Origin of the sequence: Microcoleus sp. K5-D4 (assembly GCF_036704575.1) — a bacterium.
In the GTDB taxonomy this organism is placed as follows: Bacteria; Cyanobacteriota; Cyanobacteriia; order Cyanobacteriales; family Microcoleaceae; genus Microcoleus.
On sequence record NZ_JAUBSD010000047.1, the window covers coordinates 1 to 50432 of the forward strand.

Genomic DNA, 50432 nt, shown 5'->3' on the forward strand with positions numbered 1-50432 from the left:
CCTATCTTTTTTTAGCACACATTGGCTCAATCCTTACAAAGGTATGGGTTTCAGGCTGGTTGTTACCCCCCCAGCAAGATTACTTAAAGTTGGTATTTTTAAGGAAGTAAAATTTAGGGGGATCTGAATTCGAGGTGAAATGTTTAATATTTAATTAGTTAATTCCTACCGCCATCCCAACCACCTGAGCACGGGCACAACTAAATAATGACTTACTCCCAAACAAAGCCCGATCGCACTTCCCAACAAACCAAAGAACACAATTGAACCCCAAACTTGCAGCCAGCCGAAGGTAACGTTAGATAGTGACAAAATTCCAAAGAAACTCCCCGGAAAAATGTTCCAAGCATTCAGCAACAGAAACATTCCCGTAGAGAAAACAGCCACTACCAAAGCGTGAACTAATTGATGGCTCCGCAAACCCATTCCCACAGTCAAAGAGGCGATCGCAAAAGCTCCCAAAATAACCCCCTGCACACCGCTAGAAGCTGTTGCTTCCATCCAGCACAAACCAGCCAACAAATAACCCTGAGCTCCCATCAATCCCGACAGCCAATACTGTTTTTGCTGGCGAAAACTCCCCGCATCAGTCAAACCGATCGCAGTTCCGAACCCCGCAAACCCAAACAGCAGCACTTCCGGCCCGACAGCGAAAGTCATGTTAGGCATTAATTGCTGCAAACCTTCATTGAGAAAACTGGCAATTTCCGGGCCTAGAGGCGAAGCATAACCCAAAACCAAACCGCCGATCGCCCCGGCAGTTCCACCAACGCCACCGAGCACCATTTCCCAGCCGGTATCCAGAGAAGCTACCACGATTTGGGCGATCGCGCCGAACACAACACCAGTCAGGCTGACAGTTTTTTGCGCCCCCGCCACCACTACTTGCCGGCAGAATTCTACAATAGCTTGACCCATTGGGGCGATCGCGATTTTGCCCTTACTCCTAGCATAAATCTCCTGCAAACGCGCCCGAACATCAAGGGCCGTCGCCGGACGCTGCTGCACGTTCGATCGCACCATATCGTCCAACAAATTCGCCAAAGGCGGACTCACAGATACAATGTGGCGCCACCGCAACTCACCCGTCATCGGATCTTCAATTTCCGCCGGATACTTCCCCGTCAGCAAGTGAATGCAAGTCCGCCCCAGGGCATAAAAATCCGTCGCCGGCACCACACCGCCGCCCACAATTTGTTCCGGCGGACTGTACCCGGGCGAAATCAACCGCGTCGAACTCCGAGAATCTTTCCCCACGGATTCGACACCGCCCATCTGGCCCATCTGTTTAACTCCCCCAAAGTCGATCGTCACCAATTGCAGTCCGCCCAAACCCTTGCTTAGCAAAACTTGGGGCGATTCCGGGTCTCGCAGCATCAAATTTGAGGGTTTAATGTCGCGGTGAATAATCTGACACCTGTGCAACTCCTCTAAAATTTCCACAGCTTGACTCAGCCAACTAAACACCCATTCCTGCGGACATCCTTGGGGGTGCTCGTCGAGAACCTCTTCTAAAGTTTTGCCGTGAATCTTTTCCATTACCAAACAAGGCAGCCGCCTGGCCGCAGCATTTCCCTCGCCGCCTGCAAAATTTTGCGTTTGGACGTGAAAATAACCGTCAGGATCGACTCTAGGGACGCCCGGGTGCTGCAAACGTGCCAAAACTTCAGCTTCTTGCTCGAACAGTTTCAGCGCTTTCGGGGCCGTTTCGAGCAACACTTTCAGGACGCGCTCGGTTTGAGTTTCTGTGTCCCAGACTGTGAAAATTGCTGCAAAGCCCCCGGAACCGAGGCTTTCTAGAGGCAGGTAGCGGTTTTTTAGCCGCAGGGGAGCCCCGCAACTATGACAAAAATTGTTGCCCCAAGTCTGAGGGTAGGGCCTTGGGCAATCTGGATTGATGCAGTGAACGGCTTTTGAAGGGGGGTGAGGCACAACCAGAGTAAAAATGGGGCTAAATATCCATAGTAGACTTACGCGCAGCTAACGCAGAAACCCGGTTTTCAGCGAGGTTAAATGGCTGTAACGGCGGATTTGGTTTGAGAGCACAAGTCCTGTCCATATTATGTGCTATGCTGTCGATTTTTGAGTTAGCGGTCTGGAAGTCACGGGATTTTAGATTTTAGATTTGGGATTTGGGATTTTAGATTGCATACTGGATCGCAGTTGAGATCGATCTCAACTACTAACCACAACTTTAGGTATTTCTAACTACTTCCCCCGGACTCATTACCCATTACCAATTCTGATTTTTAAGTATTAAATTCTTTACATAAACCGTATTAATCCGCTGTTCCGCTTGCTGCACCATATCTTTCCGTCGCTCAAAATTCCTCCCCACTCTGCGATCCCCAGCCTTTCCTCCTGCATCCTTCGCCGCTGGCATTTCATAAGATATGTTACAAATATTTGCCTAATGTAAAGCAAAATAAATAATACTTATGATGATTAAAAGAATATTAAAATTTGAGAGTGACACTTTGTTGATATATTTTTAACAGCCTGCGATCGGGCAAAAAAATTAAGCGAATACTAGGAAGCGAGATATGGCTTACGCGCAAACCCAAACTCAATCAAAGGCTGGGTATAAAGCCGGAGTTCAAGACTATAAACTAACGTATTACACGCCGGACTACACCCCAAAGGATACAGATGTTTTGGCGGCTTTCCGGGTAACACCGCAGCCGGGAGTACCCCCTGAAGAAGCCGGCGCTGCTGTAGCTGCTGAATCTTCCACAGGTACATGGACAACTGTGTGGACTGACCTCCTGACCGACCTCGACCGCTACAAAGGTCGCTGCTACGACATCGAGCCAGTTCCCGGTGAAGACAACCAGTACATCTGCTTCATTGCTTATCCTTTGGATTTGTTTGAAGAAGGTTCCGTCACCAACTTGCTGACCTCTTTGGTCGGTAACGTGTTCGGTTTCAAAGCTCTGCGCGCTCTGCGGTTGGAAGACTTGCGGATTCCCATTGCTTACCTGAAAACCTTCCAAGGCCCTCCTCACGGTATTACCGTTGAGCGGGACAAATTGAACAAGTACGGCCGTCCTTTGCTGGGTTGTACAATTAAGCCCAAATTGGGTCTGTCTGCTAAGAACTACGGCCGTGCCGTTTACGAAGTTCTGCGCGGCGGTTTGGACTTCACCAAAGACGACGAAAACATCAACTCGCAACCGTTCATGCGCTGGCGCGATCGCTTCCTGTTCGTTCAAGAAGCTATTGAAAAAGCTCAAGCAGAAACCGGCGAAGTCAAGGGTCACTACCTCAACGTAACTGCCCCCACCTGCGAAGAAATGATGGAGCGGGCTGAGTTCGCTAAGGAAATCAAAACCCCCATCATCATGCACGACTACCTGACCGGTGGTTTCACTGCTAACACAACCTTGGCTAAATGGTGCCGCCGCAACGGTATTTTGCTGCACATTCACCGCGCCATGCACGCAGTTATCGACCGTCAGAAAAACCACGGTATCCACTTCCGCGTGCTTGCCAAGTGCTTGCGGATGTCCGGTGGCGACCACCTGCACTCCGGTACAGTTGTGGGTAAACTCGAAGGCGAAAAAGGCATCACGATGGGCTTCGTAGACTTGATGCGCGAAGACCACATCGAAGAAGACCGCAGCCGCGGTATTTACTTCACCCAAGATTGGGCCTCCATGCCCGGTGTCATGCCGGTTGCTTCTGGTGGTATCCACATCTGGCACATGCCGGCTTTGGTGGAAATCTTCGGCGACGACTCCTGCTTGCAGTTCGGCGGCGGCACCTTGGGCCACCCTTGGGGTAACGCACCTGGTGCAACTGCTAACCGCGTTGCTTTGGAAGCTTGCGTCCAAGCTCGTAACGAAGGCCGCAACTTGATGCGCGAAGGCGGCGACGTGATCCGCGAAGCTTGCAAATGGTCTCCTGAACTGGCTGTTGCTTGCGAACTCTGGAAAGAAATCAAGTTTGAGTTCGAGGCAATGGATACCCTTTAAGGATTTTTGGTTGGAGATTTTAGGTTTTTGGTCGCAAACTTGCTAGGAAGTCTTTATCTTTGAAGAAGATTTACAAGTAAGTTTGCATCCAAAATCTAAAATCCAAAATCTAAAATTTGAGGGGGCTGGGGTCAAAATGGATCTCAAACAAGTTGCGAAAGACACCGCTAAGGTGCTGGCAAGTTACCTAACCTATCAATCCGTGCGGATGGTGGTCGCTCAGTTGAGCGAAACCAATCCTCCTCTGGCAATCTGGTTGAATGATTTTTCTACTAAGGGCAAAATCCAAGATGGAGAAGCTTACATTCAAGAGTTGCTTTTGGAAAATCAAGATTTAGGATTTCGGATCATGACTGTGCGAGAGTATCTGGCTCACGATGTGACAGAATATTTGCCAGAAATGGTTTGTACTGGCATTCAACAGGCGAATATGGAACACAGACGCCAGCATTTAGAGCGAACTACGCAACTTAATTGGTCTGTTCCTAGCAGTAATCCTGAAACATCAATAGATTCTGAACCGAATCTGGATAATTTGTCGAGTTAATCGATCGACAAGTGCGATCGAACACACACCTTAGAGATACAAAAAATGAAGACTTTACCTAAAGAGCGTCGTTACGAAACTCTGTCCTATTTGCCCCCGCTGACAGACGCGCAAATTGCCAAGCAACTCCAGTACATCCTGGATCAAGGCTACATTCCCGGCGTAGAATTCAACGAAACCTCTGCCGCTGAAATGCGCTATTGGACTCTGTGGAAGTTGCCTTTGTTTGGTGCTCGCAGCGTCCAAGAAATCATGACAGAAGTTCAAGCTTGCCGTCAAGATAATCCTGGTTGCTACATCCGCGTCATGGGTTTTGACAACGTGAAGCAGTGCCAAGTGCTGAGCTTCATCGTCCACAAGCCTAACACCAGAGGCTACTAAAAAGTATTGGCTGGCTAATCTAACTTTTAGGTTAACAGTCATTGCAGATTGGAGGCGGGGAATTTTCTCTGCCTCTTTTTTTATGTTTGTACTAAGGACTTTAGTCCTTCTTCTTCCTTCTGCTATAGCTTACAAATAGCTTTTAAAACTTGCAGCAACAAAACTGAAGGTTCGGGTTCCATCAAAGTCAAAAATGGCATTAGCTGATAGGTTGGGGGATTTCCTCTGCGGATATTGACGAACTGATAAAACTCTCCGCTAGTCGCCAGCCCCCAAACAGACTCTTGATATTCTAAACTTTTAGAGGCGTAAGTTAGAAGTTGGGGCAAACCAGCGCGGGGAGCAATTAGAATATTTTTAGATTCTATTACTAAAATCCAAAATGGTATATCAGCGGCAATTTGTTTCTCTTTATTAATTGCTAAAATGTCAAATCTGCCTGTAATCGTTGTGTCTTCATCTTCTATAGTTATGTTAGCAATGTCTTGTTCTAGACTCATCTTTATTGGGCGGCGGTAGAAGCCAGCCAATCGCACTAAGGGAAACGTAGTTAAGGCCTGTACCAGTCCTTCAGAGACTCTTTCCACTGAGAGGTATTCGCGAAAATCGTTGCGGATTTGGGCGAGTTCTAACTGTTCTATCTCTGTTAAGGATTCTAAGGAGAAAAAATTTGTGTAGGTGTCATTATTAAGCTGCTCTTGGAATTTCAAAAATTGACTGACTTCACCGAGCGTTATATTTTTGGCGTTAATAGTTGTTGTCATGTTTGATAGTTATTTAAGTTTTAATTAGAATTATAACATAACCCTAATTCACATATAGGTTTGTAGTAAGGACTTTACTTATTTCACTCTTGGAATTAAGGACTAAAGTCCTTACTACGAACCTAATCTATCCTTTCCATCACAATCCTATCAACTATTTCATAACCCCAATTAAAATGTCTATTTGCCAACTGCTCGGCCATGTCATATTCGCCCAAATTGCAGAGTTCAACTAACATTTGATATGCTTCATCTCTTTCTCGCTGCCACCTTTCCTCCCGCAGGTTTTCTCTCTCTTCGTCAGACGGATTGGGTCGCTCTTCCCCCAGCGGATTGATATCGCTAATTCGTTTCATCTCAGGCTCATTAAAAAGGGATAGATTCTACGATTTCACCGTCAACTATTTCGTAGCCCCAGTCGGGGTTTGCAGCGATTTGTTTTTCAACTATACTTCGGCCCAGAGGAGTTTGGTAAGCTTTTTGCAAAGAGGAAATACTGGGAATTTCGGCGGGACTTGGCGATGTTGTTTCAGCAAGTTTCGGCAGTGCTGGAATCTGGTCAGATGTGGATTGATTGAGGGCTAATTGCGGGGCGATCGCCCCTAACTTCCGCATAACGCTATCCTTGGTGATTTGCGGTTTTTCGTTGAAGGAAGAGGGCAGGTATGGTGTGTCAACTCCCTGCAGTTTTGCTTTGAGTGCATCATCGGCAAGGCGATCGCACTTTCGCAGAAATCCCTCCCACAAATCTTTGCCCAAAACCGGGTTTCTCAAATCAGCACGGGCTTTAGAGACTGCTGCTTCTAGCGGTTCGCCTTTGTGCACGTAATACTGAATTCGCTCCTCTTCAAAAGCAGGATAAGGCACTTCCGGCTCGATTTCCCAATCCCGCTGGACTTTCTGACTTTCTCCTAACGGAATTCCGGCGATAAATTCCTCCCAAAAAGCCGAGGTTAAGCCTTTTGTCATCCTGTCAATAATGTTAAATGCCCATCCCGAAGGATTGCCAAATCCTAAATTACGTTCTTTGGCATATTCTTCTAAGGCTCGCTGAAAGTTCTGCAGTTCTTCTTCGGAATTCCAAGGGCCACTAAATCGGTAATGAGGCGTGACAGCAACGGCTATTTGTTGGCGGGGTTGCCCGAAATATTTGTCAGTTTTAACTGCATGATTTGGGGGTGATGTTTCGCGGAAGATTTCTACAGGGTGATTGTGACTTTCGCGGCTGATCTCTGTTATAATATCTGGCGGATTCGGTGTCCAAAAGTTATTGAGTTTTTCCTCGAAAGCGTCAATGTCCGCCCAGAGTTCTAGGGTATCCGTGTTGGGATTTGTTAATTTTTCTTTCAGGAGCGATCGCACTTTTAGCAGGCGTCTCGCGAGTTCTTGTTCTTCGTGATTCAAACCAGTGGCTTTTTCTATTTCGCTGCTGTTAGTTTTCACCCATTCGCCGGAGTTGGACTTTTGTGATTGCCATTGCAATAATTGGCAAAGAAAAATACTCGCCGCGACTCCGCCGGTAATTGTGGCAAGTTTGGGATAGTAGATGGCGGGGTTTCCTAGATTTCCTAAAAATATTCCTATTTTCATTTTGTATATTCTTAATTCCCTGGAATCTTAGGGTTATTATTGGCGCAGGTTAGCTGGAATTTTAGGGGGCGCATTGGGGCAGCTTACCTCGACTAAACTAGCATGGAGAAACTTAAGATTTTCTTTAAGCTTCTGTCTATTCCTGACTGAATGGAGTTTCTAGAGTAAAAACGGGGATCGCTTATTCGATCGCCTGATTGACAGGGCTGAGTTAAACGTAATAATAAATTATTTACTGTACAGCTTCTGCCAAAATGAATCCAGAACGCCAAGAGGCTTATTTGAACTTAATCGAGCGAGTGCTTACTTGTCCCAACGGCCAAGAACCAGAGGTTTTGAGTTCCTGTTCCGATTTAATTGATGCGGGATTTGTGCAAATGCTAATCCAGATATCGGCTTCAATGGCGCGCGAAGGTGACGAAGATACTGCTAATTTTTTAGTGCAACTTGCTCGTTTGCTGGGGAAATCTTTGGGTTTGTCCCCGGATTTAAGGCCGGCTGGGTACAGTAGTGCAAAGGGGTAGAAAAGAGTTGCGATCGCCTCGTTGTATCATGTTTTGAGAAATGAGGGCGATTCCCTACCCTTCGGGATAGCTTCGCCTCACCTACTTTTTAAATGTCTGGATTGCCTTATAGTTTATATTCGAGAGGTTCACAAAACTCATCCACCCCAGTTTTAAATACATAAATAATCACCGAAGTCACCAAAATATTAGGGCAAATTTTTGCGGCTACTAAATCTCTAAATGCTGCATTCAATTGTCCGTTTGTCAACTCTTCTTTAACCTCTGATTGGCAGATAGCAACGCGGCATCTTTTGGCCAATCCGTCTAACCAATTTTCCGAGATATTCGGTTCTTGACCGGCTTGAATTGCTAGAGATATCGCTGCATCTTCGATGTTACCTTCGCAATCTTCGATGGCGTCTAGGGCTTTTAGGGCTTCGGGATATTCGGCTAATTGTGAGCGAAATTGGGCAATTTGTTGTGAGGTAATAATCACCATATTATTTTCCTGTGTTCTCTGCTGGCGGGATAAGTTTAGCAATTAAAGTTGATATTATAGCATTTTTTGATTGAGGTGGGAATTAGGCGATGGAACTTAATTATATTTTTAACTAATATTTTGCACCTCGCAATAGTCGGGATGGGGCTTAAGCCCTGGTATTAAAGCTTAAGTCCGGGCTATGGAGAGTGATGTTAAAATTGACAAAATGCGACGCTCAAATAAGTTTGCAGGACTCATATTTTTAGGGAGTTAGGAAAAATGACGACCGTTACTTTAAACTTAGATACTGTCGAACTAACAGACGAACAGTTTTACCGTTTATGCCAGATGAATCAAGATTGGCAATTTGAACGGACTGCTAAAGGAGAAATTATCATTATGTCACCAGTAGGCGGAGTCAGCGGCAATCGAGAAGCCGATTTAATTACTGATTTGGGCTTGTGGAACCGTCAAACTCAGCTAGGGAGAGTGTTTAGTTCTTCAACAATTTTTCGGTTGCCTAATAAAGGCGATCGATCGCCTGATGCGGCTTGGGTTAGCTTGGAAAGATGGTCTGCTTTAACGGATGAACAACAAGAGAAATTTCCGCCGATTTGTCCTGATTTTGTCATAGAATTGCGTGAAGCGAAGCTATCCCGTAGGGAATCGCGCACAGACCCGCTGCGGCAGCTTCAGGAGAAAATGCAGGAATATCTAAACAGCGGCTTGCGCTTGGGTTGGCTGATTAATCCTCAAGACGAACAAGTAGAAATTTATCGCCCTTCTCGCGAAGTAGAGATTGTACAATTTCCTGTAAGTTTATCGGGAGAAGATGTCTTGCCCGGATTTGTGCTTAATTTGCCCATGATTTGATATTGCATCAAACTTTTTCTGTTTCCAACTGTATTTTCTTGGGACAAATATCATCATCGTACCAACCAGTCAAAGCCACCGCCAAAGCATCCGCTGCATCGTCGGGTTTCGGAATATAACCCAACTCTAACTCCCGCGCCACGGCCTCTTGCACTTCAGATTTATCCGCATTACCGCGCCCTGTCAAAGCTTGCTTAATTTGAGCCGGCGTAAACTCGAAAAGTGGCACTCCACACTGCGCTAATACCAGTGTCAAAACGCCGCGCGCTTGCGCTACAAGTATGGTATTTCCCATCTTGTAAAAAAACAATTTTTCGGCAATTGCTACATCAGGTTTAATCTCTTCAATTACCGCGTGTAAATCGTCGTAAATTGTTTTCAACCGCTGTCCCATTTCCTGTTTGGGCGTTGTTTGTATGACGCCGCAATCAATCATGGAAACAAAGTTTTCATCTTGTTTACCGGGGACAATTTGACAGCAAATTGCCCCGTAGCCGAGATTTGCTAAGCCGGGATCTAATCCTAAAATTCGTTTTTCCATTGCCCGAATCAGTAATTGGAAATGGGGAAGGAGGCATTAAAAATTTGGGAAATGTTTCCTCACCACCAATTACCAATTACCAATTATTAATTACCCCTCAGTTGTTTCTAGGCCGAATACCCGATCAAACACTTTAGTCACTTTATACCCCGAATCTATTGATTCTAGCGGGTCTTTCCGCAACCGGTGCCGCAAACACAGAGTCATCACCCGGCGAATATCGTCCACAGTCACCTCTGTGCGGCACTCCAAAGCCGTGAAAGCTTTCGCAGCCCGATTTGTCACCAAATCGCCCCGCAGCCCGTCTACGTCCAATTCAGCGCAGACTTGGGAGATTTTTACCCGCAACTCTCGATCGATAGTTACCGATTTCAACCTTTCCTGAGCTTCCACCAACTTCTGCTGCATCTCATCTTGTTCGCGCTGGTATTTCGCGAGAAACTCCGCTGGATTTTGGTCAAAGCTCGATCGCTGTTCGACAATTTCTACTCTTAAATTCGGGTCTTTCACAGTCCGAATTTCTGCGTGCATCCCGAATCTGTCGAGCAACTGCGGCCGCAATTCTCCTTCTTCTGGGTTGCCGGAACCGATGAGAATAAACTTAGCCGGGTGGCGGATCGAAATGCCTTCTCTTTCAACAGTATTCCAACCGCTCGCGGCAGAGTCGAGCAAAACATCGACTAAATGATCGTCGAGCAAATTGACTTCATCAACGTACAGAATGCCGCGGTTAGCTTTAGCTAAAAGACCGGGTTCAAAAGCTTTAACACCTTCCGACAAAGCTTTCTCGATGTCGATCGTACCGCAAACTCGGTCTTCGGTAGCGCCCAGAGGCAAGTCTACCATTTGAACTTTTTTGCGGGCGATTTTAATGTCAGTTTGAGATAAAGTGCGATCGCGCACCTCATCGCTCATCAAATCTGGATCGCTGGGATGACTGTTAAAAGGATCGTCAGCCACCACCTCAATTTCCGGCAGCAAATCAGTGAGGGCGCGGATTGTGGTAGATTTACCAGTACCTCGATCGCCCATAATCATCACCCCGCCAATTTTGGGATCGATGACATTCAACAGCAGCGCCAGTTTCATCTCCTCCTGGCCAACAATCGCAGTGAAGGGAAAAACAGCGCGGCGGGCTGGAGTAGCGGTAACGGTTGGTAGAGCGCCCGCATTTAGGGTATTGCTGACTTCGGCAGTAGGACTCACAGGATAACTCAAAATATAATAATTGCTTGTTTATTGTGACATACAAGCGGACAACAGTCGATCTGCAGCCTTGAAATCCAAGTGCAGAGTTTGTGTGATTCCTCTCAAAACGCCTCCAAAAACAGACTCTTTCTGAGACACAGAACGCGCCCACTCTAAAACTTGTTGCTGACGTTCGTCTGACAAACGTCCAACCATCGCAGCTAATAGCTCAGATACAGACAACCAACGCCTTTCTTTCGACTTCCAAACAACTAAAAACTGCTCGGTAGACAGAGTACACAAAGCTATCGTTTCGCCAGAGCGCTCGCTAAATTCTATTTCGTAATTTCCATCATCATAACAAGCTACAGTAGCCCCTCTAACACCTAGGTGTAGATTAGACTCAGGCCATGTTACAAACAATTCGACTACATCAAATAATTCTGGCACGCTCGTGCTTACCTCCTAACGAATGATGAAGAGATTCAATGTATCGCTCAATTTCCTCATCCGTGCAACTAATTCCATTCTGCCAAAGTTCATATTCACTGATATCGATATCTTCATTCCAAACCACTGCATAACCACCAGGTTCAATTTTAAAATTTCTGAAAAATCCAGGATTGCGTAACGTCGCAAACATCGGATTGTCTAATAACTTAGAGATGTCGTATTTCTTGATTTCAAGATTGGTAAACTTGACCATCAAGGTTCGATCGTCAATAGCTTTAGCAGAAACAATGCGCTCAGGTTTCATAAAAAAATCACAGTTATTTTAAGGACGGAAGTTTACTAAATTCTTGGCTATTCCACATATCCAGCAGTTCTTTCTGGTACAACGTAGCCCATTCTCTTACCCGCTTTTGGACCCTATTTGGTAAATCTCCTTCAATAATCTCTAAAGATTCAATGCCGATCAAAGCATTGTACTCACCGTAAACTGCGTGAAAATGAGGAGGTGGGTGATCCCCAAAGAAAATTTTGATGATTATTCCGTAAAATCGTGCAACTTCTGGTATAAAGCTTTTTTAAACGACGATATGAAGATTATTGTATATAACCACGAAGAAGAATGACCAATAACTCATCACTACCACTGCGGCCCAGAAGCCATCAAAGCAGTCGCAGCCTCGCTCGGTAACGGCTTAGCAAAAAAATAACCCTGACCATATTCGCAGCCGATCGACCTCAACCTAGCTAATTGTGCCGCCGTCTCCACACCCTCAGCAATCACATCCATACCCAAAGCGTGAGCCAGCGCCACAATCGTCCGCACGATCGCCACATTCTCCCCCTCGCTTTCGATCTCCATCCGCCCCACAAACGACTTATCAACCTTCAAAGTATCCGTAGGAAACCGACTCAAATAACTCAACGACGAATAACCCGTACCAAAATCATCAATTCCCAACTTGACATTTAACGCTTTCATCTGCTTCAAAACCGCGATCGCCGACTCCACATCCTCCATCACCACACTCTCAGTAATCTCCAACTTCAAACTCTCGGCACTCAAACCCGTTGTTTCCAAAATCACCTGAATGCGATCAACCAAATCCGGCTGAGCAAACTGCTTCCCAGATAAATTTACACTCATAATCAAAGCTTGATCGAAACCAAACATTTCCTCCCACAGCCGCAACTGCCGGCAAGCCTCCTCCAGCACCCACTCACCCAGCGGCACAATTGCACCCGTTTCCTCAGCCACCGGAATAAACTTCATCGGCGGAATCAAACCCCGCAGCGGGTGTTGCCAGCGTACCAAAGCCTCAAACCCAATAATCCTCCCGCTTGCCAAAGATACAAACGGCTGGTAATGCAGCAAAAACTCCTGACGCTTGAGGGCCATCCGCAAATCAGTTTCCAACTGCAACCTCTCCACCGCCAAAGCGTGCATCGAAGCATTAAACACCTGATACCTTCCCGTTCCCAAAGCCTTCGCCCGGTACATCGCCGTGTGCGCGTCCCGTAGCAAGTGTTCCGGCTGTTCCCTGACAGTAGCAGCAGGTTCCCCCCCCAGGGCAATCCCAATGCTCGCAGTCACAAACACCTCCTGCCCCTTCAACTCAAAAGGCACAATTAAAGCTTCGTGAATTCGAGTGGCCAAATCCACCGCACTAGCAACATCAACATTCCTCACCAAAATCGCAAAATCATCACCCCCCACCCGCGCCACAGTATCCCCGGAGCCAATAATCGCCCTCAACCGCAGCACCACCGCCATCAGCAGTTCATCCCCCACCAAATGACCCAAAGAATCATTAATCACCTTAAACCTGTCTAAATCCAGAAACAGCACCGCAAACACATAGCTGCGCCGGCCCCTAGTATTGGCGATCGCCCGCCCCAGGCAATCCACGAACAAATCCCGGTTGGGCAAACCCGTTAGAGAATCGTGAAAAGCATCGTAAAGCTTCCTGTAAGCACTGACACCCACACCAGTCACCACCAAACCCAAAGTCGGCGACACTAACGGTAGCCACCCACCCCCACTAAAAATCCCATAAGTAATCCCCAACAAACCCATCAATGCAGCACCCCCAGCCAATCCAGCCCTCGCAGGGTGCTGAATCCGCCAAGCCAAAACCCCGCCAACCATTGCCCAAGCACCGTTCCACAAAATTTCCGCCCATTCCGGCCACACCCAAAACAGCGATCGCCCATCCAAAACCGCACTCAATATTTGGCTGAGCATTTGCGCGTGCAGCAACACCCCAGGCATTTTCGGACTTTGCTTTTTAACCGGGCTGTAAGGCGTCAAAAACAAATCTCTGGTACTCGGTGCCGTCGTCCCGATTAACACAATCTTGTCCTTAACCCAGCTTGGGTCAATTTCTCCCTTCAATACCTGCCTGATACTGACTTGTCGCGCCACCTCCTTACCAGAACGGTATTTGAGCAAAATTTGATAGCCTTTGGCGTCGAGATTTGCATAGCCGCCACTGTTAGAAGTTAAAGGCACAAATTCTGCCTTTCCCCAGTTGATTTGGTGGGGATGAACAGGGCTATTTTTCTGCTTTACTCTGTCTTTGAGATACAGCAAAGCCACTTGCACAGAAAACGATAAAGCAATCTTTTTGTCTGGTTGCGAAACTGAGAGCAAATTGCGGCGTACAACGCCATCAGGATCGAGTACGAAGTCGTTAAAACCGAGCCGAGCGGGCGGTATCCCCGGAGGTGCAGGCACTCCCTGACTTTCGGAATCGCTCAATTTATAGATCGCCACCACATTCGGTGCTTTCAGCCCGGCCAGCAATTCTTCGTGTCCCGGCGCTTGAGGCAAATCCCGGTACAAATCCAAACCGATAACTTTTGGCTGATACTTTTGCAGTTTTGCCAAGGTTTGAGCGATCGCACCGTCGGAAATCGGAAATCTCCCCAAAGCTTGAATATCGGCCTCAGAAATTCCCACTACCAGCAGTCGCGGATCGGGGTCCGAATCTGGCTGCAAGCGCACTAACGAGTCAAAACTCCCCAATTCCAAGCTTTGCAAGCCTCCCAACTGCCGAACTCCCATATTCAGCAGCGTTACAGTCACGCCCGCAAGCATTGCAGGCAAAATCCTGACCCGTCGGTTTTGAGAACTCAGGTTGAGACCAGTTGCGACAGACATGACATATCGAAGATTTCGAGAGAATTTGGCAGTCACAGAAAAAATATGTCGGTGCAAATTAGCTTTGCACAAGTCTGTTCTTACAGAATTGAGCTTAATATGAGATTGAATGTAATTTTTTCAGAACTTGTGCCGCAACCGAGTTTCTTTAAGCTAATTACTCGATTTGGCAAAGTATTTCTCGAATGGGAACCGGGTTTTTGAAGATTTGCCGACAAATCCTGTCTTTCATTCCTTGTTTCCCCAAATTCGCACAAGCGTTAAAATTTAGTCGATCAAACTTTCAGGATATTTTTGAGATGATGGCGAATCAACTTCCGATTCCGGTGATTGTTAACGGTGCTGCAGGCAAAATGGGCCGCGAAGTAATTAAGGCGATCGCCCATGCTAGTGACATGACCTTATTTGGGGCTGTAGACCGCTCTCCTGAGTGCCTCAACGCCGATGCCGGGGAATTAGCCGGATGCGGCCCGTTAGAAGTTCCCATCACTGACGACTTGCAAGGAATGCTGGTATTAGCATCTCAGGAAAAGCAGTTAGCAGTGATGGTAGATTTTACGCACCCTTCGTCTGTTTATGAAAACGTGCGATCGGCCATAGCTTACGGGGTTCGCCCAGTAGTCGGCACTACCGGATTGAGCAGCAAGCAAATTGAAAACTTAGCTGAATTCGCTGATAAAGCCAGCACTGGCTGTTTGATCGTACCCAATTTCTCGATCGGCATGGTTTTGCTCCAACAAGCTGCCGTCACGGCATCTCAGTATTTTGAACACGTAGAAATTATTGAGCTGCACCACAATCAAAAAGCCGACGCCCCCAGCGGTACGGCAATTCAAACTGCCCAAATGTTAGCAGAAATGGGAAAAACTTTCAATCCGCCAGAAGTTGAGGAAACCGAAAAATTAGCCGGAGCTCGAGGTTCACTGGCTGATGAAGGGATTCGCATTCACAGCATCCGTTTACCCGGTTTAATTGCCCACCAAGAGGTAATTTTTGGCGGCGCCGGTCAAGTTTATACTTTACGACACGATACGAGCGATCGCGCTTGTTATATGCCAGGAGTCTTGCTGTCTATACGCAAAGTCCTTGAATTGCGATCGCTCGTTTACGGCCTGGAAAAAATCTTGTAGCCATGAATCATTAGTCATTAGTCATTAGTCATTAGTAATGTGGAATTAATCTAACTTATAACTTTTGACTTCTAACTTCTGATTTGTGACTTCAACATCAATCCGTTAAATCTGTTAAATCCCTTAATATAATCCGCTTCCGAACAGACAGCCGTTGCATCCCGTACATTGCTCGTTGCCGAACTTCCTATGCTAATTCCCTTAACCCGCGAAACCTTTCAAGAACTAATTCCCGCCGTCGCCACGGGAGCGCAATACAAATATATCTGGGGAAAACCGCCCGATTTTTTGAGGCGAATGTTAATCTCTGCCGTCACCGTAGTTTTCCTCCTGATAGTTTACAACTTCGCCGGTTCCGATGTCGGGCCGCTAGTTTTAATCACCGGATTGATAGCTGGTTTGTACTGGCTGTGGGGGCCGATTTTGTGGGCGAGTTTGCGGAATGCAGAATGCCGCAAATATCAATACTGCGGTTTTTGGCAAGGACGAGTTTTGGATATATATATTACAGATGAAGTCACCAGTCAAGAAGAAACAGTCAATCAAAAAGGACAACTCGTAATAGTTGACAACCTAGAACCGCGAATTAATTTAGAAGTCGGGGACAAAACCGGATTTACTACTACACTTCGAGCTCCATTGCGGAAAGATCACCAAGGAATTGCCCCCGGGCAAGCTGCTTTAATGTTAATTATGTCAAATCAAGAAGATTTAGGCAGAATTGCCAAAGTTTCAGATATTTATATTCCCAGCCGTGACGTGTGGGTGAGCGACTATCCTTATTTACGCAGAGATTTGTTTGTCGAGGTGAGCCAACAGATTAAAAAAGGCAGAAAAAAAGACCGCGATCGCACTAATCAAAGCAGAGATGTAAAAAGGCGATCGCCCGCTGATTATTAATATTGATAGTAGCGACAAATTTAAGAGCGATCGCAAGTTAAACTTAGGACAAAATTCACAAGATAGCGGCTAATGCCTACTGTTTTTCAGGTTAGCCCCTACAGTTTAATCTTTTTTAGTTCCGATCGAGGCGAACCCGCCCAAATTCATGTTAAGCGCGATCGGCAACTTGCCAAATTTTGGATGAATCCTGTATCTCTAGAAAAAAATCGAGGCTTCAAAGAGCATGAATTAAACCAGATTGCTCGTCTTGTAGAGGAATATGAACAAATATTGTTGGAGGCTTGGCATGACTACTTTGGTACTTGAAACAGAACCCCTCGTAATTAAAGTCACGGTGACAGATGAAAAAGTAATTGTGGACTTAGTTGATGGTCGCAGTTTGAGTGTTCCCTTAGCTTGGTATCCCCGTTTGTTGCACGGTTCCCCGGAGGAAAGACATAATTGGCAGCTACTTGGAGATGGTTATGCCATTGAATGGGTTGATTTAGACGAACATATTGGAGTTGAAGGTTTGCTAGCGGGCCGACGCAGCAGTGAAAGTCAACGATCGTTTGAAAGTTGGTTAATTAACCGCAACACTGCTCCAAATAATCCAGAACGACTAATAACTAATGACTAATGACTGCTGACTTATCGCTCAACTGTTCCCCTCTTGGCCGTAAGCTTGCCAAGCCAAATCCACCAGCCCGTTAACAATAGCCACAGCCACCACCGCAGAACCCTTGCGGCCCTCAATCCGAATGTGAGGAATCATCGAATCGTGCAGCCGCGACTTAGCCACGTCCACCCCTACAAACCCAGAAGGCGTCCCAATCACTAAAGCCGGCCGAATTTCCTCAGATTCAATCAAATCTACGATCGCCGACAAAGCAGTTTGAGCCTGGCCCACCACAAAAATCCCTTCAGGATAGCGTCTTGCCAAAGTTTCAATCCCCCAAGCCGCCCGCGTCCTTTCCTTTTGGGGGCGTGTCAAAGCCTCCATCGAACAGTAAACCGGATTCGCAAAGGTACTTTGGATCAGAGGCGTAATGCCCACCTGCACCATCGGCACATCTACCACGATCGTAGTCCGAGCAGCCAAAGCTGCCGCCCCAGCCTGCAAAGCCTGATCGGAAAAACTAATTAAAGACTTGTACTCAAAATCAGCAGTCGCATAAATCACGCGGCGGACTATTTCGTACTCCGCCGCTGAAAAACCGTGGTCGCCAATTTCGTTATCGATTAATCCCAGACTCTGGGCATCGCTTACGTGCCATTCCATTTGTTGGATAGCTGTCGCCTGTGAGTTGTCAGGTATCAGCTTACCAGCTTTTAGTCATTCGTTGACTGTTGAGTAAAATCTGCCAACTGCCAACTGACAACTAAGTTTCCGACGACGAAGAAGATTTGCCCAACACCGGAGTCAGGAATGCCACCAAAGCTCCGATCGCAAAACCGGCCACATTCCGAACCACAGGCAACCAGTCAGAAGTCCGAGTCACCACCGGCCCAAGTCCGAAAGCAAAAAACAGAATGCCCCACAGCGGCGAAAAAATCAGCGCCCACTGCCAAGCCACAACCTGTCCAGGCTTCCGAGGCTGAGCAGCAAACCCACAGATGACGCCACCAAGCACCGAAGTAATTAACGTCAGAACCCACTGTTCCCTCGGCAAACCGGGAACCACGCGGCATCCGCCCTGACGCAAACAGCCTTCTATCGACTCCAAAGATTCAATAATCGCTCGATCTTCCCCATTGTCCCGCACAAAAAATTGATTACCGTAACGGGTTTGCAGTTCCACCCAAAAAGTGCGCGGCAGCAGCGGATACAGCGAGTCGCCCACATTAAAATTGAGCAAATTGCCTCCTCGGGGGTCAGCAACTAACAACACACTCTTGTTATCTAGCCCCCAATAACTTTTGACCGCCAAACCGGGCGTGCGATCGTACTGAGTCAGCACTCGCAGTTTCCAGCCGGTTTCAGCTTCAAAAGCCTTTAAATTTTTTGCCAAATTTTGTTCTTCAATATCCGTAAGGGCTTTAGCTAAGTCAATGATCGGCGTCTGAGTTGACGGCAACAAATCGGGATTATTGAAAGCGTGGGCCGCAGGTGCGATCGTCCACACGGACAAAGCCAGAAAAAATGCGGCAACAGAGGCTAGAAATTTTCGCGGGAAAAGCTGTGACATAGGAACTTATAATCCGGGTCTTAATTGTGAATGCTAGCTGGCGGTCTTAACCAGAGGATAAGAGAAAACTCATATTTCTTTACAATTATTTACTTTACAGGAAGCCGAGAGCAAGGGGAAGATTTCGGGCAAGGAAAGTTTTGAACAGTCAACCGTCAACAGTGAAATGACTAAAATTGAGATTTTGCCCCAACCCCGTCACAGAGACGCCGATCGCGATCGCTCACATTAGGATTAGTTCTCAGATAATCTCCCACCCAGTCACAGCCCCTCACCAGCAAATCGTCAAGATCCAAATTCCACAAAATCACCCGATTATCCCGGCCCGCAGAAGCCAGAACCTTCCCATCCGGGCTAAAACTCACGCTCATCACGCTATCCTTGTGACCCGTCAAAGTTTTCAGCAAAGTCCCGCTGCGACTCCAAAGCTTCACCTTATGGTCATAACTGCCCGAAGCAACCAACAAACCATCCGGGCTAAAACCCACGCTAGTCACGCTGTCGCTAGAACCCTTCAGCAGCGTCGCCACCAAAGTCCCGTCTACCTTCCACAATTTCACCGAATTGTCGTAACCAGCCGAAGCCAGCATTTTGCCATCAGGGCTAAAAGCAACCCCCAACACAAAACTGTTGTGAGCTCCTTCAAAAGTTCTCAGCAAACGACCGTCCCGATTCCAGAGTTTGAGAGTACCATCATCGCTGGCAGAAGCCAGCATCGAGCCGTCGGGACTGAAAGTCACCCCAGTCACCCAGCCTGTGTGTCCTGTTAAAGTTTTAATCAGCCTGCCGTTTCTAGTCCAGAGTTTCACAGTCTTATCCTTGCTCGCCGAAGCCAGAACCTCGCTATCGGGGCTAAAACTCACGCTCATCACGCTGTCGGCGTGGCCGTCGAGAGTGAACAGCACAGAAGGCGAACACGGGAATAGCGGAGCCGAAGGACAAGGGAGAATATTATTCATGCCATCTTCTGTCAAACTCCAGACTTTCACCGTTTTGTCGTAACTCCCAGAAGCAAGTAGCTGACCGTCGGGGCTGAAACTGACGCTGGCGACTCTCTGAGTGTGTCCTTCCAAGGTTTCCAGCAAAACTCCCGTGCGGCTCCAGAGTTTGATAGTGTTGTCCGTAGAAGCAGAAGCCAGCCTTTGGCCGTTGGGGCTGAAAGTAACGCTTTGCACCCGGTTTTGGTGTCCGTCGAGGGTTTTGAGCGGCACGTCATCGAGTCGCCACAGCCTGACAGTTTTGTCAAAACTCGCCGAAGCCAAGGTTTTGCCTTCCGGGCTAAAACTCACCTGAGTAACTCGATCGGCGTGTCCCTCAAAAGTTCTCAGTAAGCGACTCTCTGGTTTAATGTTGCTAGCATCGGTTGGGCGTTTGTCGCCAACACCAGCAAGACTCCAGAGTTTGACAGTCCCGTCTGCACTTCCAGAAGCAAGTGTTTGACCGTCGGGGGAGAAACTGACACCAAATACCCACTTGCTGTGTCCGCGCAAAGTTGTTAGCAGTTCACCTTTTTTTGCTTGTGTTGAATTTTCTGTTGGTGGGTGTTTGAGTGCAGCGATGCTCCAGATTTTCACCGTTTTATCTTCACCTGCACTGGCGATCGTTTCACCATCGGGGGAGAAACTGACGGTGTAAATTTTCGAGGGTTGTTTGTTTTCGCTGTGCCATAAATTAGCGATTAACCTGCCGTCAGAACTCCACAGTTTCACAGTACCGTCATCGCTCGCCACAGCGATTATTTTGCCGTCGCGGCTGAAGCTTAGCCAATTTACGGGAGCAAATTGTTCGATCGTTCGCAGCAGCGTGCCGTCGGTTTTCCAAAGTTTGATAGTTTTATCTGTAGATCCGCTGGCGATCGTTTGACCGTCTGAACTAAAAGCAACGCTGGTAACGCTATTAGTATGCCCTTTGAAAGTGGCCAGCAAACTGCCGTCAGTTTGCCAAATTTTGACAGTTTTATCTAAACTTGCCGAGGCTATAGTTTTGTTGTCGGGACTGAACGCGACACAGGAGACACTGTTAGTGTGGTCTTTGAAAGTGGCCAGCAAACTGCCGTCGCGCCGCCAAAGTTTGACTGTTTTATCTACACTGGAAGAAGCTATTGTTTCCCCGTCTGGACTGAAGCTAAGACCCCAAACTACATCGCCGTGTCCTTCCAAGCGGTTGCGTTCTTTGACTCCATAAACTGCCTGCTGGAGGGCAGCAGAAATCAGAATTTCGGTGTCTTTGAGAGTATACATTTGTTGGGAGTGTTCGATCTGTTTCCACTTTTTACCAGCTCTCAAACTTTCCATCATGGCGTCAAATTTGTTGTTTGAGAAATAAAGTGCTTCAGAAGCGGCTGTCAGGGTACTGATTTCTGCTCGCTGAGTTTGAGCGACAGCTAGCTGTTTTTGACCCACAGCCCGCCACCAAAAGTTTACGGCGGCGATGGTGGAACTGGTTAGCAGCATAACGCCGATTACTGCTACTCCCAGCAGTTGTTTGAGAAAAGTATTGGCTCGATAGAGCTGTGCTTGACTCATTTTTTTATCTGCTTCTGCTTTATGCAGTCGGGCTTCTAAGCCGAATCTTTGGCGGATTGGTCGCACTAAATAGTCGTGTACCAATTGATAGCGGTCTTCGGGCGCTTCCCGTAGCAGAAATAGCAAACCGTGACCAACTAAAATGTCTAAAATTAAGTCTAGGTTGTCGGTTTTGTTTGGTCGGATTTCTGGGTCTTTTGCGAACTGTCGCGGTAGGGAAATTCGGTTTCTGCCGATCGCCGATAATTCGGTTTCGCGGGCATCTGCTGGCTGTTGGCCTGTCACTAACGAGAGTTCGTGTTTGGTTTTTATCAGGCGAACGCCTCTTTCATCTGTCAGGGAAAACAAGATTTTCCACGCTGCATCTTCGTTAACCAGACCACAGTCAGAGATGACTCCTTCGAGCGATCTTTTCACTAATTCCGCTTTGGGATTGTCCCCCAATTGCTGGTATTGTGCTAGACTTGTAATACCTTCTTCTTGCAGTTGCGCTCCTACTACCTGCAATTCGATTGGTCGCACTTCTTGCAGTTCGTCTGCTAAATCTTCAACGAAGGCATCGATCAGTGCCGGCTCTAAATAAAATTCCGCCCGTTCTGTTAAGTGTCCGATGACAGCCCGCGCGTCTTTGATAGAAAAACTCCGCAGTTGGTAGCGGATACTTTTGTCGAGAATATTATTGTTAATAGCGTCAAGATTTGGGAAGCGATCGCAATCTAGTAAGTAGTGCAAATAATCTTCGCGCAAGCACAGAATTATCTTGACATAAGGCAAATTCAAAAACAAGCGTAAAAAATTATAAAAAAGTTGTCTTTGTGCCACTGAAGTCGAAACAAAGAAAAACTCTTCAAATTGATCGAAAATCAGCACTGTCAATAAATTATTTGTGGCATTTTCGCGCAACTTATCTATAATAAAAGAAGAGACTTCCGAGCTGCGAGCAGGAATAACCGAGCAACTTCTTTTGTTGATTTCCTGTAGTCCTTTCGAGATTAATTTACTTTCCTCTTCGGCTTGTTTGTCGTACAGTGCGCTGTTCAAAGCATTTTCTAACTCCACCAGCCAGTCGGTGTAAACTTTGACTACTACGGGCAATGTATCCCGCGCACCCGGAGTAATATTTTTCAAAGCTGGTACTAAGCCGGCATTGACTAGAGAACTTTTCCCGACTCCGCTGGGCCCGTGAATAATAGTTAATTTATGGTCGTCCCTGCTAATTCTTTCTAGCAAGCTATTGATATCTGTTTGGCGCGAGTAAGCTGTCATGGACGCTGCGATGGCAGCTTGGTTTTGAGCTGAGGGACCTGAAGGATTGACCGCTTGGCGCTGCTGCTGCAATTGGCTGGCTCCGATAAAAGCTCTAAATCCGTATTGATATTCGATCGACCGCTGGGTTTTTTTAATCCGAAACGCTTTAAGGTACTCTCCCTGCTCGAAATAAACCGCTTGCAATTCCGTCAAAATATCGATGTAAAGTCGGGGGTCGTACTTCGGCTCGCTTTGAGATTGAGCCAACTCCAAAGAATGAACCGCCGCTTCCCACTGGCCTAGCTGCCGCAAACTTCGGGCTAAAAGTAAAAGATACGAACTCCTGTCGGATTTAGGATGTTGGATTTTAGATTTGGGTTCGTTACTTAACTCGTTAGAACCCACAATTTCTGGATAATTTCCCTCAAACCCCAATCTCAAATCTTCAATCAGCAATCTCAAATCATTAGGCGTTTGATCCAAAATCGCCAAAGCCAACTCCGCTAGCTGGCGGGCTTGACTCCACCTCGACTCTTGCAGGGCAACTTCAGCCAAAAAGCCGTAATCTTGAGCTAGTTGGCTGGGAGTACCGTAAGTGAAGTGCAACTGCAAAGAATTTTCCGCTAATGCTTGCAACTCTCCCCAAGCTTTCAGGCGCTGCAGCACTTCTCCGAGGTGTGCTGTCACCTCAGCGACCAATTCCGGGCGTGAAGCAAGGGAGAAAGCGTTTCTAGATTGTTCCAGGCTAATCCAAGCTTGTTCCCAGTGGTGGCGGTTGGCTACCGGGTTTCTGGCTGCTTGCAACCGGTGACACAGGGCTATGTGAAACAGCACTATGCCTTCTCTCTCTAAAAATAAAATTTTGGGGACAGGATTCGACAAGGAGGAGAAGGTTTCTGGGTTTTCGGAATGTTCCAAGTTTGCCAGTTCCCAGTTGCCCGTTTTCTGCTGCCAAAATACTAAACTTTCTTGGTAGTGAATTAAGGCAGTTTCGGTTTGGTCGCTAACATAGTAATCTCGACCGAGAACGAATTGCAGGCTGGCTTTGAGGGCGGGTTCTAATTCTTCACCGCGATTTTGTAAATCTCTTAAAGCTAATTCTAGTTCTCGGCGTGGCAAAGAGCCGATCGCCAAATCGAAGGTATTGCCCGGACTCAATGGCGAATACGAGTGGACTTCTGATGGTCGTCTGTTTTGGGGCCCTGAGTTAAAAGTTAGAAAGCGTTCTCCTGGGCTCATTTCGCGCTCCAGACCGGGTTTTTCGCACTGGGTTTCGCAGGTCTCACAATTAGCGATGGTGCTGACGTTGCTGCTGGTGAGTTCTTGATTGAGTTCGCCTATTTTAAATATAGTATTGGCCCGCCTAGCGAGGAAATTAATTAATTCGTCAACGCCCATTTCAAATTTAATTGTGGCGGCGGCCCAACTTTTGAAATCCGGGGCCAGACGAATCATTTTGGTCACGATGTCATCTGTTACCCACAAAATCACTGGGCAGGAAAAATTTTTGCGAAATTCGTCTCGCACTTGATTGGTAGAAGCCATCACTTCGTCGATCGCTACTACTGTTTCTAAACCGAATACCATCAAAGCCGAGGCGGCACCGACAGGCGAGTACCCCTCCTGGAAAGTGCTTGCCTGCAGAGTAGTGTAAAGGGTTTTGACTGAAGGTGGCAGGACGATATCTTGAATTGGAACTGGGGACACTTCTCGCAGCCGCTGCGCTATTTGTTGCCGCAACTGCTCGTAGTTGCAGCGCACCAAAATTAGCGAGAATTGGTGTTGAGACATTGTGATTGACCTGACCAGAGTTTTGAGCGATCGCTCGTTGTAGTTGGCAGTTTCTTGTACCTTAATTAGATCGGTCATGCGTGCACCTCTTTTTCATTAATCAATTACCTAACGCTCGCCAATCGTGACTGAAAGCGTCTCTACTTAGACATCCCCGTCTCTGTCTGACGCTTTATCTCTGTATAAATACGTAGTTTTCCGTACTTGTCCTATCAATACTTACATAGTTATTAGATCCAATGTAAAGATATCATACCTCTGAATCTTAGAGAATGCTAGACTTCCCAATAAAATTTTAATGTTATCTTAGATTTTTTGATTCAGCTATATATAAAGGACTACCGATCATAAATAGCCAAATGCTAAGTTCACGATCATACCGACGACTAGCTATTAGGAAACAACTCCGATATATCTGTAGCAGGCATTTAGCACAACAGTCAAAAAAATGTCTTCCGGGATGGAATTAGTTTAAATTAAGAGCAACAGATAAAAACAGACATAGGGGGTCTGACATTGCAGATATGAGAGTTGAGAGTGGGTAAAGTCCTTAGTGGCGGCAAAGTTTTACACGATAATAACATTCACCACCTATAGCAAGCATTCAACAGAAATCAGCCAGTGGCAAAAACCGCTGACTGATTTCTGTATTGGATTGTAAGATTTCGGAGTTGTGAGCGATGAATTTTCAGTTAAATACTTTCTAATTCCCTCGTGGTTAAGGGTTTTTGGAGTCACGAAGCCATCTCAAAAATCCCAACTATTTTGCTTCAGTGCGCTGCAGCCACTCCTTATATTTTCTGGTTTCTGCTAGGGCTGGATTAATCCCAAACCAACGACCTTCTTGATCGCGGTATTCAAAGACAAACATACTTCGCAACAAGATTTGAGATTCTTCTTCGCCGGTTACACTTTGTCGCTTGACAACTTGAAACAGCAATTCCCATTCCAGGTCATTGATGGCTCCCAAAAGGTCATCGCGATATTCTTGAATGACGCTTTCGAGGCATTCGCGAGAAAAGGGAGGGTCTTCGTGCTGCAAACAGCTATATAAAAGCATCAGTAGATTGCGAACGTGACCGCCACTAATCCGACAAAGCCGATCTAAAGTTTCGGGAGAGTCAAACACCTGGGAAATCAAATCAATGCGTTGATCGGGAGCAACTTTCGGGAAAGCTCTAGCTAATACTAGCTGCCGGAGGAGTGCCATTCCTTCAATGTGGTCTTCGCCCGATCGCATTTGCACCGGTACCATCGGCATCACCTTGGGCTTGACTCCAAATCGACTGGCGAGGCGGCCGAAGTCGTTGGAAAAAATCAAAGTCAGGGGAATCGTGTAGACAACATGGCAATTAAGTTTTTTCAACTGTTCGCCGCGGTCTAAAAACAGATATTCTGGCTGGGTGCGTCCGCTGGGTTTGAGGGAGGCGTCGAGGCGATCGAGGTTGTCAACGATGACTGCGAGTCCTTTTTTCCCTTGCTGCTTGAGTTCGGCGTTAGCTCTGTTGAGGAGTTCTTCGTTGATGGACTGCAAGATGCTGTTGGTGCGGGGTTCGAGATATTGCCTGAGTTGCGATCGCAGTTTGGGAGAGTCTTTAGTTTTAGCAGTAACTCTCGCAATGCCTACAGATAACTCGGCTTCCGCTGACAAATCTATGGGAGTCTGCAAAAATTCTGCCACTTCTGCAAACAGATTGGTAAAATAGCTCGGTCTGAGTTTGATTTTAGCGGATTCCATAGTTTCGCTGACTTGGCGCGCAATGCTCAGCAAAATATCGCTGATGTCTACATCACCCATGTCTAAGTCTTGGGAAGACTCGAAGTAGACGACGCAAAAACCCTCTTGCTCTAACTCAGCTTTTAGTCGAAACAATTCCGTAGATTTGCCACACCCAATATGTCCTGTAAATAGCTGACACGTTGGCTCGTTGGGGGAGATGCGGGTAATGGTTCGCTGTAAAGATTCAATGATTTTGCCCCCACGCACGGAACCAAAATCAATGTAGTATTGATAATCTCCTGGGTCTCCCGCAACAAGGGTCTTGCTCGGGTTGCAGGCTTTATAGAATCTGTCTAATTCGAGTGCGATCACAATGGAAGCCGAATAAAAGTTAAAAAAGTTAATCGAAAGTCTAAACTTTCTTTAGTTGAGTTTAGTTTGATTTGTAACCTTTTGCACTGTGGGGTAATGCCCTAAATACCCAAAGAACCTTGATCTGGTAAGGGGTTTTCCCGGCGCTGGAATTGGGTAATTTTTAATTAATAATTTTTTATTACTTATGGGACTCAGTGATATTACTGATATTGGCAGGAGTCTGGGTAAATTTGCGGGAATCTGGTTAAATGGTAGGGGAAAACAGGGTTCAAGAGAGAGATTAAACAGTTTTGAATTTGTGCTAATCCTTAATTACTATATTGTCAAGACGTAGATGGCTAGTTTTGGAGCGGTTTCTCAAACAGAGTTAGGGCGCAGGCGCCAAAAGTTGCGGCAGCAGAGGCGCGCTCGATTGGCGGCTGTTGTGTGGCAAATGCTGGCAGCGAGCGCAATGGCGGGAGGTTTGCTGTGGTGGATTGCTCAGCCGGCTTGGTTAATTGCCCGATCGGAACAAGTGAAGGTGGAGGGCAATCAGTGGCTGTCAGACAAGGCGGTGCGGTCTTTGGTTCCGCTGTCTTACCCGCAGTCGCTGTGGGGGATTCAACCGCAGGCCCTGGCCGAAAAGCTGGAGTCCACGGGGCCGATCGCCAAAGCGAAGGTGACTCGCAACTTGTTTCCGCCGAGTTTGACTGTAGAAGTGGCAGAACGCCTGCCGGTGGCGGTGGCGCAGCCGAATGCGGTGTTGAAATCGAACAGTGACAAGGAAAAAGTGGGGTGGCTGGACGCTCGCGGAGGTTGGATGCCGTCGGATAGTTATACTGCTGTACGATCGCAGAATAGTTCGATCGGGCCCGGCAGCATTCCGGGAACGCAGCCTCAGCGTTCTTTGCCCACTTTAAAAGTCATCGGGCCTTTGGAACAGTATCGCGCCTATTGGCCGAAGTTTTACCAAGGACTCAGCGGCTTGACGGTGAAAGTGTTTGAGATTAATTGGCAAAACCCGAACAACTTGATCTTGAAAACAGAGATCGGTACCGTACACTTAGGGCCGTACAGTTCCAAGACTGCGGAGCAACTTAAGGTTTTAGACCGAATGCGACAATTGCCAAAACAGATAGATTCAAGCAAAATAGCCTACATTGACTTGAAAAATCCTGCTTCGCCGATCGTCCATTTGCCAGAACTACCCGGCAGTTTGGAGAGTTCAACTCCGGCACCCACTCGCGCCCGAAATTGATCCTCTGTCAACAAAAGGTAGAAGGTATCGATCGGACGGCAGAATTTTTAGCCATCAGGATCAATACGCAGCGCTGGAAATAAGGACTGTTTTTTGATATCGAGTCGGGAAAAAAAATCTGATTTTTCTTTCCATCCCGATGACTCTGAGGCTAGTATCCATTTTTTTTCCTTCTGCCTTGCTTACAACTGCCTTAATCCGGTCAAGTACCTGGATGGGGTCAAGCGAGGTCTAGGCTAGCGAGGTCGGCCAAATCCGAGATTGCTAACATTAAGCATCGACCAGTGTTAGTTTTTCGCGCAACTTAGCCTATAGTTGATTGTGAATTGGCGTTTAGTTAAAAAGCTGTAATCTACTATCCCCGACTCTAATGAAGCTTAATAATAGACAGGGGTCTGACCAAGACAGTCCCCCTTCGGAAGAAGTAAAAAATTTTCCGGTGGCTGCAGATTCCGCCAATCCCTTTAGACGCAAGTCTGGTTATGTAAATGTAGATAGTATTGATATCGATCCTATGGTCAATCCCAAAGACATAATGCCCAGCAGTGCTGCCAAAATCAAAGTAATTGGCGTCGGCGGCGGTGGGGGCAACGCCGTTAACCGGATGATTGCCAGCGAGGTTTCTGGTGTCGAGTTTTGGTGCGTGAATACAGATTCCCAAGCTCTGGTTCTCTCAAATGCTCCGAAACGCTTGCAAGTCGGACAGAAGTTGACGCGCGGTTTGGGCGCGGGGGGCAATCCGGCGATCGGTCAAAAGGCTGCGGAGGAATCTCGCGACGAGGTTGCTAATGCTTTGAATCACGCGGATTTGGTGTTTATCACGGCCGGCATGGGCGGCGGTACGGGCACGGGCGCGGCTCCGATCGTGGCTGAGGTCGCTAAGGAAATGGGCGCTTTGACTGTGGGCATAGTGACGCGGCCTTTTACGTTTGAGGGACGGCGGCGCACCAGCCAAGCTGAGGAAGGGATCGCGGCTTTGCAAACCCGGGTGGATACGCTGATCGTGATTCCTAACGACAAGCTGCTGTCTGTGATTTCGGAACAAATGCCGGTGCAAGAGGCTTTTCGAGTTGCTGACGATATCCTGCGCCAAGGGGTTCAGGGTATTTCTGACATTATTACTATTCCCGGTTTGGTGAATGTTGACTTTGCTGACGTGCGGGCAGTAATGGCTGATGCTGGTTCGGCTTTGATGGGCATCGGCGTGGGTTCTGGCAAGTCACGGGCTAGGGAGGCTGCGATGCAGGCTATTTCTTCGCCTCTGCTGGAAGCTTCGTCTATTGAGGGCGCTAGAGGTGTGGTGTTTAACATCACTGGCGGTACAGACATGACGCTGCACGAGGTGAATGCGGCGGCTGAGACGATTTACGAGGTTGTCGATCCGAATGCCAATATTATTTTTGGAGCGGTGATTGACGAGCGGCTTCAGGGCGAAATTAAGATTACTGTGATCGCTACTGGTTTTTCGGGAGAAATTCCGTCGCCTCCGACTCCGGGGCGGACGCAAAATGTTAATGCTCCTTGGCGGGCTGCCACTGTGCCGACGACTCCTGCTCAACAGACGCCCGATCCGAAAGCGAAACCGCCACAGGATTTGGGATTGGATATTCCTGAGTTTTTGCGTAACCGTCGCCCGCCTAGATAAATTTGGATTTGGGATTTTGGATGGCGGATTAAATCTAAAATCTCAAATCTAAAATCTCAAATTTCTAGGGTTTGGCCTGGTTCTGGTTCGAGGAGTTGGGTGGAAAGTCCCGATTTTGCTAGCAAATCGCGAAATTCGGGGATGCTGCCAACCGATCGCACTAACATTGGTAAAATGCCTGTGGCTCGGATGTCTCCCGCCGCTGTAGGCAGGAAAAACCGAGGTTTGAGTGTTTGGGCGAGGCTGAGGGCTTCCGAAGGGCCGATGATGACTTGTCCGAGGAATGGGAAGATTTGACCGATGACTGGGGCGATGGCTACGTCTACTGTGTCTATTTTTTGTTTAACTTTGTCTAATGGCGGTAAGTGCGGTTCGTAATAAAGTGTCTCGCCGCTGCTTAAATCTTTGAGCAAGTAGCCGTTTTCTTCCTGTCCGGGCTGGATTTCGGCTCCGGGTACGGCAGTAATTTGTAACTTTTCTTGATAATTAAATTCTTGCCAATTTGCTAAAGATGTGATATGGGTGTAGCCTAAACTGCTGAGGACTTTGGCGGCGGTGGGTGAGGCGATCGCGGGAATTGTGCGATCAAGCTTTTCGAGTGTTGGTCTGTGACAGTGGTCGTCTAATCCTTGGGAAATTAGGATGAGGTCGATCGGCGGTAAGGTGCTGGGAGTGAAGGCGACGGGCGTGTTGTGGTAGGCGGTGAACAGCCAGGGTTGACCGTAAAATACCAGCGGATCGACCAGCCAGGGATCGACGAGGATGGTTTGGCCTGCGATGTGGAAGATCCAAGAGTTGAGGTCGATTCGGGTGATTTTCACTGTTGTTTGCAATAATTCTTTACAATTGGTTTAATCATAGCTAATTTTGTTTGGCAATTTTAACCGCAGATGAGGGCGGATGAGCGCTGATGAACGCGGATAAGATGGGATGTGTCTGGGGAAAGTTGGCGTTTATCTGCGGTTGAAAGAAGATGATTAAATCGAGGATTCCTGTGGCTTTGACTGTGGCTGGATCTGATAGTGGCGGTGGGGCCGGGATTCAGGCGGATTTGCGGACTTTTGCGTTTCACTGCGTGCATGGTACGAGTGCTTTGACTTGTGTGACGGCTCAAAATACTTTGGGGGTGACGCGGGTGGATGCTTTGTCTGCTGAGGCTGTGGCGGCTCAAATTGAGGCGGTAGTGGGGGATATTGGGGTGGATGCTGTGAAGACTGGGATGCTGCTGAATCGGGAAATTATGGCGGCGGTGGCTTCACAGGTGGAGGTTTTGGGAATAGGGAATTTGGTTGTCGATCCGGTGATGGTTTCACGATCGGGCGATCGATTGATTGATGAGGGGGCGATCGCATTTTTGCGGGATGTTTTGATTCCTTTGGCTGCTGTTGTAACTCCGAATCGGTTTGAGGCTCAGATTTTGAGCGGTTTGCAGATTAATTCTGTTGATGATATGCGGGTGGCGGCGCAGCAGATTTATCGTTTGGGCGCGAAAGCTGTTTTGGTGAAGGGCGGCGGGATGAAGGGGGATTTGCGGGGAATTGATGTTTGGTTTGACGGTACGCGGTTGGATGTGTTGAAGACTGAAAATGTTGATACTGGGAATACTCACGGGACTGGTTGTACTTTGAGCGCTGCGATCGCCGCTAATTTAGCATTAGGTAAAGATTTATTTACAGCGGTGACATTGGCTAAGGATTATGTGACTACTGCTCTCAAATATGCTTTGGATATTGGGGAAGGTCAAGGGCCAGTAGGTCATTTTTTCCCACTTTTACTGAAGTAAATTGTGAACTCATCCCTTTTCTTCCCTTCTTCCTTCGCGTCCTTTGCGTCTTCGCGGTTCGTTTAATTTCTTAATTTTTCAGGCGATAAAGCGATCGCCACCAAGTCTTCGATTTTCTTAATATTCGGATCGCCCGCTAAATAACCAATCCCTCGGTGCAAGTGCAGGCGAAATTGTTTGGCTAGAGTTTCTTTTTCCGTGCCTAAATTATCTTGGTGACACCGCTGCTTGAGGGCCATTATCAAGATATCGGCCATATCGCCGCCGAAGACATCCCAGCTTAATTCGACGTTGCTGTCGCTGGGAATTGGTACTGGCGATGGGATGCTGGGCTCGGCGAGCGATCGGCAAAATCCCCATCTGCAGAGAATATTCCACTGATCGATTTTGGTCGATCGTTTCAGTTTTGATAGTTGGTCTTTGCCGGTTTGGGAGAGGCGGATGCGATCGACTGGTGGTTCCATAGGTTGATAATTTTGTTACCGCCGATGAGGGCAGATGAACACGGATGAACGCAGATAATAGCATGAGATTGTATCTGCGGTTTAGAAATTATTGACTATTCGTTGAATTTCTACTTTAGGGTTGCCGAAGTTGATGAGCAAGCAGACGGTTAGTTTGGTAGCTTTTATGACATTTAGACACTGTGCCATTTCTCTTTCCCCCAGTGATTTGATAGCTTTGAGTTCTACAAGCACGGATCTTTCCACCAACACATCTGGTACGAATTTCCCAACAATTATATCTTCATAATGGACATAAATGACAAACTGAGGTTCAACCAGCATCCCTGTTTTGCGAAGTTCATAAACCAAAGAATTCTGATAAACTTGCTCCAAAAATCCACAACCTAAAGTATTTCCTACCTTAAAAGCACAACCAATAATTTTTTCCGTAATCCCATTCAATTCCAATCTGCGTTCATCCGTGTTCATCTGCCCTCATCTGCGGTTAAAAACATCCCACATCCAAAACTATACCAAAAAATCCCATGCCATCCAATCCAATCTGCGTTCATCCGTGTTCATCTGCCCTCATCTGCGGTTCATTCCCAGAAGTAACCTTTTTCGACAGTGGTTTGGTGTTTGGCGGAGTCGTATTTGAGGAGGTAGCTGTGGGCGATCGCCTCCAATTCTTGCAGCTTATCATATTCTACTTTTCTAATTTCCGTGTCGGTAGAAAGCAGGATGACTTGGTGGCTGGCCGAGGGGAAATAGCGTTCGACTAGGTTGTTTCTGTGGGAGGAGTCGAGGCGGCCCAAGGGAGTGTCGATCGCCACTGGCAATTGTCTCCCGGATACTCGGGCTAATCCCCACAAAAAGGCGATCGCCAGCAATTGTTTTTCCCCGGCTGAAAGTCGGTGTTTGGGTACCGGTTTGCCTTCTGGATCGTAAATGGAGAGGCTAAATGTTTGAGTGTCGATCGCAACTCTGTGCACGAGGTCGGTTTTGTGCAACAGGTAGCGGAAACAGTCGGTAATTTCTATTTCGAGTTTGTTGAGTTTTTTGAGGGTGAGTTTTTCTTTAAAGAGTTTCAGGGTGGCTTGGGCTTTGGCGATCGAAGCGATGACGTGTTGGCTGTTTCTGATGGTGATGAATTCGCTGCTGTAGCTTTCTAGTTCTTTTTGGTTTTTGGCTAATTCTTTCTCTAATTCATCGACGCGGCGGTTGGCTGATTCCAAGGCTGCAGCTGCGATAGCGACTGCTTTTTGGGCTTTCCTGACTTCTTCTTCTAGTTTTTCGTAGGCTTCGGGGGAAGCTGCGGCTGCGAGTTGTCTGTCTGTGAAGTCGATTTCTGCTTCGATGCTTTTGATTTCTTCTATTTGGTCGCGGGCTAGAATTTGCTGGGCTTTGATTTGGTAGCTAAGGAGGTTTTCTAGTTGCTGGATGCTGTTGTTGTCGGCATTCATCCAGGGCGGAGTGTCTGTTCCCGCTTGCTGTTCGAGTTCTTGGTTTTCTTGGCGGATGAAGTCTTCAATTTTATCTAGCTGTTGGGGATCTAACGAGATTTCCGCGATGTAGTTGAGAAGGCGATCGCTTCTTTGTTTGATAACATTTTGGGCAATCTTTGCTTGCTGCTGGCTGGCTTCTGTTTCTGCTTGATTTTTTGCTTCACTTAGCAAGGGCGAAATTAAGGCTAGTGGTAGCGTATTTGATGCCAATTCCATCATGGCTTGACGGGTTTTGTCTGCCTGATTTCTGTAGTCGTTTAGCTGTCTGTCTAGCTGACTGCGATCGGCGGCAATTTTCCCGCCTTCATAAATAAACTTTTCTGATGCTTGTTGCTGATTTTTTTGAGCTTTATCTAATTCGTTTTTAAAGCTGGCTTGTTCTTGCTTAGCTGAGTCTATGTCATCAGTAATTTTTTTAAAAGTTTGTTCGATTTTCTCTAAAGCAGCCAAGTCTTTTTTGCCAGCAATTTCTTTCCGCTTGCGACCGGCTAATATTTCTAAATCGACGGCGAGGCGTTCTGCTAATTCTAAACCTAAAAGAGATTTAATCGCCCCGACGACAAACTCCGGCGGTGTTTCGAGTTCGGCGAGTTCTTTTACTTGTTCGCCGTCAAACAAAAATAGGTTGGATATTCCGACGGGTAAAAGGGTTTCGATGTATTCGTCCCAGGTGTTAGTAATCGCTTTGTCAGACCACCAATCGCTGACAATATCGCTGTATATGAGAATGCTTAAGTTGTCTTTGATATCTAATTTTTTCCAGTATCTAACTATTTTGAATTGAGTTAATTTGTCATCTTGGACTTGTTCAAATGTTAGTTCGACGCGGGTATCTTCTAATGGGGGAGTGTGGCGGTTGACGCATTGATTGAGAAAGTCGCTGTAGCTTAAATTGCCTCTGGTGGAACATTGGGCGCGGCCACCGTAGAGGGCGAGGCGAATGGCGTCCATGAGGGTGGTTTTGCCGCCGCCATTCATGCCGCCAAATAAAATGACTGGGCAGGGATTTCCGTCTTTTTCGGGGCGGAGATTGATGGTTTGGGTGCCGGAATATGGGCCGAAGTTTTTGAGGACGAGTTCGAGGAATTGCATTGTAGATGTTGTTGAGATGGGATGAAAGTTGGTGGGTGCGATCGGCGTATCCGACAGTCCGGGGTTAATCTGTGAGTCCGACAGTCCGACAGGGATTGAAATCCCTGTCTCATAGCTGAAGTCCTCTGAAGAGGACTCAAGTTTGTGACTGTTGAATCTCGGTTTTTAGTCGGTTTTAACCGACTTTCGCTATGAGACGGGGATTTCAATCCCCGGCGGATATTTGGGTAAGGGCGATCGACTCGATTGGTCGATCGGGGTCGATCGGCGATTCCGATAGTCCGACAGTCCGACAGGGATTGAAATCCCTGTCTCATAGCTGAAGTCCTCTGAAAGAGGACTGAAGTTGGCGATCGTTGAATTTCGCTGTTCAGTCGGTTTTAACCGACTTTTGCTATGAGACGGGGATTTCAATCCCCGGCGGGTCTGGATGTAAACGCAATAGCTGGAGATCCCGCGAGTCGGAGAGTCGGCCAATATTTTTCAATTAATTCTCTGCCGAATTCGGGTGCCACCGGGTGGGTGGATTGTCTTGATCCGTGATTTGTTCTAAATGCGAATTTGTGGTTTTTTGCAAGTGATGTTCCTTTTGATTTATCACATAAGCGACTGCTGAGTCTAGTTGTTTTTGTCCTAAAGAAAATACTCCGTATCCTTCTTGCCACGAAAATTTATTGGAATTTTGCAAAGTTTGATTGAGATAACGGCTGCTGCTACCTTTAATATTTTTAACGAATTCAGCGATCGATTGTGTCGGAGGAATGGAAACTATTAAGTGGATGTGATTTTCTGTGCCGCCGATCGCATGAAGGATGCAATTGAGGGTGTCTGCTTTGCCGATGATATAAGAGTAAAGTTCGGTTTCTTTTGCGGGAGATATGAGAGGCTGTCGCTCTTTTGTTGCCCAAACTAAATGATAGTACAGCCGCCACATTGCCATAAAGATTTTTCCTCCTAATTTTTTAGGTTAATTTATCATTTTGTGACCAAATCCGAGAGTGCGATCGGGGTCGATCGGCGAGTCCCCCAGTACGACAGGGATTGAAATCCCTGTCTCATAGCTGAAGTCCTCTTAAAGAGGACTGAAGTCGGCGATCGTTTGATTTGGTTCTTCAGTCGGTTTTAACCGACTTTTGCTATGAGACGGGGATTTCAATCCCCGGCGGATCTTCGGGTTAGCCCAAGGCCCCAAAGTGCGATCGAGAGGACTGAAGTCGGCGATCGTTGAATTGCGCCCTTCAGTCGGTTTTAACCGACTTTTGCTATGAGACGGGGATTTCAATCCCCGGCGGATCTTCGGGTTAGCCCGATGCCCCAAAGCCCGATCGCCCGATCGACATTATTGACCTAATCTTTGCTATTTTCCTCTCCTGAATTGGGCTGTGAAAATTTAATATCCGCCCAAGATAGCTGTCTGCTTTGATTGCTGTTGCTTTCGAGTTCTTCTTTAAGTTTGGCAATATCAACGGTATCGTTTTTGGCGGAACTGTTGGTTTGGGCGATCGCATCTTTGAATTGCTGAATGTTTTCCGTCGGATTTGCTTTAATATCTTCCACCGCTTTTTTTAAATTGCGTTGATAGTGGGCGTTGCCAATCGCTTCTTCCTTCGATCGCGAACTGGTTTCAAAGCATTTGTCCAAATCGGCGTAAATGCCTGTACGGCGGGGTTTCGTGTAGTATTGGCGTTCTGTATCCAGGAGTTTTGCCATCAATTCGAGGTGCATTTTGTCCTCGCTGCAAATCTCTTCGATCGCAGTCCATTCATCGCTACCGAGGAGTTTTCTTTCGGCGGCGGGACGGGAATCTTCAAAAGGTTCGCCCGTGACTTCTTCGTAAATCCGGGGCAAAGAATCGTCGAATTCGTGCTTTTCTTCAAGCCAAATTCGGCGGATTTCGCTAAGTTCTTCTGGGGTAATTAAGGTGATATCGCGCATTTCTAGGGGTGCGGTTTTGCGGACGTGGGTTTGTGCTTCCAGGACTCGTCTCAGCCAGTGTTCTCGCCAGAATTTGGTGTAGGGCCCTGGGATGGGTTCGACGGAGGTTGTGTCGTCGCCCATGTTGCGTTCAAACAGTTCTACTCTACCGTAGATGCGGCGGAAGTCTCTTTTTGGGTGATCGTCTGGAATGTCTAATTCGTTGCGAATATCGAGTAGAGGCTGCATCCATTCTTTTTCCTCATCGTTTTGAATCATTGCCTCCATTGATTTATCTTGGCTTACCATTGTACAAACCCAACAGCCAAAGCGAGAATTTCCACAACTAGGAGTGGAAGTATCGACAACTAAAGGACATTCATTGTCTGCTGTTGCACCTCGATACATAGTTAGCAAATCTTTATTGTTATTTCCCCAAGGATTATCCCACTGCATCAAGTAAAGCCACACTTCATCTGTTCGCCAGTCTTCAATGGGAAGGTAAATATAAGAGTTAGGGCGAGTGGGATTAGCATTAAGGCGTTCGCTTACCCGCCACTCCCTATGTTTAGCCATATTTGCGGCGCGTTTAGCACTTTCAGCCTTGCGAGTACCTAGAACAAGAATTACCTCGCCGCTAGTTCTAATTATTTCACGAATAAAAGAACCGGTTGGTTGTATTTTTAATCGTTCCGTACACCATCTAAATCGGTTTCTAGGTGCTGGGTATCCTTTACCTATTAAGCACGCCCAAAAGGTATCTTGAACTGCTGGATAAGTTAAATGAGTTTCTATTGGCATTCCCTGTTCTTGGGCTGCAACTTTCATGCGTTTTAGAGAATTATGTACTCCAGCAGCTACTATAGGGTTTTCTACCAGTGTATCATTTGTTAAAACATGAATTTTTTTGTGGCGTTTCTCAATTGGCAACTCTGCAATCGCATACCAAACAAGCTGTAGGACTGCCGAACTATCTTTGCCGCCACTCCAACCGATTACAAGTGGGAGTTCATCTTGACAATAAAGCTCTTGGATTTCCTTTTTCAAAATTTCTATGTCTGCCATTAAATCGCTAATATTGCGGGGCGGAAATAGTGACATCTGTTGTAGTTCATTCATTTTCTCGTTCTTCCTTTTAATTTCAAAGTAAACACATTTTTGCGATGCCACTGAAGCGCATCTTTTCTCGGATAATATTGCTCGGAACTCGGCAAAAGAATAAGTTCGCCGTGAAACTCTTTCATTAATCTAGGGTGTGGTGATTCCTCTTGTAAATCACTAGCAACTATAATTTGATAACGATCGTCAACAGCAAACCATCCTCGATCGAATGCCCAATGATGATTTTTACACAATGAGAGTCCATTATCTACTCTATTATCATAAAACTCAGAGAAGGGCTTGATATGTGCGCCATCTACAATACTTTGATTAAGTGAACGAGTAACTTTTAATCGACAAAAAGCACATCGGTAATCATACAAATGCACAATAGATTTACGAAAAACAGCCTCTCTAACCACAGATTTTTTTAAATACACCTTTGGTTGTCTATCGGTATTAACCGATTCAATAGTATCTAATTCATCCAATGTTGAATCTTGAAAAGACTGGTTAATCTTTAAAATATCTTCAATTTGTTTATTTGTAGATGAAAACCATACCGATATCAGTACATCTATTAATTCTTTTCGGGCATTCCTATCTTGCAAAAGACTAAATAGTTCATCGTCAATTATTGCACAGTCAACAGCTTTTTTTAAGGTATTGATTGTTTGAGGTCGCCCTCCTTCATATTGTTCGCTAAATTTAAGATACCAAAATCTAGGTTCTTTGTTTTTTAAGTGATAAAACGGAAGAGGAAAAGAATCACCCTTTAAAGGATTAGAAGTCAGCGCCGACCAATTTTTGTTGAAGGTGTTAATTAATTCCTCGGAAATGGTAATGTGGTTCTCCTTGATCAAGCCTTGTGCAATTAAATCAGTTACAGACAATAGCAGTATTGGCTGATTTAGAGCATCTCCGCGTTGTTGTGTACGGTTGACATTAAGATTTGCAAAACAATTGCGATAATAAGCTAAATTTTTATATTCTGACTCCTGCCCCGTACTCACTGCTCCCTCCTGATATGATTAAATATAATCCAGTCTTAAATTTTACACGATTTTTCAAAATCTTTATCCATTGTGACCCGGGCGTCCCGCCTGTGCTGCATCTGCGGTTTCCAAACCCAACCGCTTTTTCAAATAATTAGTCATCCAACTAACACTCGCCCTCGACTTAGAAATCCCCCCTTTCAACAAAATCCCACCCTCCCAATCAGGATTAGAAATCGACCAATCAACCTGCTGCAAAAGGCTCAAACGTTCCTCCCAACTCTCAGGAAAAACCGATCGCAAAGCCGCCCCAACTTCCCCCAAACTCTCAAGCACAACACTGTGACAGTGCACGCAATCCCGGCGCATTTCCCCCGCCGCCACTTGCTTGTGCAGAACTAATTGCCAATCAGGAATAAAATTGCTAACCGCATTCCAATAACTAACCGCCAGTTGTATTTTTTGAGCGAGTTCTTCCTCTTTCTGTTCTTTTTTGGTGCGAGAACCAGAGGGTTTTGCCTGTTCGCTGCGGTGAATATTAGACAGCAAAGCCACGATCGCACGATCGATCGCACTCAGCGTAAACAATTTGTGCGATCGCCCGTTCAAACTCCCCCTCTCCATCTCAGTCAAACACCGGAAAACCTCAACCTGCTTAACAACCGCCTTCACCACAAAAGCGCGATCGTCCCGGTGGTTGTAAAGTACACTTAGCGACGCCTCCAAAGGAACTTGAAAATTATTCAAATCAGCAAACATCTGCTGCGATTTTTCCAACCCAATATCGAGAAACAAAATCAGCGCCACCGTCTCATATCCCAACTGCGGATTTTCCCTCAAAGCCATCTCAAAAGCCGCGCGCCGATGCTGTCCGTCATTAATAGTAAACTTAGCATCCATCGGCACCCGCAAGCGACCGATTTTCCGTTCCTCTGCCTCATTTCCCACTGCTTCAAAAGTAATATCCGCATCAATCGAAGCAGCAATTGCCCCACAAGTATAATTTGTAGGATTCTTAACAAAATAATCAGCAATTTCGGGAATCCTAGCTTTGTTAAGCGCGCGTTTCGCCCGCATAGACGGCGGCAAATCTTCAGATTCAAAGGGAAACAATTTCGGCAAAAAACGCACCGGACACATCGACACGTAATATTCGCGGCCCGCTTGAATTCCCCGGATAACCGGCAAAATGTATTCAAAAGAAGGAGTAGACATATTTTTTTGTGAAACCGCAGATACACGCCAACTTCCGCAGATGAATAACTCTTATCTGCGTCTATCTGCGTTCATCTGCGGTTTAAATAAATAAATTATTGACATCGTGCAATAAATATGGTATTCCGCCTGGGACAGTTCCCCGACAACTCAAGTATTTCACAAAACTTTTTAAAAAACAAGAGTTGACATAAAATTTTACCCATGATATTTTTTAAAAAATAGCCTAATTATATAAAAACCGCCGATGAATACCCACCCAGCGGATGACCTCGCTATAAAAATTTTAGAAAAAGAAAATAGCGATCGCCAGGAAATCGCACTTTTATTAGATAATTATTTAGGAAAGGACGATCGCATTTTCGTCCAAAAAACCCAGATGGGAAACAGCGAAGCATACATCGGTTCAGTCACCCTAGAATGGTTAGACTCTCGCGTCCGTTTCGCCTCACAAATGCCGCTTTTCCGCCAAAAATTCGACCTCCAAACCAACAACATCGTCCGCGACGACGAAACGATTGACGAAGTTATTCAGCGTCCCTTAGATTGGTCGCGCCAAGCCGCCCTCACTCAATACTTAGCAGCCCGAAAATCGCACAAATTCCCCGCAGTTTTAGTAGTCGTCAGTCCCCCGTGGGTAGACAATCCTCTAGCCGAGGAATGGGATAAAAATGGCGTCGCAACCAAATCCGCGACTGAATTTACATCCTTTGATAAAAACGAGAACTTAGGGCTTTTGAATGTTTCTAAAGAACTCTCGATTTTTGCCTTAGACGGCCAGCATCGGCTGATGGGAGTTCAAGGTTTAATGAGTTTAATTAAAACCGGAATCCTGCAAAGATACAACAAAAATAAAAAACCTGTCGGCGCTGCAATTACTCTGGAAGATTTAGCAGAAGAGTATCAAATCGACCCCGAAACAGTGTATAAATTAGCTCACGAAAAAATCGGGATTGAGTTTATCCCGGCGGCGGTAGCGGGCGAAACGCGACAGCAAGCACAACGGCGCGTGCGATCGATCTTTGTGCACGTTAACCTAATGGCGGTAACGCTGAGTCAGGGACAGCTAGCATTATTGAACGAGGATAACGGATTTGCGATCGCGGCCCGAAAAATTGCCGTCACCCATCCCTTATTAAAAGAACAAGATGACAGAAACCCCCGCGTCAATTGGGACAGCGCCACAGTCGCAGCAAAATCAACAGTCTTAACCACATTGCAAGCGCTGCAAGATATGTCCGAACGCTATTTAGAATACAAATTCCCCCATTGGAAGCCGGAACGAAAAGGTTTAATTCCCATGCGTCCCGAAGATGAAGAACTGAAAGAGGGAATTGAAGAGTTTAAAAAATTGTTCGATCATTTAGCAACTTTACCCAGCTATCAAAGAATTGAAAGCGGCGAAGAAACGGCAGAATTGCGCCGATTTAGTTTTGAAAAGCCACCGGGCGAGGGAAATATTTTGTTCCGTCCAGTCGGTCAAATTGCTTTAGCTAATGCTTTGGGAATTCTAGTATTTAGAAAGAAACTTTCCCTGAAATCTATTTTCGACAAACTCCGCAGATTCGATGTGGATGAAGGATTTAGCCACATGGACAATCCTGAGTCTGCCTGGTACGGGATTTTGTACGATCCGAACAAAAAGCGAATGCTAGTTTCTGGAAAGGATTTAGCGACGAAGTTAATTGTATATTTGGTGGGGGGAATTCAGGACGATATGGATCGAGCTCATTTGCGGCAAGCGGTGGCGGAAGCGAGGACTTTTGAGGATAAAGCTATTAGTTTTAACGGCAGGTTTGTGCAGCCGCAAGAGGTAGGATTGCCGCCAGTGCTGTCTTAGCAAAATCCCTCTATTTACAGTAGTTTTCATGCCCACAGGATAAGCTCTAAATTATTCATCCTGCTAAGAAGTCCAGAGCTTCAGGCGTTAGTCCCTCTAAGCCTGGAGGGGGAGCGACTGGACTGGTATTTACCTCAGCGATAAGATTCAAAAGATTGTCAAGCAAATCACCAGGGGCGTCAACACATTTGTCTTGGATGTACTGAAGTCCAGCGGTTGCATACTCCTCAAACACTTTAATCGGATTGTAGTCATCTTCTTGGCGATCGCGCCCCAGTATCTCAATTGAATCTGATTCAGCTAAAGCTAGGGCATGAATAAATGCGTCATCATTACTACTTTCAACCACACTCCAGCGAATTTCGTGACTACCCTTACCTCTGGGCTCTCTTTTGCGGACAAAATACCAGCCAACTGCTGCTGCAAATGTCATTGCTGCTTGCTTGGTTTCAAAAGGGCCTTGTTCTGTTAAGCGATCGACGAGTTTTTCAAACTTTGCGGGTCTGGTAATAAATTTTTCTGCCATCACAGTTCAACCTCAATAATTGTTGTTCTTTCAAATCCGTCGCGAGACTCCACTACATACGGATGTTCGCATCCCCGCAAGGTAATCTTTTTAGCGCGATTTTTGGGAGTGGAACATTGAAGAATCCACTGATAGCCAATTTTGGCGTGTAACTCTTCCTCAACTTCTTTTTTCCATTGGGATTCGGAAACCAAAACTATTACCTGGGGTGCGAGGGTGGGAACCCATTGAGCCACATCTCTTTTATACTCCGGTTCCAGTTGACCGAAGGCTGAATCTATCACCAGCGGGTAGAGTCCTCCTTTAAAAAGAATGCCTTTACTTTGGTCAGCTTTTTCGTCGTAGGTTGAGCGAGCTTTATCGACCAAGCTGCCAATAAAAGCTAGACTCAAAACTTGTTTTTCACCTGTAGAAGCACCGCGTACTGGTTCTTCTATACCGCCGACATTTTTAGTTAAACGCAGGTGATATTGTTCGTCTAGCTTAGCTTGGTAGTCTTTAATCGCGATTCGACTCCACACCTCACCCAATCGCTGGGACAAATCTTGACTGAGTTGCTGGTGGCGAAGCTTGCGGATTTTTTCGAGAGCTAATTTGACATTTGAGATAGCTGTCAGACGGTGTTGGGCAAGTTTTCCCCGCTCGTCTACTTTATCTAAGGAATAAAAATTTAATAACATCAGCGATGTATAATAAATAAATGAGTGAATATGAAGAGGTTTATGTTTCGGTAGAGATGTCAAATATTATACCTACTTGGTTCTTCTTATGTCGCCCAGGATTTTTTGATTTAAATCATTTCTTACTAACTTAATTTATGTGTTACTCAGACGAAATTACTGATTTAATGCGAAAACATCACCAGTCTTTATCTGAAAAAGAGCAAAGAAAATATGCAGCGATAGAAGCCGTAAAACTTGGTCGTGGTGGAATTATTTACATAGCCCGAGTTTTGGGAGTAGACAGGAATACAATAGCCAAGGGAATTAAGGAATTAAAAACTGAATCAGACACTACTTTAAATCAACACAGAATTCGCCGACGTGGAGGAGGAAGAAAAACTAGGGAGTCGGAGATACCTGATTTAAATGAGCGTTTTTTAGAAGTCTTAAAAAACCACACAGCCGGAGATCCAATGTCGGAAAAAATTAAATGGACAAATCTTACCCAGCAACAAATAGTTGAAGGTCTGAAGGCTCAGGAAACAATAGTCAGTACAACAGTTGTTAAAAAACTGTTAAAAAAACATGGATATGTGAAACGTCAAGCTCAAAAAAAACAAACAACCGGAGTAACAAAGAATCGTAATGAACAATTTGAAAATCTGGCACGAATTACGGCAGAGTATGAGTTACAGGGAAATCCAATTGTTAGTATGGACACGAAAAAGAAGGAATTTATTGGAAATCTATATCGAGCCGGAAGTCTATATACTACGGAAGCTATTACGACATTTGACCATGATTTTTGGAGTTGGGCTGACGGAAAAGTAGTACCTCATGGAATTTATGATCTGCAACATAACCGAGGATATTTAAACCTGGGAATCAGTAAAGACACGAGTGAATTTGCTTGTGAATCGATAAAATTATGGTGGGTTAATTACGGAAAATTTATCTACCCTCAAGCCGATTCAATTTTGATAAAATGCGATGGCGGTGGCAGTAATAATTCCAATCATCATATCTTTAAATCGGATTTACAAAAATTAGTTGACGAGCTAGGAATAGAAATTAGGATCGCACACTATCCTCCCTATACATCGAAGTATAATCCGATTGAACATCGTTTGTTTCCTCACGTAACCAGAGCCTGTCAAGGAGCATTGCTGACAAGTTAAACTAGGGAAGCATTTGTCAATCAGCAATTATGCTCAAATTTTCTTCAAATATGGGGTGAAAAACGGAAACTTGGGCGCTCGTGCGAGCGTGCGGAGCGCCATATTGATGCCCGCTGACCCCAAATCGCGAATTTTCCACTCTTCAAACAGCACTATTTTGAGTATTATTACTGATTGACAAATGTAGCAAAGTGTTAACTTGTCACGAATGGTCAAGGAGTAATTTTTACCAGTATTGAGTTAGTGAAAAAACTCATGGCAAAAACTCATACTAAAACCGGGCTTTCTGTGGTAGTAAATGTGAGCGATAAAATTTATGAAACTGGTCGAAAAGTAGCTAAGGGATTTAAAGAAACAATGAAAATTATTTTTGATGACTATCTACCAAAATGGAATTATCGTGCAGTTCCGACTATTTAGCAGACGCTAAAGTTATTAAATTGTCATTCCTAAGAAACTCTCCTGTAGCACCTGGGGTTCAATCGACCCTAGTACCCGCCCAAAAGTATCATGGGATGGAATCCCATAGGGGATGTCTAAAAACTTCTCTAACCAAGATTGCTTGGCTTTCCCGTAAGTCTCAATGGCGATGAATCCATCTGACCCCGATAGCACCGCTAAAATGGCTATCGTGAGAATTGCTACCAAACTGTGGTGTCGCGTTCTCTCCACACGGGGGTCTTGGATTGCCTGAAAATGCTTGAGTACACTCTTGGAGAGAATCTTCACCTCTCGTTGCTCCTGTGGGTTGAGAACAACTTTACCAAAGCCTTTTTTCATCTGTCTGAGTGAGGGATACCTGCCGGGAGTTCATTCCCAGTTTAACTGCTTGTTGGTCGCCGCTGGCGTCTCTACCCCAGCCCTGCCTCTGTACCGTACATCTTCTGCCATTTGTCAAGTACAATTTATACCAAATTAGATGCGATTACCCTGGGTAGAAAGGTTCATTACTAAAAAAGTAATAGCAATAGCTGTTTGAGAAGTATTATCAAGTTTTGCCATGACCCGATTCAAGCTGAATCTTCGTTTTCGCAAGTCCCAAATTTTCCTTCAATCGCATTTCTAATTCTTTCATCTTCTAAGGCTTGTTTTTTTGTTTCTTTGCTCACATTAGCTGGAGGTCTTCCTAAAGGCGGTCCACTAATTCTAATTCCTCTTTTTTTACACCATGCTCGGTTTTCTCGATTTCGATAAATGCGATCTGCATGGACTGATTCTGGATAGTATCCTGTGAATGCATAATACGCTTCTATTTGGGCTTTTAAGTCTCCCGATTCGTTAAAGTTATCCCAACTCATCCGGTCTAAAAATACATATCCTTCAAAGCAACTCGCTGATAGTTTAGCTCCAAACTCTACTGGTAATTGCTCAACTAGGGGAAAAAAGGGAGCCATCAATCGAGAGAGCTTGTTGAATAGATTGATAAGCAGTTAAACCCTGACGTTTGCCAGTATTCACAACTGAACGAACGGCAGCAAACAAATCCCGACCCCATTCCGAACGGAAGCCATTAGTCACACGGCGAAATATTACACTCATCCGAATCGCCTGTTGGCTACTATTATTCGTGGGTGGAATTGTCGCATCTTCCAGAAATAGAAATAAATTGTCAATCAGCCCACCATATCGTTTTCGTAACCGGATACCATCCGGATTGTGTGGCACTAAATTCAAAATCCTGGTGAATCTTTCCTGTAAATTTTCTCGATCTCGTTTCAGTCTAGTATCGTCTATTTTCGATCGTCGTCGATGGACGATCAAAGCTCTTAATAATAACCTCTTCCTCCCTGGGGCAAAAATTCTGTCCCCAGCATCAATCGCATATTGGCAATCCCGCAATTGATGAGCCAAACAGACTTGCCATTGTGGTGCTGGATGATTTTTTTGAGCGCTAAATAAGTCTGATACCCAAATATCGGGACGATGTTCTCCGAGAACTTCGTTAATTACTCCAGTTCCTCGGCTGGGGCGAATGACGTGTAAGCAAACATCCTGGTTCTGAAACACCCACTCCCACTGATTCTGTCCGTTAACTCTCGCACTCGTTTCATCTGAACAAATTAATTTAGACCGTCGCAACTGATGGAGTATTTGAGTTACTTGGTCATCTAAACTGGTTTTGACTTGCACCAGCACGTTGGCGATTGCTCCTTCTGATATCGGCTCTCCTGGGTTTATGGTGAATACGGTATCAGACACAACTGTTCGCGATCCTGTGATGCCCTTGGAGTAAGGATATGCGGTTTGTTTATCACCACAAACTCAGGAGAGCCTGATATCTTGAGTCCAAAGACTTCTCCAAATATCGACGACAGCCGTTCGTAGCTGATGGCATGAGTGTAACGCAGATATGTGACTAAGCTTTGAATTGAACTGCCAAACGGTGAACCTGGTTCCATTCCCAATGGTACAGGGGCAACATACTTCGTTTGACAGCAGGCACACTGACCGCCATAACGTTCGATGCGGGTGATGATGGGACGAATTGGTGGTAGTTCGATTTTTTCGTAGATGGATTGTAATTTTTGTGCAGTAGCGGTCACTTTCTCTCCACACTGGGGACAATTTTTGAGTTGGGCGATGATTGTTTGGTCGGGATGAGGATGTAGTTCTCTTCCCCCTCCTACTCTTCCTAGGCTTCTTTGTCTTTTTATCCCCTCAATTTTCGATGGCTGAATGTTGGGCTTGAATCCTTTGGAGGGTGGAGTGCTGGAATTTTTGCTAGTTTTTTAGGGAGACGGACTTAGTTTTGCTTGGTCTGTGGCTGCTAACGCTGCGGTGAGTTTTTGGATTTTCTCCCATAGCTCTACTATCAAGACTTCTTTTGCCTCGTTCGATAGTTGCTTTAAGTCGGGGAGTTTTTCCATTTCTCTATCTAATGTCTATCTCGTCTTCTTGTCAATGGGGTTGAGCAATTACCTCTACTGTTTCCCCGCTTTTCCTCTGATAATGGGACGGATATGGGGTTGGCTTAAACTTACTATTCTATCCTCTATGCTCTGTTTGTTATTTTTAAATAACCAGAGCTGTTGCCTATAAACTTCAGCTACCACTAACAAGGTTTTATATTGCTTTTTATTCAGATTTTCTAGGGTAGCACCTGACTCGATTAGCTGTTCACTATGAGCTATATTTCTTTTGATATATTGCAGTTGTTTCTTAATTGCTTGTCTTTTTTTGTTCCGGGTGGGACGTTTGTGTTTCGCTACTGCTAAGTAGTCTTTTCTGGCTATTTTTCGGTAGGTTCTGGGTTTGTTCTTGATTTTTAATTTGAGAGACTTATAGAGAATGTCGATGATTTTTTCGGTATGAACTCTGGCTCGATTTAATAGTCCTAAGTCGGTCGGATAGCTAATGTCGGCTGGGGTACAGGTTGCATCTATGATTAATTTTCCTTGATTGGGTAACTCATTTTTGGCGTCCGAATCCTTTTTTTTTTTTTTTTTACTGAGGTGGTTTCACGCATTTTTTTGACCATCTTCTTCGTTCACTTTATTAATTAAGTTCGCACTGATTCGTTGCCGAAAGTGAACTAATAGTGATGGGTCAAAGGGTAGTTCATTACGCTCTGGTTGATTGACCGATAAAGTATTGTAGATATGGGTTTTCGCGAATTTGTTCTACTCTTGGACGATCGCTAATTCCGAGTTTTTCTTTAATGATCAATGCCCCCAATGCCATCCGAAAGGATTTAGCTGGTGCGCCCATTTCTGTCGGGAAATTTTCAGCATATTCTGATTCAAATTCTGACCAAGGAATTAGTTCGGCCATTTTTACCCAACGGTTGTCTGCTGACAACCTTCCTCCGAAGGGCAGTTCAAACTCGGATGGGGGGCTTGGGGCAAGCTCAGCTTTTCTGTACACAAGCGCAAATGGTGATGCAAGGGTTTTGTGCTATTTTACCTGTTTATCTTGCACCTAACTCGCTTGTACCCTCTCTTAACCCTTTTGGTGTAACCTTTTGACACTGATTCAGCAAGCCCTAAATATGCAATAGCTTAATGCTAATAGCCCTGGAGAGCAAGCACTTTGACCGCAGTTAGCTCGACACAAGGTAACAAAATCACTAGACCTCTTGCAAAAAATATATATGTTATAATCAGAATTTTTAAATTTAGCCCCCTAGAGCTAACTCATAATTGTAAATTGCTGACAACAAATTACAACGCAGACCATAACGGCGACGGCGATTCCGATAACGACTCGACAATATTTTAAAAATTTTGAGACTCCGATTAACGTGTTCAATCATAATTCGCTCCTGTGCTAGAACTCGATTGTAGTCTTTTTCTAGACGAGAAAGTTTCCCATTTTTTGGTTTTTTTCTAGGGATCTAACTATTAGGGTGATAATCCTTTATCCCTTGATAGCCACTGTCTTGTAAGCTATTTGTTTCGGGATGAAAATAAATTTTACTTTTTTTAAATAAGTTAAAATCGTGGCAATGCCCTGGTCCAAAAGCAGTGCAAATAATTTCTCTTGTCTCTTGATTAATTACCAATTGAGTTTTTAGAGTATGACATTTCTTCTTGCCCCAGGAATATCTCTTCTGTTTTTTTTTAGGTCGTTCAATAGCTGTTTCTGTGACATCCATCACCACGAATTCTGGATAATCAGAGTCTTTGAGTAATGCCTTTTTCCCCGGAATACGGAATTTTCCCGTTTTCATTAAAGTTGATTCTATATCAGTTACAATTCGGCAAATAGTTGATTCAGATACTCCCCAACTTGTCCCAATATGAAAATATGTTCGATATTCTCGCCAATATTCCAAGGCTACTAAGACCTGGGTAGTGCCCTGAAGGAAAGGATCAAGAGAATTAAACTGAATTCAAAGAAAGTAGGCGTTTAGAGTTGTAAATTAGCATTGTAATGATGCACAAACCGCCAAATTGCAGCAATATGATTTTCTAATTTTTTAGAGAAGGCTAAGCTCTTTCTTACCAGTCGAGACACTCGTTGTCCAATAGTACAGTTGAAGCGCTCGATATAGCTAGTAAAACCACTATCTTTATCTACACTCCGATGACGCTTGCTGGGCAATACAGAATCATAAGCACTCCAATGGTCGGTATAAATTACTGCACATTGACGGTACACTGGTGGCATTGAATCCCATAAAGCTTGAGCCGATACTGCGCTACGATCTCCAATATGTACACCAACAATTTCCCTAGTCTGGGCATCCAATGCCAGCCAGACCCACTGCTGATTTCCTTTACTATCAACGAATGACCATAACTCATCCATCTGAACACTCAAGCGCTTTTTTTCCTTGGGAGTCACCTCCACTTGCTTCTTAACAGCAGCCGCTTGGCTATTAACGTATCGCTGCACTGTATCTTCTGACACTTGTAGTACCCGAGCAATTCCCGCCTGAGAAATACGTTCAAGTAGCATCCGTGACATCAACTCTTTTTGTTCTTTTGTAATAGGTTTCCATGCCGGATTTAAAACAAATTGACGACCACATTCTCGGCATTTATAATGAAAGTTTATGATGCCGAGTTTGACCGTTTCGACTAACTTCTTCCGAACCACAATTAGGGCAACAATTAATTTCTAATGTCATATCAGGCTATAGCAATTCCATTTGAGATGTAAATATGGATTTCTATGGTAAAATAGAAAAGTTTGATAATAAATGAAGGGTCTTCTGGGTTAGCGGTGATAAGAAAGACTAATTAGAAAAGCAAGCTAATAGTCGATCTCGAAAATTGTCAAAATTAACAAATCCATAGGCTTGACGTTTAATCAGTTTGAGACGATTGTTGATTCCCTCCATAACACCACTCGTTGTTCGGTTCAAGAAATAGTTACAAATTCCATCGATATGATTGCGAAGCATGGTTAGGGTATCACTGTAAATTGGTTGTGCTTTCTTAATCCATTCAAGCAGTGATTCTTTCCCCTCTTCCACACTATGATGACTTTCAAAAATCTCTCGGAATTCTTCCTTCAATTCATAGGCAAGCTTAAGACGCTTAGATTGACTTAAAACTGTAGCTAATTTAAGCCGCTCCTCTTCGTTTAAATCTACACCATTCATTACTCACAATAAATCTGCTACCTTTTCCTTTAATCTTGCTTTGTATTCGGATTTTATTCAATTCCTCATTCACATATTTCATCACATGAAATCGGTCATACACCAAAATCGCATTCGGAAAAATTTCTTGGATAACTTTTGGAAAACCACCCCACATATCTACACTCACTTCTGACACCTGCTCACGAACCTCAATCGGTTGCTGAATCAGGACTTCCATGATACCTTGCTGTTCATGACTGTCGATCACTTCAATCAATTGACCTCGCTCAATGTCGGAGACTACAGTCACAAAATCTTGATGCCCTTTTCTCATACTAATTTCATCGATACTCAGACGTTTAACCGCTCCCCATGAGGCTTTTTTACTTGTGAACGCTTATGATTAAAAATTCCTTGAACCTGATCCCAACTTAATTCTTCCTCTCGTTTTACCTGTTCCACTGTTGTCACCTGAACACGGTGATAAATATACTCCTCATATCGTTGAGTATAGCGCCGACCTTCATCAACAAAACACAGTTGCTCTGTGAAATATTTTTGACAATTTTTACAGTAGTATTGGCGACGAGGAATTTCCAATTCGATTAACTGACCTGAAATCGGTAAATCTCGAATCAAGATTGGACGAATCTGATGGAGTTCATCTGTGGAATTTTGACAGTGAGGACAAGTAGCATAATCCGTCAAAAAACCCACTTTTAAAATTGTTTTTCTCTCATTTTTAATACATCTTTCAATCGTAATGTCTGGCAAATTGAGTAATCCGTCAAGATGGAAATCCATGAGCTTAGCCTCTAGCATAAAGTTCCTAAATTATACAGTTTTCACCACCAACCCAGAAGAACCTAAATGAAAGGGAAGAAAGCAAATGTCAGCCAATCAAAATGAAAAAGAAAGACAAATAGAAGGTTTAATCAAATTTA

General features: G+C 45.5%; 48 protein-coding genes and 5 pseudogenes. 16 read left to right on the forward strand and 37 right to left on the reverse strand.

The features are described from left to right. Positions 1-165: 165 nt before the first annotated feature. Together QUA77_RS15995 and QUA77_RS16000 are read right to left on the reverse strand one after the other, a co-directional pair. On the reverse strand, positions 166-1932 hold the full coding sequence (locus QUA77_RS15995; RefSeq protein ID WP_333451110.1) for a serine/threonine-protein kinase: 1767 nt from the start codon (positions 1930-1932) through the stop codon (positions 166-168). 301 nt (positions 1933-2233) lie between these two features. Further along, on the reverse strand, positions 2234-2383 hold the full coding sequence (locus QUA77_RS16000) for a hypothetical protein (RefSeq protein ID WP_333451112.1): 150 nt from the start codon (positions 2381-2383) through the stop codon (positions 2234-2236). 160 nt (positions 2384-2543) lie between these two features. Between QUA77_RS16000 and QUA77_RS16005 the strand changes: the two genes are divergently transcribed. The 3 genes from QUA77_RS16005 (at position 2544) to QUA77_RS16015 (ending at position 4902) form a co-directional block, all read left to right on the forward strand. Next, positions 2544-3974 (forward strand): form I ribulose bisphosphate carboxylase large subunit, encoded by a 1431-nt coding sequence (locus QUA77_RS16005; protein WP_190660564.1) that lies wholly within the window; start codon positions 2544-2546, stop codon positions 3972-3974. 136 nt (positions 3975-4110) lie between these two features. Beyond that, positions 4111-4521, forward strand: coding sequence for a RuBisCO chaperone RbcX (gene rcbX, locus QUA77_RS16010; RefSeq protein ID WP_333138541.1), 411 nt, complete (start codon positions 4111-4113; stop codon positions 4519-4521). Between the two features lie 45 nt (positions 4522-4566). Continuing rightward, positions 4567-4902 (forward strand): ribulose bisphosphate carboxylase small subunit, encoded by a 336-nt coding sequence (locus QUA77_RS16015; protein WP_333041670.1) that lies wholly within the window; start codon positions 4567-4569, stop codon positions 4900-4902. 122 nt (positions 4903-5024) lie between these two features. On the opposite strand, the gene QUA77_RS16020 is transcribed toward QUA77_RS16015, so the two are convergent. The 3 genes from QUA77_RS16020 to QUA77_RS16030 form a co-directional block, all read right to left on the reverse strand. Then, a complete protein-coding gene (locus QUA77_RS16020; RefSeq protein ID WP_333451114.1) occupies positions 5025-5666 on the reverse strand; it encodes a restriction endonuclease subunit R in 642 nt (213 codons plus the stop codon). Positions 5667-5788: 122 nt separating this feature from the next. Beyond that, complete coding sequence (locus tag QUA77_RS16025; RefSeq protein WP_333451116.1) at positions 5789-6022, reverse strand: hypothetical protein; 234 nt, start codon at positions 6020-6022, stop codon at positions 5789-5791. A gap of 10 nt (positions 6023-6032) precedes the next feature. Next, positions 6033-7256, reverse strand: coding sequence for a hypothetical protein (locus QUA77_RS16030; RefSeq protein WP_333451118.1), 1224 nt, complete (start codon positions 7254-7256; stop codon positions 6033-6035). A 254-nt stretch (positions 7257-7510) separates the two neighbouring features. On the opposite strand from QUA77_RS16030, the gene QUA77_RS16035 reads away from it, so the two are divergent. Then, on the forward strand, positions 7511-7780 hold the full coding sequence (locus QUA77_RS16035; protein WP_190660572.1) for a hypothetical protein: 270 nt from the start codon (positions 7511-7513) through the stop codon (positions 7778-7780). 106 nt (positions 7781-7886) lie between these two features. On the opposite strand, the gene QUA77_RS16040 is transcribed toward QUA77_RS16035, so the two are convergent. Next, entirely contained in the window at positions 7887-8261 is a 375-nt protein-coding gene (locus tag QUA77_RS16040) for a hypothetical protein (protein WP_333451120.1), read from the reverse strand. Positions 8262-8522: 261 nt separating this feature from the next. Between QUA77_RS16040 and QUA77_RS16045 the strand changes: the two genes are divergently transcribed. Then, a complete protein-coding gene (locus QUA77_RS16045) occupies positions 8523-9116 on the forward strand; it encodes a Uma2 family endonuclease (protein ID WP_333451123.1) in 594 nt (197 codons plus the stop codon). 7 nt (positions 9117-9123) lie between these two features. Here QUA77_RS16045 and ruvC read toward each other — a convergent pair whose 3' ends face one another. The 6 genes from ruvC to QUA77_RS16075 form a co-directional block, all read right to left on the reverse strand. Continuing rightward, complete coding sequence (gene ruvC / locus QUA77_RS16050; protein ID WP_333187112.1) at positions 9124-9657, reverse strand: crossover junction endodeoxyribonuclease RuvC; 534 nt, start codon at positions 9655-9657, stop codon at positions 9124-9126. Positions 9658-9747: 90 nt separating this feature from the next. Continuing rightward, a complete protein-coding gene (gene bchI / locus QUA77_RS16055) occupies positions 9748-10863 on the reverse strand; it encodes a magnesium chelatase ATPase subunit I (RefSeq protein WP_333040655.1) in 1116 nt (371 codons plus the stop codon). A gap of 30 nt (positions 10864-10893) precedes the next feature. Next, the gene (locus QUA77_RS16060) at positions 10894-11295 is read right to left on the reverse strand and encodes a DUF4926 domain-containing protein (RefSeq protein WP_333451125.1); all 402 of its coding nucleotides are present in this window, start codon (positions 11293-11295) and stop codon (positions 10894-10896) included. Then, entirely contained in the window at positions 11279-11602 is a 324-nt protein-coding gene (locus QUA77_RS16065) for a DUF2442 domain-containing protein (protein WP_333451127.1), read from the reverse strand. Before QUA77_RS16065 ends, QUA77_RS16060 begins: the two co-directional genes overlap by 17 nt. Before the next feature lie 13 nt (positions 11603-11615). Next, entirely contained in the window at positions 11616-11864 is a 249-nt protein-coding gene (locus tag QUA77_RS16070; protein WP_333187188.1) for a DUF4160 domain-containing protein, read from the reverse strand. A 71-nt stretch (positions 11865-11935) separates the two neighbouring features. Beyond that, complete coding sequence (locus QUA77_RS16075) at positions 11936-14458, reverse strand: EAL domain-containing protein (protein WP_333040659.1); 2523 nt, start codon at positions 14456-14458, stop codon at positions 11936-11938. A gap of 302 nt (positions 14459-14760) precedes the next feature. Here QUA77_RS16075 and dapB point away from each other — a divergent pair, with 302 nt between their 5' ends. The 4 genes from dapB to QUA77_RS16095 all read left to right on the forward strand — a co-directional run bounded on the left by dapB (position 14761) and on the right by QUA77_RS16095 (position 17110). After that, entirely contained in the window at positions 14761-15588 is an 828-nt protein-coding gene (gene dapB, locus QUA77_RS16080) for a 4-hydroxy-tetrahydrodipicolinate reductase (RefSeq protein ID WP_333040729.1), read from the forward strand. Positions 15589-15777: 189 nt separating this feature from the next. Continuing rightward, a complete protein-coding gene (locus QUA77_RS16085; RefSeq protein WP_333040661.1) occupies positions 15778-16488 on the forward strand; it encodes a phosphate ABC transporter permease in 711 nt (236 codons plus the stop codon). A 72-nt stretch (positions 16489-16560) separates the two neighbouring features. Next, positions 16561-16797 (forward strand): DUF4160 domain-containing protein, encoded by a 237-nt coding sequence (locus QUA77_RS16090; RefSeq protein ID WP_333040663.1) that lies wholly within the window; start codon positions 16561-16563, stop codon positions 16795-16797. Continuing rightward, the gene (locus QUA77_RS16095; RefSeq protein WP_333040665.1) at positions 16778-17110 is read left to right on the forward strand and encodes a DUF2442 domain-containing protein; all 333 of its coding nucleotides are present in this window, start codon (positions 16778-16780) and stop codon (positions 17108-17110) included. Before QUA77_RS16090 ends, QUA77_RS16095 begins: the two co-directional genes overlap by 20 nt. A gap of 18 nt (positions 17111-17128) precedes the next feature. Here QUA77_RS16095 and QUA77_RS16100 read toward each other — a convergent pair whose 3' ends face one another. The 4 genes from QUA77_RS16100 to QUA77_RS16115 form a co-directional block, all read right to left on the reverse strand. Next, positions 17129-17752 carry a precorrin-8X methylmutase gene (locus QUA77_RS16100; protein WP_015179019.1) on the reverse strand — a complete coding sequence of 208 codons (624 nt, stop codon included), beginning with the start codon at positions 17750-17752 and terminating at the stop codon, positions 17129-17131. Between the two features lie 100 nt (positions 17753-17852). Then, complete coding sequence (locus QUA77_RS16105) at positions 17853-18659, reverse strand: TPM domain-containing protein (protein ID WP_333040666.1); 807 nt, start codon at positions 18657-18659, stop codon at positions 17853-17855. A gap of 170 nt (positions 18660-18829) precedes the next feature. Continuing rightward, a complete protein-coding gene (locus tag QUA77_RS16110; protein ID WP_333451130.1) occupies positions 18830-24301 on the reverse strand; it encodes a WD40 domain-containing protein in 5472 nt (1823 codons plus the stop codon). A 682-nt stretch (positions 24302-24983) separates the two neighbouring features. Beyond that, a complete protein-coding gene (locus tag QUA77_RS16115) occupies positions 24984-26315 on the reverse strand; it encodes an ATP-binding protein (protein WP_333040669.1) in 1332 nt (443 codons plus the stop codon). A 337-nt stretch (positions 26316-26652) separates the two neighbouring features. Here QUA77_RS16115 and QUA77_RS16120 point away from each other — a divergent pair, with 337 nt between their 5' ends. Then, positions 26653-27555, forward strand: coding sequence for an FtsQ-type POTRA domain-containing protein (locus QUA77_RS16120; protein WP_333451132.1), 903 nt, complete (start codon positions 26653-26655; stop codon positions 27553-27555). A 370-nt stretch (positions 27556-27925) separates the two neighbouring features. Further along, positions 27926-29200, forward strand: coding sequence for a cell division protein FtsZ (ftsZ, locus tag QUA77_RS16125; RefSeq protein ID WP_333451134.1), 1275 nt, complete (start codon positions 27926-27928; stop codon positions 29198-29200). 56 nt (positions 29201-29256) lie between these two features. On the opposite strand, the gene QUA77_RS16130 is transcribed toward ftsZ, so the two are convergent. Then, complete coding sequence (locus QUA77_RS16130) at positions 29257-30021, reverse strand: MBL fold metallo-hydrolase (protein ID WP_333451136.1); 765 nt, start codon at positions 30019-30021, stop codon at positions 29257-29259. A gap of 152 nt (positions 30022-30173) precedes the next feature. Between QUA77_RS16130 and thiD the strand changes: the two genes are divergently transcribed. Beyond that, positions 30174-30983 carry a bifunctional hydroxymethylpyrimidine kinase/phosphomethylpyrimidine kinase gene (gene thiD / locus QUA77_RS16135; RefSeq protein WP_333451138.1) on the forward strand — a complete coding sequence of 270 codons (810 nt, stop codon included), beginning with the start codon at positions 30174-30176 and terminating at the stop codon, positions 30981-30983. A gap of 62 nt (positions 30984-31045) precedes the next feature. Here the strand turns inward: thiD and dndE are convergent, their stop codons facing one another. The 3 genes from dndE to dndD form a co-directional block, all read right to left on the reverse strand. Further along, positions 31046-31447: a DNA sulfur modification protein DndE gene (gene dndE / locus QUA77_RS16140; protein WP_015179042.1), complete on the reverse strand. Its 402-nt coding sequence runs from the start codon at positions 31445-31447 to the stop codon at positions 31046-31048. A gap of 81 nt (positions 31448-31528) precedes the next feature. Beyond that, positions 31529-31918, reverse strand: coding sequence for a GxxExxY protein (locus QUA77_RS16145; protein ID WP_333040677.1), 390 nt, complete (start codon positions 31916-31918; stop codon positions 31529-31531). A gap of 110 nt (positions 31919-32028) precedes the next feature. After that, positions 32029-34026: a DNA sulfur modification protein DndD gene (gene dndD / locus QUA77_RS16150; protein WP_333451140.1), complete on the reverse strand. Its 1998-nt coding sequence runs from the start codon at positions 34024-34026 to the stop codon at positions 32029-32031. A gap of 191 nt (positions 34027-34217) precedes the next feature. Here dndD and QUA77_RS16155 point away from each other — a divergent pair, with 191 nt between their 5' ends. Beyond that, complete coding sequence (locus tag QUA77_RS16155) at positions 34218-34349, forward strand: hypothetical protein (RefSeq protein ID WP_333451142.1); 132 nt, start codon at positions 34218-34220, stop codon at positions 34347-34349. A 164-nt stretch (positions 34350-34513) separates the two neighbouring features. Here the strand turns inward: QUA77_RS16155 and tnpA are convergent, their stop codons facing one another. The 5 genes from tnpA to dndB form a co-directional block, all read right to left on the reverse strand. Beyond that, entirely contained in the window at positions 34514-34966 is a 453-nt protein-coding gene (gene tnpA, locus QUA77_RS16160; RefSeq protein ID WP_333451144.1) for an IS200/IS605 family transposase, read from the reverse strand. A 132-nt stretch (positions 34967-35098) separates the two neighbouring features. After that, positions 35099-35308: a hypothetical protein gene (locus QUA77_RS16165; protein ID WP_333451146.1), complete on the reverse strand. Its 210-nt coding sequence runs from the start codon at positions 35306-35308 to the stop codon at positions 35099-35101. A gap of 65 nt (positions 35309-35373) precedes the next feature. Next, a complete protein-coding gene (gene dndC / locus QUA77_RS16170) occupies positions 35374-37059 on the reverse strand; it encodes a DNA phosphorothioation system sulfurtransferase DndC (protein WP_333451147.1) in 1686 nt (561 codons plus the stop codon). Then, on the reverse strand, positions 37056-38054 hold the full coding sequence (locus QUA77_RS16175; RefSeq protein WP_333451149.1) for an HNH endonuclease: 999 nt from the start codon (positions 38052-38054) through the stop codon (positions 37056-37058). The genes dndC and QUA77_RS16175 overlap by 4 nt, the downstream gene beginning before the upstream one ends. A gap of 63 nt (positions 38055-38117) precedes the next feature. Next, positions 38118-39251, reverse strand: coding sequence for a DNA sulfur modification protein DndB (gene dndB, locus QUA77_RS16180; protein WP_333451151.1), 1134 nt, complete (start codon positions 39249-39251; stop codon positions 38118-38120). Positions 39252-39498: 247 nt separating this feature from the next. Between dndB and QUA77_RS16185 the strand changes: the two genes are divergently transcribed. After that, entirely contained in the window at positions 39499-41091 is a 1593-nt protein-coding gene (locus tag QUA77_RS16185; RefSeq protein WP_333451152.1) for a DGQHR domain-containing protein, read from the forward strand. 55 nt (positions 41092-41146) lie between these two features. Here the strand turns inward: QUA77_RS16185 and QUA77_RS16190 are convergent, their stop codons facing one another. Together QUA77_RS16190 and QUA77_RS16195 are read right to left on the reverse strand one after the other, a co-directional pair. Next, entirely contained in the window at positions 41147-41617 is a 471-nt protein-coding gene (locus QUA77_RS16190) for a DNA phosphorothioation-associated protein 4 (protein WP_333451154.1), read from the reverse strand. Next, positions 41617-42297 carry a hypothetical protein gene (locus QUA77_RS16195; RefSeq protein WP_333451156.1) on the reverse strand — a complete coding sequence of 227 codons (681 nt, stop codon included), beginning with the start codon at positions 42295-42297 and terminating at the stop codon, positions 41617-41619. Before QUA77_RS16195 ends, QUA77_RS16190 begins: the two co-directional genes overlap by 1 nt. Before the next feature lie 137 nt (positions 42298-42434). Between QUA77_RS16195 and QUA77_RS16200 the strand changes: the two genes are divergently transcribed. Then, positions 42435-43457 (forward strand): ISAzo13 family transposase, encoded by a 1023-nt coding sequence (locus QUA77_RS16200; RefSeq protein ID WP_333451158.1) that lies wholly within the window; start codon positions 42435-42437, stop codon positions 43455-43457. A 219-nt stretch (positions 43458-43676) separates the two neighbouring features. Beyond that, positions 43677-43877: pseudogene (locus QUA77_RS16205) on the forward strand (ISAzo13-like element transposase-related protein); the annotation flags it as partial. Positions 43878-43892: 15 nt separating this feature from the next. On the opposite strand, the gene QUA77_RS16210 reads toward QUA77_RS16205, so the two are convergent. From QUA77_RS16210 to QUA77_RS16255, 10 genes and pseudogenes are all read right to left on the reverse strand, one after another. Continuing rightward, positions 43893-44237, reverse strand: coding sequence for a transposase family protein (locus QUA77_RS16210; protein ID WP_333451160.1), 345 nt, complete (start codon positions 44235-44237; stop codon positions 43893-43895). A 135-nt stretch (positions 44238-44372) separates the two neighbouring features. Continuing rightward, positions 44373-44818 (reverse strand): annotated as a pseudogene (locus QUA77_RS16215) (transposase); the annotation flags it as partial. Between the two features lie 7 nt (positions 44819-44825). Further along, positions 44826-45656: an IS66 family transposase gene (locus QUA77_RS16220; RefSeq protein ID WP_333451162.1), complete on the reverse strand. Its 831-nt coding sequence runs from the start codon at positions 45654-45656 to the stop codon at positions 44826-44828. Further along, positions 45632-46000: a hypothetical protein gene (locus QUA77_RS16225; RefSeq protein WP_333451164.1), complete on the reverse strand. Its 369-nt coding sequence runs from the start codon at positions 45998-46000 to the stop codon at positions 45632-45634. The genes QUA77_RS16220 and QUA77_RS16225 overlap by 25 nt, the downstream gene beginning before the upstream one ends. Before the next feature lie 186 nt (positions 46001-46186). Next, positions 46187-46324, reverse strand: coding sequence for a hypothetical protein (locus QUA77_RS16230; protein ID WP_333451166.1), 138 nt, complete (start codon positions 46322-46324; stop codon positions 46187-46189). 60 nt (positions 46325-46384) lie between these two features. Then, positions 46385-47321, reverse strand: a pseudogene (locus tag QUA77_RS16235) (IS5 family transposase); the annotation flags it as partial. A 250-nt stretch (positions 47322-47571) separates the two neighbouring features. Beyond that, a pseudogene (locus QUA77_RS16240) lies at positions 47572-48249 on the reverse strand (IS5 family transposase); the annotation flags it as partial. Positions 48250-48305: 56 nt separating this feature from the next. Continuing rightward, a protein-coding gene (locus tag QUA77_RS16245; protein ID WP_445302082.1) for an IS1 family transposase occupies positions 48306-49029 on the reverse strand; the annotation gives its coding sequence in 2 pieces (ribosomal slippage) (positions 48306-48947 and positions 48949-49029; 723 coding nt in all). A 108-nt stretch (positions 49030-49137) separates the two neighbouring features. Beyond that, positions 49138-49822, reverse strand: a pseudogene (locus tag QUA77_RS16250) (ISL3 family transposase). Between the two features lie 17 nt (positions 49823-49839). Continuing rightward, positions 49840-50292: a transposase family protein gene (locus tag QUA77_RS16255; RefSeq protein WP_333451169.1), complete on the reverse strand. Its 453-nt coding sequence runs from the start codon at positions 50290-50292 to the stop codon at positions 49840-49842. Positions 50293-50432: the final 140 nt, after the last annotated feature.

Excerpts from the sequence above, each read along its gene's own strand:
- QUA77_RS16000 (WP_333451112.1), bottom strand. The coding sequence starts at position 2,383 with ATGCCAGCGGCGAAGGATGCAGGAGGAAAGGCTGGGGATCGCAGAGTG.
- QUA77_RS16005 (WP_190660564.1), top strand. The coding sequence starts at position 2,544 with ATGGCTTACGCGCAAACCCAAACTCAATCAAAGGCTGGGTATAAAGCC.
- rcbX (WP_333138541.1), top strand. The coding sequence starts at position 4,111 with ATGGATCTCAAACAAGTTGCGAAAGACACCGCTAAGGTGCTGGCAAGT.
- QUA77_RS16015 (WP_333041670.1), top strand. The coding sequence starts at position 4,567 with ATGAAGACTTTACCTAAAGAGCGTCGTTACGAAACTCTGTCCTATTTG.
- QUA77_RS16020 (WP_333451114.1), bottom strand. The coding sequence starts at position 5,666 with ATGACAACAACTATTAACGCCAAAAATATAACGCTCGGTGAAGTCAGT.
- QUA77_RS16025 (WP_333451116.1), bottom strand. The coding sequence starts at position 6,022 with ATGAAACGAATTAGCGATATCAATCCGCTGGGGGAAGAGCGACCCAAT.
- QUA77_RS16030 (WP_333451118.1), bottom strand. The coding sequence starts at position 7,256 with ATGAAAATAGGAATATTTTTAGGAAATCTAGGAAACCCCGCCATCTAC.
- QUA77_RS16035 (WP_190660572.1), top strand. The coding sequence starts at position 7,511 with ATGAATCCAGAACGCCAAGAGGCTTATTTGAACTTAATCGAGCGAGTG.
- QUA77_RS16040 (WP_333451120.1), bottom strand. The coding sequence starts at position 8,261 with ATGGTGATTATTACCTCACAACAAATTGCCCAATTTCGCTCACAATTA.
- QUA77_RS16045 (WP_333451123.1), top strand. The coding sequence starts at position 8,523 with ATGACGACCGTTACTTTAAACTTAGATACTGTCGAACTAACAGACGAA.
- ruvC (WP_333187112.1), bottom strand. The coding sequence starts at position 9,657 with ATGGAAAAACGAATTTTAGGATTAGATCCCGGCTTAGCAAATCTCGGC.
- QUA77_RS16065 (WP_333451127.1), bottom strand. The coding sequence starts at position 11,602 with ATGAAACCTGAGCGCATTGTTTCTGCTAAAGCTATTGACGATCGAACC.
- QUA77_RS16075 (WP_333040659.1), bottom strand. The coding sequence starts at position 14,458 with ATGTCTGTCGCAACTGGTCTCAACCTGAGTTCTCAAAACCGACGGGTC.
- dapB (WP_333040729.1), top strand. The coding sequence starts at position 14,761 with ATGGCGAATCAACTTCCGATTCCGGTGATTGTTAACGGTGCTGCAGGC.
- QUA77_RS16085 (WP_333040661.1), top strand. The coding sequence starts at position 15,778 with ATGCTAATTCCCTTAACCCGCGAAACCTTTCAAGAACTAATTCCCGCC.
- QUA77_RS16090 (WP_333040663.1), top strand. The coding sequence starts at position 16,561 with ATGCCTACTGTTTTTCAGGTTAGCCCCTACAGTTTAATCTTTTTTAGT.
- QUA77_RS16095 (WP_333040665.1), top strand. The coding sequence starts at position 16,778 with ATGACTACTTTGGTACTTGAAACAGAACCCCTCGTAATTAAAGTCACG.
- QUA77_RS16100 (WP_015179019.1), bottom strand. The coding sequence starts at position 17,752 with ATGGAATGGCACGTAAGCGATGCCCAGAGTCTGGGATTAATCGATAAC.
- QUA77_RS16105 (WP_333040666.1), bottom strand. The coding sequence starts at position 18,659 with ATGTCACAGCTTTTCCCGCGAAAATTTCTAGCCTCTGTTGCCGCATTT.
- QUA77_RS16110 (WP_333451130.1), bottom strand. The coding sequence starts at position 24,301 with ATGACCGATCTAATTAAGGTACAAGAAACTGCCAACTACAACGAGCGA.
- QUA77_RS16120 (WP_333451132.1), top strand. The coding sequence starts at position 26,653 with ATGGCTAGTTTTGGAGCGGTTTCTCAAACAGAGTTAGGGCGCAGGCGC.
- ftsZ (WP_333451134.1), top strand. The coding sequence starts at position 27,926 with ATGAAGCTTAATAATAGACAGGGGTCTGACCAAGACAGTCCCCCTTCG.
- thiD (WP_333451138.1), top strand. The coding sequence starts at position 30,174 with ATGATTAAATCGAGGATTCCTGTGGCTTTGACTGTGGCTGGATCTGAT.
- dndE (WP_015179042.1), bottom strand. The coding sequence starts at position 31,447 with ATGGAACCACCAGTCGATCGCATCCGCCTCTCCCAAACCGGCAAAGAC.
- QUA77_RS16145 (WP_333040677.1), bottom strand. The coding sequence starts at position 31,918 with ATGAACACGGATGAACGCAGATTGGAATTGAATGGGATTACGGAAAAA.
- dndD (WP_333451140.1), bottom strand. The coding sequence starts at position 34,026 with ATGCAATTCCTCGAACTCGTCCTCAAAAACTTCGGCCCATATTCCGGC.
- QUA77_RS16155 (WP_333451142.1), top strand. The coding sequence starts at position 34,218 with ATGAGACGGGGATTTCAATCCCCGGCGGATATTTGGGTAAGGGCGATC.
- tnpA (WP_333451144.1), bottom strand. The coding sequence starts at position 34,966 with ATGGCAATGTGGCGGCTGTACTATCATTTAGTTTGGGCAACAAAAGAG.
- dndC (WP_333451147.1), bottom strand. The coding sequence starts at position 37,059 with ATGAATGAACTACAACAGATGTCACTATTTCCGCCCCGCAATATTAGC.
- dndB (WP_333451151.1), bottom strand. The coding sequence starts at position 39,251 with ATGTCTACTCCTTCTTTTGAATACATTTTGCCGGTTATCCGGGGAATT.
- QUA77_RS16185 (WP_333451152.1), top strand. The coding sequence starts at position 39,499 with ATGAATACCCACCCAGCGGATGACCTCGCTATAAAAATTTTAGAAAAA.
- QUA77_RS16190 (WP_333451154.1), bottom strand. The coding sequence starts at position 41,617 with ATGGCAGAAAAATTTATTACCAGACCCGCAAAGTTTGAAAAACTCGTC.
- QUA77_RS16195 (WP_333451156.1), bottom strand. The coding sequence starts at position 42,297 with ATGTTATTAAATTTTTATTCCTTAGATAAAGTAGACGAGCGGGGAAAA.
- QUA77_RS16200 (WP_333451158.1), top strand. The coding sequence starts at position 42,435 with ATGTGTTACTCAGACGAAATTACTGATTTAATGCGAAAACATCACCAG.
- QUA77_RS16210 (WP_333451160.1), bottom strand. The coding sequence starts at position 44,237 with ATGAAAAAAGGCTTTGGTAAAGTTGTTCTCAACCCACAGGAGCAACGA.
- QUA77_RS16230 (WP_333451166.1), bottom strand. The coding sequence starts at position 46,324 with ATGGAAAAACTCCCCGACTTAAAGCAACTATCGAACGAGGCAAAAGAA.
- QUA77_RS16255 (WP_333451169.1), bottom strand. The coding sequence starts at position 50,292 with ATGGATTTCCATCTTGACGGATTACTCAATTTGCCAGACATTACGATT.